Here is a 57671-nt window from a genome sequence, read left to right as displayed (position 1 = left end):
GGCGAGGTCGGTGTCATCGGCAACGGTGCGGGTCTCGTGATGTCGACGCTCGACGTCGTCGCGTACGCGGGCGAGCGGCACGGGGGCGTGAAGCCCGCCAACTTCCTCGACATCGGCGGCGGCGCGTCCGCCGACGTGATGGCCGCCGGCCTCGATGTGATCCTCGGCGATCCCCAGGTGAAGTCGGTCTTCGTGAACGTGTTCGGCGGCATCACGGCATGCGACGCCGTCGCGAACGGCATCGTGGGGGCACTCGACAAGCTCGGCGACACGGCGAACAAGCCGCTCGTCGTGCGCCTCGACGGCAACAACGTCGATGAGGGCCGCGCGATCCTCGAGCGTGCGGCGCACCCGCTCGTGACGCTCATGCCCACCATGGACGAGGGCGCCGACAAGGCCGCCGAACTGGCCAACGCCCGCTAGCACACGACGAGACTCGGAAAGAAGTACACACTTATGTCGATCTTCCTCAACAAGGATTCCAAGGTCATCGTTCAGGGCATCACCGGTGGCGAGGGTACGAAGCACACCGCACGCATGCTCGCAGCGGGAACGAACGTCGTCGGAGGTGTCAACGCGCGCAAGGCGGGCACCACCGTCGCGCACGTCGACGCCTCGGGCGCCGATGTCGAGCTTCCCGTCTTCGGCTCCGTCGCCGAAGCGATGGAGACCACCGGTGCCGACGTGTCGGTCGCGTTCGTCCCGCCCGCCTTCACGCAGGCGGCCGCGATCGAAGCCATCGACGCGGGTATCGGCCTGCTCGTGATCATCACCGAGGGCGTGCCGGTCAAGGACTCGGCCGAGCTCTGGGCGCACGCGAAGGCGACTGGCGGCAAGACCCGCATCATCGGTCCGAACTGCCCCGGCATCATCACGCCGGGCGAGGCGCTCGCGGGCATCACCCCGGCGAACATCACCGGCAAGGGGCCGATCGGACTCGTGTCGAAGTCGGGCACCCTGACCTACCAGATGATGTTCGAGCTGCGGGATCTCGGGTTCTCCACCGCGATCGGCATCGGCGGCGACCCGGTCATCGGCACCACGCACATCGACGCGCTCGCCGCATTCGAGGCGGACCCCGAGACTCAGGCCATCGTCATGATCGGTGAGATCGGCGGCGACGCGGAAGAGCGTGCCGCCGAGTACATCAAGGCGAACGTCACGAAGCCGGTCGTCGGGTACGTCGCCGGCTTCACCGCGCCCGAGGGCAAGACGATGGGCCACGCCGGCGCCATCGTGTCCGGCTCCGCCGGTACCGCGCAGGCGAAGCAGGAAGCGCTCGAGGCCGCGGGCGTGAAGGTCGGCAAGACGCCGTCCGAGACCGCGCGTCTGCTGCGTGAGGTGTACCAGAGCGTCGCGTAAGCGCACGACACACGGAATCCGGGTCACCCGGCGCGAACCGCGTGAGCGGCTCCCGCGGGTGGCCCGGATTCCGTCGTGTTGCGAGGCGCTCGCGCCCCGCAACACGAGGACTAGCCTCGCAGACGTTCCATGGCGGGGTCGTAGAGCGGGTCGTCGACCACCGTTGCCGGAATCAGCTGGTCGAAGTACTCGATCTCGACCGTGTCGCCCGTCGACGCGGTAGCAGGAAGCCAGGCGTAGGCGATCGGTGCGCGCACGGTGTAGCCGTACGCGGCGCTCGTGACGTACCCGGCGACTTCGCCGTTCACCCGCACGGGCTCATTCCCGAGCACCACCGATACTCCGTCGTCCACCGTCAGGCAGCGCAGTCGCTTCGTCGCGGCCGCTGCTCGCTCCGCGAGCGCGTTCTTGCCGATGAAGTCGTCGGTCTTCGACGCCTTGACGGCGAAGCCGAGTCCGGCCTGCTCCGGCTCGTGCTCGCTCGTCATATCGGTGCCGAACGAGCGGAACCCCTTCTCGAGGCGGAGCGAGTTGAATGCCTCGCGGCCTGCTGCGATGAGCCCGAACTCTTGTCCGGCTGCGAAGATCGCATCCCAGAGTCGGTGCCCGACGTCGGCGGAGGCGTAGAGCTCCCAGCCGAGTTCGCCCACGTAGGAGAGACGCATCGCGGTGACGGGAAGCCCCGCGATGGTGATCTCCTTCGTGCGGAAGTACTTCAGCCCGTCATCCGAGAGATCGTCGTTCGTCACCTGCGCGATCACTTCGCGGGCGAGGGGACCCCACAGGCCGATGCAGCAGGTTCCCGCCGTCGTCTCCTGCACCGTCACCCACTGCGCCGGATCGGCGGCACTCTGCGCGCGAGCCTCGCGTGAGATGTACGCGAAGTCGATGTTGCTGTTCGCGCCGACCTGGTAGGTCTGCTCGTCGAGGATCGCGACCGTGATGTCGCTGGTGATGCCCCCGGCCTCGTCGAGGAGCAGCGTGTAGCTGACCGCTCCGGGCTTGCGCAGCATGCTCGAGGTCGTGAGGCGGTGCAGCAGCGGACCGGCACCGGGTCCGATCACGGTGAAGCGCTTCAGCGCGGTCATGTCGTACATGGCGACGGCGGTGCGGGTCTTCCACGCCTCCACCGCCGAGATCGGCGAGTGAAACTGTGCCGACCAGGCATCGCGCTCGGGGGACGCCCACTCGGCGGGGAGCTCGGGCAGCAGCGCGGCGTTCGCCTCGTACCAGTGCGGGCGCTCCCACCCGTTCGTCTCCAGGAAGAACGCGCCGAGTTCGCGCTGACGGTCGTTGAACGGGCTGAGGCGCACGTCGCGCGGCGAGACGCGCGGCTGCAACGGGTGCAGGATGTCGTAGATCTCAACGAAGTTCTGCTGGGAGGTCTCGCTCACGTACTCGGGAGTCGTGAGGGCGTCCTCGAACCGGTTGAGGTCGAGTCCGCTGAGGTCGGTGCGGGAGTGGCCGAGTGCGATGAGCTCGGCCACCGCCCTCGCGATGCCGGCGGCGTGGGTCACCCACACGGCCTCCGCGACGAAGAATCCGTCGACCTCTCGGGACTCGCCGACGAGGGAACCTCCATCAGGAGTGAAGGAGAAGATGCCGTTGAAGCCGCGCTCGACCTCGGTGCCGCGAAGCTCGGGGAGGAGTTCCTGCGTGGCCTCCCACTCGGAGACGAAGCCTTCCGGGGTGAACGCGAGGCTCGAGGGCATCCGGTCGCCCGTGATCTCATCCGGACGGTACGTGGGAAGCGTGTCGAGATCGATGGGCATCGGTCGGTGGGCATAGGAGCCGATGCCGATGCGCTCGCCCCACTCGCGGTAGTAGAGGTCGCGGTCCTGATAGCGCAGGATCGGCCGGCTCGTGCTGTCGGGGTACTCGTTCACGCCGATGAGACTCTGCACGGGCTGCGTCCAGGCGAACTGGTGTCCGAGCGGCAGCAGCGGGATCGGGGTGCCCACCATCTTCCCGATGTTCGGCCCCCAGAACCCCGCGCACGAGACGACGATGTCGGTGGGGAATCGCTCCTCGCCCGCAATGACGGCGGTGACCTTGCCTCCGGACTGCTCGATGTCGGTGACGATGGTTCCGCCGCGGAACTCGACGCCTGCGGCTTGCGCGCGCTCGATCACCAGCTGCGTGCCCTGCGCGGCCAGCGCGCGTCCGTCGCCCGGGGTGAGGAGGCCGCCGAGAACGAGTTCGGGATTGAGCATCGGGAACTGTCGGAGGCACTCGTCGGTGTCGATCATGTGCGCTTCGACGCCCCACGAGCGGTTCCAGCCGGCGCGCCGATGCAGGTCGTGCAGGCGTTCCGGCGTCGTCGCGATCTCGAGGCCGCCGACTGCCTGGAAGGATCCTCTGCCGTCGGGCCCGATCAGCGAGCTGAGCTTGTCGATGGTGTATTGAGCGAACTCGGTCATCGACTTCGAGCCGTTCGAGGAGAAGACGAGTCCTGGGGCGTGCGACGTCGATCCGCCCGGCAGGTGCAGGGGGCCCTGCTCGAGCACCAGCACGTTGTCATGGCCGAGTTGGACGAGTTCGTCGGCGAGATTCGCTCCGACGATACCCGCGCCGATGATGACGACGCGTGGGGTGGCGGGCTGGGGCATCGTGAACTCCCTCGTTCGATGTGTTGCGTATGACGCACGGTGTGCGCTCAGTGCAACTATTGTCTCGTGTTGGGTCCCGCCCGCGCAAGGAGACGCGGACGGAGAATCGGAATCAGGCGTCGATGACGAGGTCCGACTGCGGTGTGGAGCAGCAGGGCAGGAACTTTCCGGCTTCGATCTCGCGCGCACGGATCCCGCCCTGGTGGTGCATCTCGACGTTGCCCTCGAGTTTGACGACCTTGCACGAGCCGCACATGCCCTCCTGGCAGTTCATCGGGATGCGCACGCCCGCTCGCTTCGCCACATCGAGCACACGCTCATCGCGATCGATGCGCACATTCTTGCCGGTGCGAATGAAACGCATGGTGAATTCCCCCTCGCCGACCGTCTCCGCATCGCCGTGCTCGGCGGTCGCTGCGACCGTTCCGGCATCCGAGATCTCGGCTGTCGTCTCGGACGCTTCGGCCGGGTCGCTCGGGGCTGCCGCTGCGTCGGCCGCGGACTCCTCGACGTCGGCGCGGGTGCGATCGGTGAGCAGCTCGAGCTTCAAGCCGTCCGCCTCGAGGGTCCCCTCGGCATCGTGACTCGGGGTGTACAGATCGAAGGCGGAGGGTTGCTGCTCGTAGTACTCATCGGTGGCCGCCGCCGTGTGCTCTTCGGCGAGCTCGCCGGCGATGGCGACCTCCTCCTGGTACTGCTTGAGCGTTTGCCGGTCGCCCGAGAAGTACTCGACATTGATCGATGAGTCGTCCACTCCGACTTTCCGGAGCATGTCGACGGCAGCGTTGAGATAACCCTCGGGCCCGCAGGCGAAGACCTGCCGACCATTCGCATCGGGTGCGATCTCGTCGACCATGGCGGGGGTCAGGCGGCCGACCATGCCCTCCCAGGTGCCGGGAATGCTCCGGTCGCCGAGCGAGTAGACGACCTTGATGCGCGTATCGGTGGCGGCGAGGTGCTCGAGCTCCTGCGAGAACGTGAAGCCCCCCGGCACCGCTCCGTGGTAGAGCATCACGATGTCGGCGTGCCCCGGGAGCGTGTGGATCGTGCGGATCATCGACATCAGCGGGGTCACCCCGGCACCCGCGGCGAGAAAGAGATATCGGGCTCGACGGTCGACATCGGGCAGGTGGAACGCCCCCACCGGTCCGAGCATGTCGAGCACCGTCCCCGGACGCACGTGCTCGTGCACCCAGGGGGAGACGAGTCCACCCGCATCGCGCTTCACCGTGACCGCGAACGTCCAGGGCTGCGTCGGCGCGCTCGAGATGGAGTAGCTTCGGTCGACCGGATCCTCATCGGGACCGTGGACCGGGAACTCGATGTTCAAGTACTGACCCGAGCGGAACGCGAGCGGTGCTCCGTCGAGCCGACGGAACACGAAGGTCATCATGTCGCCGGCTTCGGGGATCGTCTCGACGCACTCCGCCAGAAACTCCTGGGGATGCCACGGGCCGAGGGCGCGTGCCGCTCCCTCCGGGGTCGCGGAACTCCGGAGCACCCGGTTCCACGGCATTTCGAGACCCCGGATCCGCTGGGCTTGAGTGAGGGCGGATGGGGTGTGCGTCATGCCACGTGCTCCTGCATGCGCTGCACGTACCAGTTGATGAACGCTTCGACCTGATACTCGCTCTTCATGTAGGGTCCTGGTTCATACACTGGGCTCGACGCCCCCTGCTGGCAGAGCTCGACGAACGCCTTGTCCTGCAGGTTCGTCTGCTTCCAGGTGTGCGTGAGCTTGTCGAGGTCGTAGTCCACGCCTTCCACCGCATCGTCGGCGACGAGCCAGGTCGTGCGGACCAGGGTCTGGTGCTCGTTGATGGGAAACGCGCCGAACGTGATGACGTGGTCGCCGAGAAAGTGGAACCAGCTGTTCGGCTGGAGGTGCATCGAGCAGCGACCGAGTCGGAAGTCGGGCAGATCTCCGAGAAGCTTCTTCGACAGACGATGGCCGTCCGGTGAGAACGATTCGCCGTCCCCGTCGAGCGACTCGCGAGAGATGCGGATGCCGGCGACGCGGGTATCGAGCTCCTCCACGACCTCGTAAGGGAGTCCGTAGCGGCGGCACCGGTACTCCAGTGATGCTTGCGCGTCCTGATTTCGCTCCCACACGTCCTCGAGGTGCTTGGGCACCGTCTCGTCGGTGAGGCCCCAGGTCGGGAAGAGTGAGCAGGCGAGTTCGGGGTGGCCGTCGCAGTGGTAGCACTCGCGATTGTTCTCCATCACGAGCTTCCAGTTGCCCTCTTCGACGATGTTCTGCTGGTAGGCGACCTTCGCTGTGGAGAGCTCGTGCGGGGCGAGGTAGGGTTCGAAGATCTTGGCGGTCTCGTCGAAATCGGTCGGCGGCTCGTCGGCGAGGCAGATGAAGATGAGTCCGGCGACAATTTTGCCGTGTGCGCGTTTGAGTGCGTAGCACTCCTTGTCGAAGTCGATCTCACCCGGCGCTGACGCATGGATCAGTTCGCCCTCGGGGGAGTACGTCCAGGAGTGGTAACCGCAGACGAGGTTCCCCGTCGTGCCGGTGGGCTCCGTGAGCACGCGAGCGCCGCGGTGGCGGCACACGTTGTGCAGTACGTTGACGCCCGCGTCGTCGTTGCGCAGCACCACGAGGGAGTACGGTCCGTACTCCACCGTGACGTAGTCTCCGGGCTCGGGGACCTCGGCGACGCTCGCCGCGTAGATCCAGTGCTCGCCGAAGATCGCACGCATGTCGACGGCGAAGAGGTCCGGGTCGGTGTAGAAGGGCGACTCGAGTGAGAACCCCGCTCTGCGTCGCTCCAGGAGGTCCGAGATCTCTGCGAGCTTCTCGCCGGCGATGCCTGCGCCGGTCGTCGACGGTGCGGGGGACAGATTGATTGCAGGGGCCAAGATTCATCTCCACTGATGCCGGGGCGTGATCGACAACCGGATCGTCGACGACGCCGAGAAACGGGCTGCTGATCGCAACCTAACCAAATCTTGTGCTGCAGGAAAAGCGTTAAATAGTGGTGACATTCATGCATAATGGCTGCATGATCGACTCACGGTTGCTGACGCTCAGAACTTTCGCCAGCTGCGGGACGGTTTCCACGACCGCGGAGCTCACCGGGTACTCCCCGTCGGCGGTCTCGGCGCAGTTGCGAGAGCTGCAGCGCTCGCTCGATATGCAACTGCTGGTGAAAGACGGGCGGGGCCTGCGGTTGACCGCCGCGGGGCGATATCTGGTCAAACGGTCGGACACGTTGATCGCCGAATGGGAGTCCATCAAGGCCGCCGCGCTGCGTGCCGGCGACCAGACGCCGACGCACTTCGGCATGGGCGGATTCTCGACCGCGGCGTCGAATCTGCTCGCGCCGCTCGCCGCGCACGTGAAGCGCGAGCGACCGGGGGTGCAGGTGCACGTACTCGAAGCCAGTCCGGCACGTTGCCTCGACCTGCTGGTCGCCGAGCGCATCGATCTCGCCGTCGTGGTCGCGAGTCAGGCCGAAGTCGATGTGGACGGCGATCCGCGGTTCGAGCAGATCAGCCTGCTCAACGACCCGCTCGACGTCATCGTGCCGGCCGACCACGCCGTCGCGGGGAACGGGCCGGTGACTCTGGAGGAATTGTCGGGCGAGGAGTGGATCACTGATGTTCCGGGCACCCCGTACCACGACCTGTTCACGGCGGCGTTCTCCGCGCTCGGGCTGACGCCGCGCGTGTCGCACGAGGCGGCGGAGTGGGACACCTCGACGGCGCTCGTCGAGGCGGGACTCGGCATCGGTCTCGTGCCGAGGCTCGCAAGTCTCGAGGGCGCCCGGAATGTGGTCCGCGTGCGGATCGCCGGTCAGCGACGGCCGACGCGCAAGATCGTCGCGGCGGTGCGCTCCGGAAGTGCCGGATCCCCGCTCATCACCGAGTCGCTGGCCTATCTCCGCGCGACCGCTCAAGAGATTCTCGCGTCCCGGCTCGACGACGAGAGCTAGAGCGCGCGGCTTGACAGCGGCGTCCGCGGGGATCGAGAATGCTCGGACGGGCCTCATATTCAACTGATATCCCAGTGATCGATCGAGGCCCCGGTTCCCACTACGGAGTAGGAGACTCAACGATGAGCAACAAGGCAGTGAGCTACGCGGGTCCGGGCAAGGTCGAGGTCATCGACACCGAATACCCCGATTTCGTGCTGAAGGACGGGCCGGGAGTGAACCCGGCCAACGTCGGTCGCCGGGTCGACCACGGCGTGATCCTGAAGACGATCGCGACGAACATCTGCGGTTCCGATCAGCACATGGTTCGCGGTCGCACGACCGCTCCCGAGGGTCTCGTGCTCGGGCACGAGATCACGGGCGAAGTCGTCGAGGTCGGCAGGGACGTGGAGTTCGTCAAGGTGGGCGACGTGGTCTCGGTGCCGTTCAACATCTCCTGCGGTCGCTGCCGCAATTGCAAGGAGGGGCAGACCGGGATCTGCCTCAACGTCAATCCCGATCGCCCCGGATCGGCGTACGGCTACGTCGACATGGGTGGCTGGGTCGGCGGCCAGGCCGAGTACGTGCTGGTGCCGTACGCGGACTGGAACGTGCTGAAGTTCCCGGATCGCGACCAGGCACTCGAGAAGATCCTCGACCTCACGATGCTCTCCGACATCTTCCCCACCGGCTTCCACGGCGCGGTCGGCGCGGGTGTCGGAGTCGGCTCAACGGTCTACGTCGCCGGTGCAGGTCCCGTCGGCATCGCCGCGGCGACTTCAGCGCAGCTGCTCGGTGCCTCGGTGGTCATCGTCGGCGATCTCAACGAGGATCGTCTCGCGAAGGCCCGCGCGTTCGGATGCGAGACCGTGAACGTCGGCGAGGGCGACCCGAAGGATCAGATCGAGCAGATTCTCGGCGTCCCGGAGGTCGACTGCGGCATCGACGCGGTCGGCTTCGAGGCACGCGGCCACGGGGCGGATGCGGCCAAGGAGCAGCCGGCCGTCGTGCTGAACTCTCTGATGGACATCACCCGTGCCGGGGGCAATCTCGGGATCCCCGGTCTGTACGTCACGGAAGATCCCGGATCGAAGGACGAGGCGGCGCGCGTCGGCTCGCTGTCCATGCGGTTCGGACTCGGCTTCGCGAAGTCGCACCGGTTCGTCACGGGACAGTGCCCCGTCATGAAGTACAACCGCGGACTCATGCAGGCGATTCTGCACGACAAGGTGAGCATCGCGAAGAACGTCAACGCGACGCCCATCTCCCTTGACGATGCACCCGCGGGGTACGCCGCGTTCGACGAGGGCGCTGCGCAGAAGTTCGTGCTCGACCCGCACGGCATGATCACGCGCTGAGACGCGTCGCTGCGGAGGGGCCGTGTCGTCGGGACACGGCCCCTTCCACGCGTGCGCGCCGAGGAGCGGCCTAGACTGATGTTCATGCATGACGACGCCCCGGGGTCGGGAGGGACCGCGAGCGATACGAGCCCGGTGCAAGCGGTCGACCGTGCGCTCCGCATCCTCGAGATCATCGCCGACGGGGGCCCGCAGTCCGCGAGTGCCGTCGCGCGAGAGCTCGGCGTGCATCGCTCGACCGCCTTCCGGCTGCTCGGCACCCTCGAGGCTCGCCGGTTCGTCTTCCGCGAAGCCGACGGCGCATACGCGCTCGGAAGCGGAGCGCTCCGCATCGCCGGGGCCGTCACCACTCGTGTGGACTTTGCGCGCGAGTCCCAGGCGATCTGCGACGAGGTGACCGCGGCGATCGGGGAGACCTCGAACGTCGCGATCCTGGTCGACGGCGACGCCGTGAACATCGCGCAGGCTACTGGCACGAGCAGTGTCGCGGTGCGCGACCAGTTCGTGGGGCAGCGCACCCCCGGGCACGCCACGTCGTCGGGCAAGACGCTGCTCGCCTACGCGGACGACACGGCCGCGCGGATCGCCGGTGCGACCGTCGCTCGCTACTCGGACCGCACGATCGTCGATCCCAATGAACTGGAGCGGGAGATGCGCGCGATCCGCGAGCGCGGATGGGGCGGTGCGCTCGCGGAGTGGCAGGAGCACACCAACGCGGTGGCGGTGCCGGTGTTCACGGGTGAGGGGGCCGTCATCGCCGCGCTCAGCGTCACGGCACCGGCATTCCGCATGCCCGAGGACGACCTTCCGGAGCTCGCGGGTCGCCTCAGGGTCTTCGCCGACGAACTCGCAAAGCGTCTCGGACACCTCGCGCCGGGTCGCCGCGCCCGCTAAGGGGGCGAACGACCCGGCGACCGGCCCGTGGTCCGTGGTCGAGGTTCCGGGTTACGGCACGCGCACCACATTGGTGTCGAGCGGCGCGTGCTTCGTCTCGGGAGCCCAGAGGAGCGAGGCGACCCAGCCGACGATCGGGAAGGCGGCGAGCAGCAGGAGCGTCCCGCTGGCACCGTACGCCGAGAGCGCGAGCGGAAAGAGATAGGTGGCGCCCGCGGCACCCACCCGGCTCATCGCGGCCGAGAACCCGACGCCGGTGCTGCGGAACCGCGTGGAGAACATTTCGGGCGGGTACACGTACTGGATGCTGTTCGATGCGACGATGATGAACACGAACGCGCTGAACACCACGAGCTTCAGCACGGGGGGCTGGTCGGCCCAGAGGCCGAGGTACAGCAGCAGGACCGCGAGGATCCCGAACGTCCAGATCACGAAGCCCCGTCGCGTCATGACGTACAGCAACCAGAGTCCGAATGCGGCGCCCGCGAGCTGGAACGCATTCATTACCAGGTCGAGCCCGAAGCCTCCGCTGAAGCCGAGTTCGCTGAGCACCGGGTTGATGAACGTGAAGATGGCGAAGAGCGGACCGACCTGGCAGAACCAGAACAGGCCGGCGTACAGCACGCGACGCCAGTCGTTCTCGACGAAGAAGTCGCGGAGCGTCGTGCTGGTCGTGGATTCGACCGCGGGGTGCAGCGTGTACCCGCTGCCGTAGTGGCGCGTCACGATCGCCTGAGCCTCGGCTTCGCGACCCTGACTCTGGAGCCAACGGGGGGATTCGGGGATCCCGAGCCTGATGAGGAGCACGATCAGGGCGGGCACGGCGCTCGACGCCAGGAGCCAGCGCCAGGCGTCCGGCTCCCAGAAGTGCGAGACGACGAATGCGGCGATGAAGCCCACGAACCAGAACGGCCCGATCGCTCCGACGAGCACCGTGCGCTTCTTCACGGGCGCGAACTCGGCCAGCAACGAGGTGCCGACCGCGTACTCGACCCCGATCAGCAGTCCGAGGATGAGTCGCAGGGCGACGAGATCCCAGGTACCGACGACGAAGAGCTGCAGCAGGGAGACCACGGTGAAGCCGACGAGGTTCCAGAAGAACACTCGTTTGCGGCCGAAGCGGTCCGCCACGCGACCGAAGAGGAGTCCGCTGATGAAGATGCCGATCAGCGCGCTCGCGGCGATGAGGCCGGTGCCGAGCAGCGAGAGGCCGAGCTCTTCGGTCGCCGGGACGACGGCGCCGCCGATCACGCCGAGAATATAGCCGTCGACGAAGATGCCGCCGAGGCAGGCGATCGTGACGAGGACGACGAGTCGGTTCACGGGGGCGGCGTCGTAGGGGATGGTGCCGGTGCCGGTGGGCAGGGAGGAGGGCTGCGTGGTGCTCACGCGCGCACCTCCTCAGGACGAGGAGGGGTCATAGTCGCCATTCCAGTCGATCGAGCGAGGGAGGGGGAGAGGTGGCTGTGGGTGGCAGCCGGGTGGGATCAGCGGAGCACGACCGTGCGTCCGCCGTTCAGGAAGACGCGGGATTCGCAGTGCCACTTCACGGCCTCGGCGAGTGCCTTGGACTCGGTGTCGCGTCCGGCGGCGACCAGATCTTCGGGACTCGAGGTGTGGTCGACCGGCTGCACCTGCTGGGCGATGATCGGGCCCTCATCCAGTTCGTGGTTCACGTAGTGCGCGGTGGCGCCGATGGTCTTCACGCCGCGCTCGTACGCCTGGTGGTATGGCTTCGCGCCCTTGAAGGAGGGCAGGAACGAGTGGTGGATGTTGATCGCCCGGCCGGTGAGTTCGCGCGAGAGATCGTCGGACAGAATCTGCATGTACCGGGCGAGCACGACGAGGTCGATCTCGAACCGGTCGACGATGTCGAGCAGCTTCTCTTCGGCCTGCGGCTTCGTCTCAGCGGTGATCGGCACGTGGTAGAAGGGGATCCCGTGCCACTCGACCAGCTGGCGGTGGTCGGGGTGGTTGGAGACCACGGCGGCGATCTCGGCGGGGAGCTCGCCGGTCCGCTCCCGGTAGAGCAGGTCGTTCAGGCAGTGCTCGAACTTCGAGACCATGATGAGCACGCGGGGGCGGGCATCGATCGGTCGCACGTCCCACTCCGCCCCGTAGGTCTCGCCCAGCTCGTCGAGTTCGGCCTTGAGCGCCGACACGTGGTCGGCTTCCGCCGTGGGGAGCGCGAAGTGCGCGCGGAAGAAGAAGCGCTGCGTCACCGGATCGTCGAACTGCTTGAGCTCGATGATGTCGCCGTCGTGATGGACGAGGGCGCCGGTCAGCGCGTGGACGATGCCGGTGCGCTGCGCGCACGAGAAGGTCAGGATGAACTCGTTCTTCGCGGTCATGATGCTTCCTTGCAAATGAGGTCGTGAGAGAAAGGGGAGGTCCGGGCGCTCGAGGGGAGCGACCCGGACGCGTCCCGACGTGCGCTTACGCGCCGCCGAGGCCGCGCGTGGCGAATCCGGCCGCCCGGAACTCGCGCATGCCGTCGATCAGCCAGAGCACCGTGTACTCCGCGAACGATGATCGCGGCAGGATACGATACGTGTCGCGAGCCGAGCGGTGAATGATCACCGGGATCGTGCCGAGCAGCGTCTGCACGGCGTGCCCCACCTGGAAGGCGCGGGGATGCAGGTCGACGTGACAGCCTTTCTCCAGCACCGCGCGGGCTTCGCTGCCGCTCAACTCGATGATGGTCCGGTTTCCGGAGAGATCGATCACCTGTCCCGGCAGTCCTTCGATCGCCGCAGCCGCGGCGTCGGCCTCGCCGGGAACTTGCTTGCGCGACGCATTGACCACCAGGAACTCGTCGGGCGACAACCAGATGCAGTGGGCCCCGTCGGCGTCGCCCGTAGTCTGTCCCGACCAGGTCGGCAGCGCGACGCCGAGCGCGCGTTCGATGCGTTCGGCCGAGGGGGAACCCGGAACGGCGCGGACGCCGAGCTGCGGTGCGAAGGCGATCTCGCGCACCGCGACGACGCCGGGAACTTCGGCGGCCGCCATCTCATCGGTGAGGCCGGCCGCGGGAGAGCGGCGCAGCTGATCGAGGTGGGTGGTGTTAGCCATCGCGACGGCTCCCTTCGGGGTCGAACAGAATCTGGGGGGTGATCTGGACATCGATCAGACGGCCGTCCTTCGGGGACTGCACGATCTCGCCGGCACGTCCGCGTCCGTTCTCGATCAGCGCGAGCCCGAAAGGATGTCCGAGCGCGGCCGATAGGTAGGACGACGTGACGTGACCGATCATCGGGACCGGACCGTCCTCCGGGGTCACCGGCGTTCCCGAGGCGATGAGCTGTGCGCCCTCATCGAGGCGCGTCCTGCGGTCGACCGGGACGACGCCGACCAGGTGCTTGCGGTTCGCGCGCAGGTTGTCGTCGCGTGCGAAGGAGCGCTTGCCGACGAAGTCCTTGAGCTTCGAGACCGCCCACTCCATACCGGCGTCGTGCGGGGTGACGGTGCCATCGGTGTCCTGGCCGATGATGACGAGTCCCTTCTCCGCACGGAGCACGTGCATCGTCTCGGTGCCGTACGGCGTGATGCCGTACTCGGCGCCGGCCTCCGCGATGAGCTCCCACGTGGACAGTCCGTAGAAGTTGTCGACGTAGACCTCGAAGGCGAGCTCCCCGGAGAAGGAGACGCGGGCGATGCGCGCCGGCACGCCGTTCACGAGCGCCGTCTCCCGATAGGCCATGAACGGGAAGGCGTCGTTGGCGACATCGATCTCCGGCGCGATCCGCGCGATCACCGCACGGGACTGCGGGCCGGCGACCGCGACGACGTTGTACTGCTCGGTCACCGAGGTGAAGCAGACGTCGAGCTCGGGCCACTCGGTCTGGTGCCACTCCTCGAGCCAGTCGAGCACCTTCGCGGCGCCGCCCGTGGTGGTGGTCATGAAGTAGTGGTCCTCGGCGAAGCGCATGGTGACGCCGTCGTCGAAGAGCATGCCGTCGGGCGTGCACATGAGACCGTACCTGCCCTGACCGACCTTGAGCTTCGCGAAGCCGTTCGTGTAGATCCGATTCAAGAACTCGGGGGAGTCGGCGCCGCGAATCTCGATCTTGCCGAGCGTCGACGTGTCCTGGAACCCCACGGAGTCGCGGACGGCGGCGCACTCTCGCAGCACCGCGGCGTCCATGTCCTCGCCGTCCTGCGGGTAGTACCACGGTCGCTTCCACTGTCCGACGTCTTCGAAGAGCGCACCGTGCGCGACATGCCAGGGCTGGATGTTCGTCACCCGCGCCGGATCGAAGAGCTCGCCGCGCCGCCGACCGGCGAGTGCCACGAACGGCACCGGTGTGTAGGGCGGACGGTTCTTCGTGGTGCCGACCGCATCGGGATCCTGCGAGTTGAGGACCGCGGCGATGACACCCATGGCGTTGACGCCGGAGGTCTTGCCCTGATCGTTGGCCGTCGAGATCGAGGTGTAGCGCTTGATGTGCTCGGGGGAGCGCATGCCGGCACCCGTCGCGCGGAGCACATCGGCGACCGTCTGGTCGCGCTGCAGATCGACGAAATGGGTGCGCCACTCGTCGGCCGCAGCGGCTTCGAGCGACGCGCCGCGCGCCGGGACCACCCAGAGCGGACGGACCGCTGCGTCGGGAGTCGCATCGGGCCCGGCCGGAACGACGAGCGGAGCGGTATACCCGAGTTCGCGTGCCGCGAGGTGACCCGCTTCAGCGCCCTCGCGCAGCGACGCGGCGAGACTCGTCGCGCCGTTCGCCGACCCCACGACGGCCTGATGCTGCACGGGCGCCTCGGGAACGAAGGCTGCGAGGTGCGCATCCCACCGCACGCGACCCTGACGGTTCGTGTGCAGATGCAGCACGGGGGAGTACCCGCCCGAGACCGCGAGCAGGTCGGTGTAGAGCTCCTCGTGCTCGCCCGCGGGGCGTCCGTCGGCGTCGAGTGCGGAGACGGTGACGGCCGAGACGCGACCGTCGGTCTCCGCCGCGGTGTCGAACAGCACGGAGTCCGAGGCCGAAGCCGTGTCGACGACGGCGGAGCCGAAGATGCCGCGGACGCCCGTCCGAGCCAGCACGGCTGCGGCGCGCGGCGACGCTTCCCGCCGCGAATCGACGACCGCCGCGACCTGCAGTTCGGAGTCGATGAGGTCTTCGACGAGCGCATAGGCGGCGTCGTTCGTCGTCGCGACGACCACGCGGGATCCGGCGGCGACGGCGTAGCGGTTCAGGTAGGTGCGCACGGCACCGGCGAGCATGATGCCCGGGCGGTCGTTGTTCGCGAAGACGATGGGGCGCTCGTGCGATCCGGTCGCGAGCACGACCCGCTGCGCGCGCACGTGCCACACGCGCTGGCGCGAGACGCCCGACGCCGCGAGGCGCTCGCGCTCCGCCGCTGGGAGGTGCGCCGTGCGGCGCTCGACGGCGATGACGTAGTTGCTGTCGTAGCTGCCGATCGCCGTCGTGCGGGGCAGGTAGGTGAACTCCTCGTACCCGTCGAGCCGGTCGATCGTGGCGCTCGCCCATGAGACGGAGTCCTGCTCGTCGATCTCGCCGTCTTCACTGCCGGGACGTGATGAGAGAAGGCTGCCGCCGGGAAGCGGCTGCTCATCCATGAGCAGCACCCGGGCGCCGGTCTTCGCCGCTTCGCGGGCCGCGGCGAGGCCGGAGGGTCCGGCGCCGACGACGAGGACGTCGGTGTGCACGTGACGGTGGTCGTACACGGCGCCGTCGCCTGCCGGATCGAGGCGGCCGAGACCCTGCAGCCACCTCGCCTCGAGTCCGTCGCAGGCGTGGATCGTGGTCGCCGGGAGCATGGACTCTGCCGGCTGGCCGCTCTGCTGCGACGACACGTGCAGCAGCGCATTGGGCTCTTCGACGCCCGCGGTCAGAATGCCGCGCGCACGAGCGAGGTACAGCGAGGGTCCGCAGGCGATGCGATCGTCGGCGATCGATGCGCTCGCGACCGTATCGCCGTCGAAGCCGTGGACCTCGACGCCGTCGAGGGTGAAGGTGAATGCGTCGTCACGGTCGATGCCGTGACCGGGGGAGTGGGCGGGCGACAGGCGCGAGGCGGTCATCGTGCGCTCCCTTCGATGTCGGGGGTCTGCTGACCCATGGGGTAGACGGCGAGGAACTCGTAGGTCACGGTGTCGCGAACGGCGTTGAACCACTTGCGGCAACCGGCCGAGTGCTGCCAGCGCTCGGCGAACGCCCCCTTCGGGTTCGCGCGGTAGAAGAGGTACTCCGCCCACTCGCGGTCGGTGAGCGCGTCGGGATTCTCGGGATAGGCGACGTGCGCCTGGCCGCCGTAGTGGTACTCCACCTCGTCACGGGGACCGCAGTTCGGGCAGTCGATGAGCAGCATGAGCGTGCCTTTCGTCTCGGGTCAGTGGGCGACGGCCGCGGCGCCGTGCTCGTCGATGAGGTGGCCGGTTTCGAACCGGTCGAGGGCGAACGGAGCGTTCAGCGGATGCGGCTCGTCGTGCGCGATGGTGTGCGCGAACGTGAGCCCCGCTCCCGGCGTGCCCTTGAATCCTCCGGTGCCCCAGCCGCAGTTCACGTACAGCTGGTCGATCGGGGTCTTCGACACGATCGGCGAGGCGTCGAACGTCGTATCGACGATGCCGCCCCAGGTGCGCAGCAGGTGGGCGCGGGAGAAGATCGGGAAGAGCTCCACCGCGGCGGCCATCTGCTCTTCGATGACGTGGAACCCGCCTCGTTGGCCGTAGCCGACGTACGGGTCGATTCCGGCGCCCATGACGAGTTCGCCCTTGTGGGCCTGCGACACGTAGACGTGCACGTGGTTCGACATCACGACCGTCGGGTGGACGGGTTCGAAGAGCTCCGAGACCAGCGCCTGGAGGGGGTGCGACTGGATCGGGAGGCGGAAGCCGGCGAGGTCGGCGAGCACCGAGGAGTGCCCTGCGGCCGCCAGTGCGACCTTGCTCGCGCCGATCCGGCCCCGGGAGGTTTCGACGCCGACCACACGGTTGCCCTCCTTGACGAACCCGGTGACCTCGCAGTTCTGAATGATGTCGACGCCCATCTCATCGCACTTGCGGGCGAACGCCCAGGCGACATGATCGTGCTTCGCGATGCCGGCACGCGGCTGGTAGGTCGCACCCATGACGGGGTAGCGGATGTCGTCCTCGATGTTGATGATCGGGCAGACCTCCTTCACCTGTTGAGGGTCGAGGTACTCGGCGTCGACGCCGTTGAGCACGTTCGCGTTGACGCGACGGCGCGACTCGCGCACGTCCTGCATCGTGTGGGCGATGTTCATCACTCCGCGCTGCGAGAAGAGGAAGTCGTACTCGAGCTCCTCGGGAAGCTGTTCCCACAGCTTCATCGACTGCTCGTACATGCCTGCCGACTCGTCCCACAGGTAGTTCGAGCGGATGATGGTGGTGTTGCGGGCCATGTTGCCGCCGGCGAGCCAACCGCGCTCGAGGATCGCCACGTTCGTGATGCCGTGCTGCTTGGCGAGGTAGTACGCCGTCGCGAGACCGTGACCGCCGCCGCCGACGATGATGACGTCGTAGGTGGGCTTCGGATCGGGGTTCCGCCACAGGAAGTCCGGGTGCTCGGGGAGGAGGTCGGCCACGATCAGGCTCCGTTCTCGTCGGTGGAGAGGTTCGGGTAGAGGGGATGCGCCTGCGCGAGGGACTGCACCCGCTCGCGCAGCGCATCGAGAGTCGCGGCGTCTGCACCGGTGTCGCCGGCGCCGACGATGAGCGTCTCGGCGATGATGTCGGCCACCTCGGTGAACGCCTCGGTGCTGAACCCTCGGGTCGCGAGGGCTGGCGTGCCGATGCGGAGACCCGATGTCACCATCGGGGGGCGCGGATCGAACGGGACCGCGTTGCGGTTGACGGTGATGTCGATGGCCGCGAGCAGGTCTTCGCCCTCCTGGCCGTTCAGGCTGCTTTCGCGGAGATCGACGAGGACGAGATGCACGTCGGTGCCTCCGGAGAGGACCCGGATGCCGCGTTCGGCGACGTCGGGTTGGGAGAGCCGCTCCGCGAGGATCTTGGCTCCGGCGAGCGTGCGCTCCTGCCGTTCACGGAATTCGGGGCTCGCGGCGATGCCGAATGCGACGGCCTTGCCGGCGATGACGTGCTCGAGCGGACCCCCCTGCTGTCCGGGGAAGACGGCGGAGTTGATGCGCTTCGCGATGTCGGCGTCGTTCGAGAGGATGATGCCGCCGCGCGGCCCGGCGAGCGTCTTGTGGGTCGTCGAGGTGACGACGTGCGCGTGGGGCACGGGACTCGGGTGCAGCCCGGTGGCGACGAGGCCGGCGAAGTGCGCCATGTCGACCATGAGGTACGCCCCGACGGCGTCGGCGATCGCTCGGAACCGTGCGAAGTCGAGCTGACGGGGGTAGGCCGACCAGCCGGCCACGATGAGTTGCGGACGGTGCTCGTGGGCGAGTCGCTCGACCTCGTCCATGTCGATCGTCAGCGTCTCCTCGTCGACGCCGTACGCGGCGACCTGGTAGAGCCTGCCCGAGAAATTGATCTTCATCCCGTGCGTGAGGTGACCGCCGTGCGCGAGGTTGAGGCCGAGGATCGTATCGCCCGGCCGGATGAGCGCGTGCATGACGGCGGCGTTGGCCTGGGCGCCGGAGTGGGGCTGGACGTTCGCGTACTCGGCCCCGAACAGCGCGGTCAGGCGGTCGATCGCGAGCTGCTCGATGACGTCGACGTGCTCGCAGCCGCCGTAGTACCGGCGACCGGGGTACCCCTCGGCGTACTTGTTCGTGAGCACCGATCCCTGTGCTTCCATGACGGCCTGGGCCGTATGGTTCTCGGACGCGATCATCTCGAGACCGTCGCGCTGCCGCGCGAGTTCGAGGTCGATGCGAGACGCCACCTCGGGGTCGAGGTCGGCGAGGGTCCGCGTGAGGGACTGCGTTGCCACCGGGGGAGGGAATGCCACGTTGCGCTCCGTTCGATCGCTCGTCTCGCGGGGAGTCGAGGGAATCTCTCATCATCAGCAACTGATATATCAGCCGCGTATCTATACTAGGTCTCAGGTATGCGAGGCGCAAGCGCCATCCGGCGACATTCATGACGAGTATGCGGAAAGAGCACGAGATGATCACTTCGATCGACGAGCAGGTGAACGAGTCGCTCGCCGAGCGCGCGTACCGGTTGCTGAGGGATCGGCTGATCCTGCTCGATATCGAACCCGGCGGGCCCATCGTCGAGTCGGTGCTCGCGCAGGAGATCGAAGTCGGTCGCACGCCGCTGCGCGAGGCGATCAAGCGCCTCGAAGCCGATCACCTCGTCGTCACCTTCCCGCGGCGGGGCACCTTCGCGACGAACGTCGATCTGACGGAGCTGTCGACGATCTCCGAGATCCGAGGTGCGCTCGTGCCGCTCGCCGCTCGCCGCGCCGCCGCCAACGGCGGAGGCTCCGTCGCGGCGGCACTGGCGGAGGCGCTCGACCGGATCGAATCGCTCGGTGACGATGAGAACACGCGGCACCTCATGGAGTTCGACGTGCAGGTGCACCGGCTCATCAACCGGGCGTCCGAGAGCCCGCACCTCGAGGAGATGCTCGTGCGACTCGACAGTCTCGTGACGCGACTCTGGTGCCTCATGATGGATCGCCTGCCGCCGATGCGCGAGCACATCACGGAGCACGTCGCACTCATGCAGGCGATCCTCGACGGCGACGAATCGCGGGCCGAGCGACTCGCCGCCGAACACGTGCAGCACTTTGACAGCGCCGTGCGCATGGTCCTGTAGTCGAGATCAGCACTGCTCCTGCGGAATCTCTGCAACGTACTCTGCGGAGAGACTGCGGACTCCCTGGGTGGCGCTCTTCCGCGTCATGCGTAAGATATATCAGCGCGAGTGCACCCCCGGTTCGACGATGAACCGAGCACGCGCCGATGCCCGTCTCGACGGCGCGTCGTCCGAAGAGGAGTACATGCCATGAAGCAGAACGACGATTCGATCCAGGAGCTGGTCGGGAAGCTCCGCACCGCACGATTGCAGCAGATTCCGAAGACCAGGTCGTCGGGCACCGACTACTGGGTGTTCGGGCTCGCGGGGGCGCTCGCGGTGGCGTTCATCATCTGGGGCTTCGCCTCGCCCGAAGGTCTCGGCGACACCGCGGGTGCCGCGCTCGACTGGGTGATCACCAACACCGGATGGCTGTTCGTCATCGCCGCATCCGTCTTCACGGTGTTCGTGCTCGTGGTGGCCGCGGGGCGGTTCGGACGGATCCCGCTCGGCAAGGACGGGGAGAAGCCCCAGTTCAAGACCGTCTCGTGGATCTCGATGATGTTCGCGACCGGCATGGGCATCGGCCTGGTGTTCTACGGGGTCGGTGAGCCGCTCTTCTTCTACATGTCGCCTCCGCCGGGCACGGTGGAGGGGCAGACCGACGCCGCGCTCAGCACGGCCATGGGCACGACGCTCTTCCACTGGACGCTCTTTCCCTGGGCGATGTACGCGATCGTCGGTCTCGGCATGGCGTACGGCAGCTTCCGGCTGGGCCGGTCGCAGCTGTTCTCGTCGATGTTCACGCCGATCTTCGGCGAGCGCATCGTCAACGGGTGGGGCGGCCGCGTCATCAACATCCTCGCCATCATCGCCACCCTGTTCGGGTCGGCGTGCTCGCTGGGCCTCGGGGCCCTGCAGATCGGCGGCGGCATCCAATCCACCGGCATCATGGATCAGGTCGGATCCGTGACCCTCGTCGTCATCATCGCCGTGCTCACCGCCATGTTCGTCGCGTCAGCGGTCTCGGGGATCGAACGCGGCATCCAGTGGCTCTCGAACATCAACATGGTGCTCGCCGTGGTCCTCGCACTCATCGTCTTCATCGGCGGCCCGACCCTCTTCATTCTGAATGTGATTCCCAACGCCGTCGGCTCGTTCATCGGCGATCTGCCGCAGATGGCGTCGCGCACCGCTGCGACGGGCGACGATGCGCTCGCGAGCTGGTTGTCATCGTGGACGGTCTTCTACTGGGCGTGGTGGGTCTCGTGGACCCCGTTCGTCGGACTCTTCATCGCGCGCATTTCGCGCGGCCGGAGCATCCGCCAGTTCGTCACCGGCGTGCTGCTCGTCCCGTCCGCGGTGACCCTGCTCTGGTTCTCGATCTTCGGCGGCGGGGCGATCGGCATCCAGGAGCGCGCGGAGCGCTCGGGAGACATGGGGCAGGCGCTGGCCAACATCGTCGACGGCGCGCCCGACATCAACTTCGACCTCATCCTCTTCGACATGCTGGGCAGTCTGCCCGTGCCCGAGTGGGTGGCGGTCGTGCTCATGGTCGTCACGGTCGTGCTCATCGCGATCTTCTTCGTCACCGGAGCCGACTCCGCGTCGATCGTGATGGGGGCGCTCAGCGAGAACGGCGCTGAGGAGCCGTCGAAGAAGGCGGTGATCTTCTGGGGCGTCTCCACGGGTGCCGTGGCGGCCGTCATGCTGCTCGCCGGAGGATCCGATCCGGCTGCGGCGCTCAACGGGCTGAAGAACATCACCATCGTCTCCGCGCTTCCGTTCGTCCTCGTGATGCTGCTGCTCTGCATCGGCATCTGGAAGGACCTCAGTCGCGATCCGCTCGTGCTCCAGGGCCGGGTGGCGCGAGAACTGCTCGAGCAGTCCGTCGCAGAGGGCGTGGATCGGCACGACAGCGGCCACTTCAGCCTGGTCACCACCGAGATCACGGTGGTGACCACCGAAGCCGCGCGTCAGGACGCGGAGGAGAAGGCGGAGCGCAAGCGTCTCGAGGATGTCGAGGACACGCCGCCGGCCTCCAACACCTGACGGTCGTCCGCGCCCGCGGGGTTCCGCCCGCTCGGCGCGGAGCCGGGCGCCCCGCAGGCGCAGACGATACACTTCCAGGCGATGAGAGCCACACTGACGGCCGTGATCGCGGCGATCGAAGCGGGTGCCGTCGCACTCGCCGGGCTGGTGGTCATCGGAGTGCCCGCGGTGCTCATGTGGATCATCACCTTCGGTCTCGATGCGACTCCGGCGGAGCTGGTCGGGGGCATCGCCTCCGTCTGGTTCCTCGCCCATGGCGTGCCGCTGCAGGTGTCGGTGACGGCGGAGGCGGCGCTCGGCCTCGGCCTTCCGGGAGAGGCGTTCGCCTTCCCGATCTCGCTGGCGCCCCTCGGTCTGTCGCTCGTGACCGTGCTGCTCGCGATGCGCGCCGGCTGGCGGTTCGCGTCGCGAGGGGGCACGGGGGCCGCCGGTGTGCTCGGCGGCGGCATCGGGTACACGGCGGTGGGCTTCGCGTGTCTGCCGTTCGTCGCCCCCATGCTGCCCGAGCCGGAGTGGCGCGCCCTGCTCACCCTCGGACTGATCTACGCCGTGAGCATGCTGATCCCGTTCGTGGTGCACGCGGCGGTCTCCCAGCAGGACTGGTTCACGCGGAGCGTCAGAGGCGTGCAGCGACTGGTGACCCGGGCATCGCCGCTGCTGGCGTCGACGCTGCCGTTGCGCACGCAGGAGGTGCTGCGGCTCGCGCTCGGTGCGCTCGCCGCCCTCGCCGGGATCGCCGCGGCCGGATTCACCGTCTCGCTGATCATCGGGTACGTCGATATCACCGCGCTTTCGCAGAACCTGCAGCTCGACCCGCTCGGCGCCTCCGTGCTCTTCATCGTGCAGCTCGCGTTCCTCCCGATCGCGCTGATCTGGTCGATGTCCTGGTTCGTCGGGACCGGATTCGCGGTGGGCGTCGGCACATCGGTCTCGCCGTTCGACGCCCTCGTCGGTCCGATTCCAGCCCTGCCGCTCATGGGTGCGATCCCGCCGAGCTGGGGCGGCTTCGCACCCGTGGCGCCGGCGATCATCGTGATCGCCGGTCTCGTGATCGGCGTCGCCGCCGCCCGTCGCAGCACGCTGCGCGGTGCCGGCTGGGGTGCCGCGATCGTCGTGCCCGTGCTCGCCTCCACTCTCGCCGGACTCGCCGTCGTACTGCTGTCCGTGCTCGCGAGCGGGGCGATGGGGCCGGATCGGCTGGCACAGGCGGGTCCTGCCCCCTGGCTCACCGGCGGGATCGCGGCCGCGGAGCTCGGCGTCGGCATGCTGCTCGGCATCGCCGCGGGTCGTGCGGATGCCGCGCGCCTCGGGACGCTGGTCGAGCTCGTGCGCGGCGGGGATCAGCGCGCGATCGACGCGCGCGACCACGCCGACGCAACCGACGCTCGCTCGTGGAGCTCCGAGACACTGATCGCACTCGATCGGGTGGAACGCGACCGGAGTGCACCGGATGAGGACGGCCGGCACCAGATCGCGGCCGGCGGGGTGACTGGACCTCGGACCGGAGTGACGGGGAGACTCCGGGGCTTCCTCGGTTTCGGGACTGCAGCGGCGGGGTCGCGCGGGGACGTCGACGACGCCGACGACACCGGACGCGTCGACACCTGGCGCGACGAGACGGGCCCGATCGAGACGGGTGACGGAGACGATCCCGGTGCCGAGATCGTGCCCGCCGTGGAGCCCACTCCGGAGCCGAACCCGAAGCCGAACCCGGACGACGCGCGGTCACTCGAGCCGGCTCAGGCCCCCGCCGAGGCGGCGCTGCCCGAACGCCTCGACGACGTCACCGAAGACGAACTGCGCGTCAGCGAGTCGGAAGCCGAGGCGATCCTCGCCGCCTACTCGTGGGACGGCTCGACGGTGGAGTGGACGGACGCACCCGAGGACCGTTCGCCGGACGTCGACACCCCGACCGACGTCGGCACGGAGGCTGCCGCATCGGCGTTCGAGTCGGTCGACCCGGATGCGCAGGAGACCGCGCCGGTCGACGATCTCATCGACGATCCCGAGGACTCGAGCGGTCCGGGCTCGGGGCGCCGCGTGTGGCGGTGGCCGGGACGCAAGCGATAGACTGACGGGGCAATCCACGGGAGTCCGGACGCGCCGGGCTGAGAGGGAGCTCGCGAGCTTCGACCGTTCAACCTGATCTGGTTCACACCAGCGGAGGAAGGAAGCCCTCATGATGCCCATGCGCACTCCCGTGCCGCGCCGTCGCGCCGTACTCACCGCTCTCGCCCTCACCGGAACCGCGGCTCTCGTGCTCGCCGGATGCTCGTCGGACGCGGGATCCGACACCGAGGCTTCGGGGGCGGTCACCCTGATCGTCCACGATTCCTTCCCGAACGAGGCGTTCGCCGAAGCCGCGAGCGCTGCCACCGGCTACGACGTCGAGGTTCTGGGATCGGGCGACGGAGGCGAGCTCGCCAATCAGTTGGTGCTCACTCAGGGCGCGCCCCTCGGCGACGCGTTCTTCGGCGTCGATCAGATCTTCGCATCGCGAGTCGTGGACGCCGGTGTCGCAGAGGAGACGAGCACGGAGCATCTGCCCGAGGGTGCCGCCGATCTGATGGTCGAGGGATCGCAGGCCCTCGTGCCGGTCGACCGTGGAGCCACCTGCTTCAACATCGACACCGCGTGGTTCGCCGATGCGGGGATCGACGCCCCTGAGACCTACGAGGACCTGCTGCAGCCCGAGTATCGCGACCTCACGGTACTGCTCGACCCCGCCGCCTCGTCGACGGGTGCGTCGTTCCTCGTCGGAACCGTCGCCCATTTCGGTGAAGACGCCTACGCGGACTACTGGAGCGACCTCGTCGAGAACGGTGCGCGGATCGAACAGGGGTGGAGCGACGCCTATTACGGGCAGTTCTCCCAGGGCGGCGAGGGCGGCACCCGCCCGATCGTGCTCTCGTACAGCTCCTCGCCTGCGGCGACGATCGCCGACGACGGGTCTTCCACGAGCGCTGCGCTGCTCAGCACCTGCTCGAGTCAGGTCGAGTACGCCGGTGTGCTCGCAGGCGCCGAGAACCCCGAAGGAGCGCGGGCGGTCGTCGACTACCTCCTGTCTGGCGAGTTCCAGGACACCATCGCCGAGACGATGTACATGTACCCGGTCGACCCCGATGCCGCGGTCCCGGCCGAGTGGGAGCAGCACGCGCCGTTGCCCGATGAGCCCAATGATCTGCCGAGCGCCGACGTGGCGGCCGGATTGACGGAGTGGCAGAAGACGGTCGCCGACACGGTCGCCGAATCCTCGGCGGGCTGATGCGCGGGCGGTTCGCCTGGGGGATCGCCGCCGCGCTGCCGCTCGTCTTCCTCGCTCTCTTCTTCGTCTGGCCCGTCGTCGCGCTGCTCGCGACCGGGTTCACGGCCGACGGCGCGTTCGATGCGAGCGGTGTGCCCGCCGTCTTCTCGGACCCGCGCACCTGGCAGGTCATCGGGCACACGCTCACGCAGGCCGGTCTGGCGACGGTGCTGTCGCTCGCACTCGGACTCCCGGCCGCGTTCGTGCTCTACCGACTGACGTTCGCAGGGCGGACGGTGCTGCGCGGGCTGCTCACCGTGCCGTTCGTGCTGCCGACCGTGGTCGTCGGCGTGGCGTTCACCGCACTGTTCGGCACAGGCGGTCCCCTCGCGTGGACGGGCCTCGAGCGCTCGCTGCCCGTCATCGTCGCGGCACTCGCGTTCTTCAACGTGACGGTCGTGATGCGGACCGTCGGCGGCTTCTGGTCCCAGCTCGACTCCCGTACCGAGCAGGCGGCGCGCATGCTCGGGGCGAGTCCGACGCGGGTGTTCTGCACCATCACCCTCCCGGCACTGGGCCCCGCGATCGCCTCCGCGGCCGCACTCGTGTTCCTGTTCTGCGCGACGTCGTTCGGGATCGTGCTGGTGCTCGGCGGCAGGCGGTTCGCGAACATCGAGACGGAGATCTACCAGCTGACGGTGCAGTTCCTGGATCTGCGGTCGGCCGCCGTGCTCTCCCTCGCGCAGCTCGCGATCGTGATCCTCACCCTGATCGTCTCGTCGCAACTCCGCCGGACCCGTGAGCGCGCGGTCGCGATGCGCAGCGAGCAGCACGAAGGCGTGCGGCCGGGGATGCGGCACCTCCCCGTGCTCGCGGTGTTCGCCGCGACCGCGCTGCTGCTGCACGGACTGCCGATCCTCACCCTGCTCGCGCGCTCCTTCCAGGCCAGCGGCGGTGGCTTCTCGGTGCAGAACTACGTGAACCTCGTCGTCCCCCCGCCGGAGTCCCCGATCATCGGGTCGGTGCTGCAGGCGGCCGGGCGGTCGATCGGAATCGCGCTCATCGCGACCGCGATCGCCGTGGTCCTCGGCACGCTCGTCGCACTCGTCCTCTCCCGGCGACCCCGATCGGCAGGTCTGCGACGCAGTATCGGCGCGTTCGACGCCCTCGTCATGCTGCCCCTCGGCGTCTCGGCGGTGACCGTCGGTTTCGGTCTCCTGCTCACCATGCATCAGCCGCTCGGCGTCGGCTTCGATCTGCGCACCTCGGTCGTGCTGATCCCGATCGCTCAGGCTCTCGTGGCGCTCCCGCTGGTGGTCCGGACGATCCTGCCCGTGCTCCGCGGCATCGACCCCAGACAGCGCGACGCCGCGGCAATGCTCGGCGCATCCCCGTGGCGCGTGCTCACGACCATCGATCTCGCGATGCTCGGTCGGTCAGCCGGGTTGGCCCTCGGCTTCGCGCTCGCCGCGTCGCTCGGCGAATTCGGTGCGACGGCCTTTCTCGTCCGGCCCGGGGCGCAGACGCTCCCGGTGGTCGTCGCGGAGCTCATCGGACACCAAGCGATGGGCAGCTACGGTACGGCGCTCGCCGCGGCCGTCGTACTGGCCGCGCTGACGGCGGGAATCATGATGGTCGCCGAGCGGTGGCGCACGAATAGCGGAGGCGGCGAATGGTAGCGGACACGCGAACGGAACACGGCTTGTCGGTCGACGGGGCGACGGTGCGGTACGCCGACGGTCGGCGGCGGTCGCCGCACCCCGCGGCGGTCGACGCGGTGACGTTCACCGTCGCCCGTGGTGAGGTCGTCGGACTCCTCGGCCCGTCCGGGTGCGGCAAGTCCACGCTGCTGCGCGCCATCGCCGGACTCGAACCGCTCGTCTCCGGAACCGTCCGTTGGGCGGGGGACGACCTGGCGAGCGTCCCACCGCATCGACGCTCCTTCGGCCTCGTCTTCCAGGACGGGCAGCTCTTCGTCCATCGCAGCGTCGCCGAGAACATCGCCTACGGCCTCCGCGTGCAGCGGGTGCCGCGCGCGGAACGGGAGGCGCGGGTGACCGCGTTGCTCGAACTCGTCGGGCTGCCGGGAGCGGCGGAACGATCGGTCACCGAGCTCTCCGGAGGGGAGCGCCAGCGGGTCGCGCTCGCCCGTTCGCTGGCACCGCAACCGCGCCTGCTCCTTCTCGATGAACCGCTCTCCGCGCTCGACCGTGCGCTCCGCGACCGGCTCGCCGATGACCTCGCCGCGATGCTGAGAGGCACCGGAACCACCGCGATTCTCGTCACCCACGATGAAACGGAGGCGCGCACGGTCGCCGACCGTGTGATCCGCATGGAACAGGGGCGGCTGGTGACATGGGACGCCCCCGAGGACGCATCATGACGTGTCCCGAAAGCCCGCTGGGGGCCGAGCTCTTCGGGCTCGCCCACCGCGTCCACGACCGTCTGCGCGCGACCCGCTCCGGACCGCCGAGCGTCGTCGTCATCGATGGGCGTTCGGGTTCGGGAAAGACTTCGCTCGCCGCGGGGCTCGCCCGTTTGCTCGGTGCCGCGATCCTTCCGGTGGAGGACCTGTACCCCGGGTGGGGCGGCCTCGCCGCGGGATCGGCGGCGCTCGCGCCGGCGCTCGACGCGCGCGCGTACGCGCGGTATGACTGGCACGCTGCGGCATTCGCCGAGCAGGTGACACTCGATCGACCACGGCGACTCGTCATCGAGGGCTGCGGCGCGCTCTCCGCCGAGACGCTCGCGGCCGCCGCGCGCTGGGCGGGCGGCGGAGGCGCGGGAGCCGTGCACGCCGTGTGGGTGGACTGTCCGGCGGAGGAGCGTCGTGAACGGGCGCTGACCCGCGACGGTGATCTGTTCCGCCCGCACTGGGAGTCGTGGGCGGCACAGGAGGACGCGCTGTTCGCGCGGACACGACCCCTGGCACTCGCCCGCGAGGTCGTGCACGCGGGGTCCCGCTGACCGGACGAGCACGCACCGGCTGTCATCCGTCGGCGGGGTAGACTGTCGTGGTGCTGTCACTCGCGGTTCTCATCTCCGGCGGCGGAAGCAATCTGAAAGCGCTGCTCGACGCCGCAGCCGACCCCGATTTCCCGGCACGCGTCGTCGCCGTCTTCGCCGACACCGACGCTGAGGGCCTGGCGCACGCCACTGCGGCGGACATTCCGGCCGCCATCGTCCGCCCGCGCGATTTCGCATCCCGCGAAGCGTGGGGGGACGCTCTCGCTCGTCGCATTCGCGAGTCCGGTGCCGACCTCGTCGTGAGCGCTGGGCTCATGCGGATCCTGCCCGCCGGCTTCGTCCGCGCGTTCGCGCCTCGCCTGATCAACACCCACCCGGCCCTCCTCCCGCTCTACCCGGGCGCGCACGCGGTCCGTGACGCGCTCGCCGCGGGTGCGGCCGAGACCGGGGTCACGGTGCACGTGATCGATGAGGGCGTCGACACCGGCCCTGTGCTGCGCCAGGCTCGAGTCGCCATCGTTCCGGGAGAGCCGGAGAACGAACTCCACGAGCGCATCAAGCAGATCGAGCGTCCGCTGCTCGTCGCCACGGTCAGAGACATCGCGTCGGGCGCACTGGAGCTGCCCGTCGGCGCATCCGAGCATCCCATCACCCCACATCCCCACACTTGAGGAGCCACATGGCAGTCCAGAGCCACGACCCGAGCCTGTACGAGCACCGCGATCAGATCCCGGTGCGCCGGGCACTCATCTCCGTGAGCGAGAAGAGCGGGCTGCTCGAACTCGCCGCGGCACTGACCGAGGCGGGAGTCGAGATCGTCTCGACGGGGTCGACGGCGGCGACGATCCGCGACGCGGGCCACGCTGTGACCGACGTGGCGGAGGTCACCGGCTTCGCCGAGGCGCTCGACGGTCGGGTGAAGACGCTGCACCCCGCGGTCCACTCGGGCCTGCTCGCCGATCTCCGGCTCGCCGATCATCGTCGGCAGATGGACGAGCTCGGGTTCGCGCCGTTCGAGCTCGTGGTCGTGAACCTCTACCCGTTCGACGAGACGGTCGCCGCGGGCAAACCGGCCGCCGACGTCATCGAGAACGTCGACATCGGCGGACCGGCGATGGTGCGTGCCACGGCGAAGAACCACGCGAACGCCGCGATCGTCGTGTCACCGGGCCGGTACTCCGAGGTCATCGGCGCGGTACGCAACGGCGGCACGACCCTGGCGCTGCGTCGGTCCCTCGCGACCGAAGCGTTCGTCCACACCGCGAACTACGACGCCTCGGTCGCGAACTGGTTCCTCGAGCAGGACGAGCAGGGGTGGGATGCCGCGGCGGAGGCGGACGCGTCCGACACCGCCGGTGGACCGACCGAGGCGTCCATCGACAGCCTCTTCGACACCGTCGAGGGGTACGTCGGGTACGAGGTGTTCGGACTGCGCGAGTCCGTGCTGCGGTACGGCGAGAACAGCCACCAGCGCGCCGCGATCTTCACCGAGAACGAGGGGGCCGGCATCGCCCAGGCTGCGCAACTGCACGGCAAGCCCATGTCGTACAACAACTACGTGGATGCCGACGCCGCCGTGCGCGCCGCCTTCGACCATGAGCGCCCCGCGGTCGCGATCATCAAGCACGCCAATCCGTGCGGCATCGCGGTCGCGCCCGAGTCGGCGACCGACCCGATCGCGGCGGCGCACGAGCTCGCGCACGCCTGCGATCCGGTCTCCGCATTCGGCGGGGTCATCGCCGCCAATCGGCCCGTGACGCGCGCCATGGCGGCGACGGTGGCCGAGATCTTCACCGAGGTCATCGTCGCGCCGGCGTTCGAGCCCGAGGCGCTCGAGATCCTGACCCAGAAGAAGAACATCCGGCTGATCGCGCTTCCCGCGGACTTCGTCCCCAATCCCGTCGAGCTGCGTCAGGTCTCCGGGGGGTTCCTCGTGCAGGACGCCGACCGGTCGTTCGCGCCCGCCGACGCGTGGACGCTCGCAACGGGGACCCCGGCCGATGCCGAGACGCTCGCGGAGCTCGAGTTCGCCTGGCGCGCGTGCCGGGCCGTCAAGTCGAACGGAATCCTCTTGACCGGCGGCGGCGCCTCCGTCGGCGTCGGTATGGGACAGGTCAACCGCGTCGATTCCTGTCGACTCGCGGTCGAGCGGGCCGGTGAGCGGGCGTCGGGTTCCGTCGCCGCGTCGGACGCGTTCTTCCCCTTCGCCGACGGCCTGCAGGTGCTGCTCGACGCCGGAGTCCGCGCCGTCGTGCAGCCCGGCGGATCGGTGCGCGACGAAGAGGTCATCGCCGCGGCCGACGCCGCGGGGGTCACGATGTACTTCACGGGCGAGCGCCACTTCGCCCACTGACAGGGGGGTGTGCCGCACGCTCCTGGACGGAGCGGCGCGGCACGCCCGAACTCGTGTGCCGCACACGGTACCCCGGGACCACCGGCGCGGCACTCGAGTCTGACGCACCGAAGCGACGGCGTCCGTAGCGTCGAAGGCATGGAGATTCAGACGAGCAGCATGGGCCTCGTGGCCCGCGTCGCGCACCTCAGCAAGTACTACGGCAGCGGCGCTCAGCGCGTCACGGCGCTCGATGACGTGTCGATCGGGATCCGCCGGGGCGAGTTCACCGCCATCATGGGACCGTCGGGGTCGGGCAAGTCGACCCTGATGCACGTGATGGCCGGTCTCGACTCGGCGAGCGAGGGGAGTGCGTGGCTCGGTGACGACGAGATCACCCACCTGCGCGACCGGGAACTCACGCGGTTGCGCCGCCGTCGCATCGGGTTCGTCTTCCAGGCGTTCAACCTGGTTCCGACGCTCGATGTGCGGGGCAACCTGCGGCTCCCGTTCGAGCTCGGGGGTCGCGGCCCGAACCGCGAGGAGCGCGATCGGATCGATGCGCTCGTCGCCGGTCTCGGACTGACGGATCGCGTCGGGCACCGCCCGCACGAGCTCTCGGGCGGGCAGCAGCAGCGCGTCGCCATCGCACGCGCCCTCGCGACGCAACCCGATATCATCTTCGCCGATGAGCCGACCGGGGCGCTCGACTCGCGCACCGGCCGAGAGGTGCTGCGCCTGCTCCGATCCGCGGTCATCGGTTCGGGGCAGAGCATCGCGATGGTCACCCACGACCCCGTCGCCGCGAGCCATGCCGACCGCATCCTGTTTCTCGCCGATGGCCGCATCGTCGCCGATCATCGGGCGATGAGCGCCGAGCGGATCTCGGAGATGATGCTGAGCCTCGAGGCGGTGTCGGCGTGAGCGGCGGGGGAGGCGGATCCCGATCCGCGGGGCGACCGCCGGCCGGTCTCCGCGAGCACGCGGCGACGGTCACCGTCTCCGCGCTGTCCGGCCTGTTCGCCGTCGCGCTGATCCTCGGGACCGGGGTGCTCACCGCCGCGCTGGATCCGGATCTCGTCGACGCCAGCGGCACCTTCTGGCTCATGCTCATGATCGTGAGCGCCGTCTTCATCCTCATCGCCCTCTACGTCGGAGCCATCGTCACGGCCAACACCTTCGCGACGATCATCGCGGGGCGGGTGCGCACCATCGCGCTCTACCGCCTGATCGGAGCGACGGCGCAGCAGGTGCGGCGTCGCGTGGCCGCCGAAGGGCTGCTCATGGGGTGCGTCGGAGCGCTCGTCGGCGGAGCCCTCGCGGTCGGTCTCATCGTCGGGATCGTGCAGTGGGGGCCGGGCTGGGGGTGGTTGCCCGCGGGTCGGGAGTACCCGGTGTTCCACCCGCTGGCATTCGTCGCCGTCGGCGTGGTCGCGCTCACGACGTGGATCGCCGCCCGTGCGGGGTCGCGCCGCGTTGCCGGCGTCTCCCCGGTGGCCGCCACCGGAGCGGCGGTCGAGTTGCCGCAGGCCGCTTCCGTGCGCCGCACCGGGCGCACGGTTGTCGCGATCGCGCTCATCGCCTGCGGAGCCGCGCTCCTGACCGCGGGGATCCTGCTCGGCTTCGTCGGTCCGATGGGCCTGTTCGTCGCCTTCTGGGGCGGAGTGCTCTCGTTCTCGGGTATCGCTGTCGGGGCCCACCTCATCATGCCGCCGCTCCTGCGGTGGGCGGCGCTGCCCCTCGCGGGCGGGCCCACCGGCCGTCTCGCCGGAGCCAATGCCATCCGCTTTCCCGAGCGCAGCGCGCGTGCCACCATCGGACTCGTGATCGGGGTCACGCTGGTGACGATGTTCGCGGTCGCGCTCGCGACCTACGAGCAGATGACCCTGCAGATGTTCGCGCAGGATCCTGAGATGGAAGTCGTGCTGCGGGACACGCTCGCCGTGACCACGGCCGTGTTCAGCGGACTCGTCGGCTTCTCGGCGCTCATCGCGGCGGTCGGCATGGTGAACACGCTGTCGCTCGGTGTGCTGCAGCGCACGCGCGAATTCGGCTTGCTCCGCGCGCTCGGCTTCTCGGGGGGTCAGATCCGGTCGATGGTCGCGATCGAGAGCGCGCAGATGACTGTGGTCGCGCTCGGTTTCGGGCTGCTGCTCGGCACGATCTACGGGTGGACGGCTGCGCAGTCCCTGATGGGTTCCGAGGCCGGATTGACGGCTCCCACGCTGCCGTGGCCGGTGCTCGCTGGGATCGTCGTGTTCGGCGTGCTGCTGGCAGCCGTGGCCGCGGTGGCACCGGCGAGGCGGGCGGCGCGCGTGTCGCCGGTCGCGGCCCTGGCCATCGAGTGAGCGAGGCCGGAGACCAGCGTTTCGTTACCCGCCTATCGATACGCTGACGGCATGGAGATTCTGTACGGTGTTCTCGTCGTTCTGCACATCATCGGCTTCGGTGTGGTGATGGGTGGTGCTCTGGCCCAATTGCCGAACGTGAAGCTCGGAACCGCGAAGGTGAGCGCCGGCATGCTGCACGGCAGCCTGCTGCTGCTCGTCACCGGGCTCGCTCTGGTCGGCATGATGTATGCGCTCGGCGGAGCGCCGAACAACGCGAAGATCGGCGTCAAGCTCCTCGTACTCATCGCGATCATCGCGCTGGTGCTCGTGAACCGGAAGCGGACGAGGATCTCGGGCGGGGCGCTCGGCGCGATCGCCGGCCTCTCGGCGGTGAACGTCGCGCTCGCCGTGCTGTGGTGAGTCGTCTTCCGACTCGTTTCCTCGAAATCCGGTGAGGACTGTGCCAGACTGATCGTGTCAGATCCGTCTGGCACAGCACTTTCACGAAGGATCGTCCGGCACGTACCTGCCGGTGGAAGAGAGGAACGATTTCAATGGCGAGCGTCATCTACGACAGCACGACTCTGCACTACCCCGGCACGGAGCGGCCGGCGGTCACCGACCTCGACCTGACGATCGGGGACGGCGAGTTCTTGGTACTCGTCGGGCCGTCGGGGTGCGGCAAATCCACCGCCCTCCGGATGCTCGCGGGGCTGGAGGAGGTGACGAGCGGTCGGATCCTCATCGGTGATGAGGACATGACGCACGTCTCTCCGAAGGATCGCGATATCGCGATGGTCTTCCAGAACTACGCGCTCTACCCGCACATGACGGTCGCCGAGAACATGGGGTTCGCGCTGAAGATCGCCGGTGTGGGCAAGGAGGAGCGACGCACCCGCGTCGAAGAGGTCGCCGAGCAGCTCGGGCTCACCGAGTACCTGGACCGGAAGCCCAAGGCGCTGTCCGGCGGGCAGCGGCAGCGCGTCGCCATGGGTCGGGCGATCGTGCGCGAACCCCGAGTGTTCCTCATGGACGAGCCGCTCTCGAACCTCGATGCGAAGCTCCGCGTACAGACCCGAACCTGGATCGCCTCGCTGCAGCGCGAGCTGGGGGTGACGACCGTCTATGTCACGCACGACCAGACCGAGGCGCTCACGATGGGCGATCGCATCGCGGTGATGAAGCTCGGCGTGCTGCAGCAGGTCGGCACACCGCGCGAGCTGCTCGATCACCCGGTGAACACCTTCGTCGCCGGGTTCATCGGCAGCCCCGCGATGAACCTCTTCACCGCCAGCGTCGACGAGCAGGGTCTCGTCTTCGGCACCGCACATGTGCCGCTCGCGCCCGAGGTGCGCGATGCGATCGCCGGTGATCGGGTCACCGTCGGGGTCAGACCGGAGGACTTCGTGGTGTCGGGAGCAGGCGGCCAGGGGATCTCCATCACGGCGACGCTCGTCGAGGAGCTCGGGGCGGACGGATACCTCTTCGCCGATGTCGACCTGACGGGTGAGCAGTCGCCGCTCGTCGTCCGGGTTGACGGACGCGACCACCCCGACGCCGGAGACGAGGTGTCCGTGCTGCCGGTCGCCGCCCGCGTGCACCTCTTCGACATCGAATCGGGGGATCGGATCGGCACCCCTGACGCGAAACGGTAGGCGCCGCGCGTCATGTCCACCTCGCTGGTCCTCGTCGCGGACACCCACCTGCCGAAGCGCGCGAAAGCGCTGCCCGCTGCGCTCTGGGCCGCGATCGCGGACGCGGACATCGTGATTCACGCGGGGGACTGGGTCGATGAAGCGACCCTCGACGCGTTCGAGGATCGTGCGCCCCGGCTCGTCGGCGTCGCGGGGAACAACGACGGTCCCGAGCTGCACGCCCGGGTGCCCGAGGTCGCTCGCGTCGAGATCGAGGGTCATCGGTGGGCGGTCGTGCACGAGACCGGGGCGAAGCAGGGGCGTGAGCGCCGCATGGAGTCCGCGTTCCCCGACGTCGACGTGCTGGTATTCGGGCACAGCCACATTCCCTGGGACTCGACGGCGCCGAACGGTATGCGCCTGCTGAACCCGGGTTCACCGACGGATCGTCGGCGTCAGCCCGTCTGCACGTTCATGACCGTCAGTGTGGACGCGCGAGGCATCCGAGATGTGACGGTGGTGCCGGTGCCCCGATGAGGGCCGGCACCACCGCCGCCATCCCGATCAGTGAGCCGTCTTCGGCTGCTGCTGCGTGATGCAGTGGATGCCGCCGCCGCGGGCGAACAGCGGGCGGGCGTCGATCCCGATCACCTCTCGGCCAGGGTAGACATCGCGGAGCACACCGAGTGCGAAGTCATCGGCCGGGTCGTCGAAAGCGCACGCGAGCACCGCGCCGTTGATGACGACGTGGTTGATGTAGCTGTAGTCGACGACGCCCTCCTCGTCCGTGAGTACGGACGGAGCCGGAAGGTCGAGGATCTCGATACCGGCGCTCGTGTCGGCGACCCACTGCGCCGCGACATCTCGATTGGTACGCGCGACGACGTGGTCCGGGTGGTTCTCGGCGTCCTGCCGGTGCATGAGCAGCACGTTCGGGGTGGCGAACGCCGCGAGGATGTCGGAGTGACCGCGGGTGCCGAAGGTGTCGTGGTCGCGGGTGAGCCCGCGCGGCAGCCACAGCGCGCTCGTGGTGCCGATGGTGCGCTGCAGCTCCGCCTCGACCTGTGCGCGGGTCCAGCCGGGGTTGCGACCCGGATCCCGCTGCACGGTCTCGGTGAGCACGACGCGTCCGGTGCCGTCGACCTGGATGCCCCCGCCCTCGTTGACCATCTCCGAGTCGATGCGCTCGGCGCCGACCGCCTCGGCCACGATGCGGCCGATGTGCTGGTCATGATCCCAGGTCGCCCAGTCCTGCGCGCCCCAGCCGTTGAATACGAAGTTGACCGCGCCGAGGCGCCCGTCGTCACCGATGACGAAGCTCGGCCCGATATCGCGCATCCAGGCGTCGTTGAGCGGTGCCGTCAGCAGGGCGATCGACCCCGACAGATAGCGTCGCGCCACCGGCTCGTCGCCCGGATGCACGACGACGGTCACCGGCTGGAACTCGCTCGCCGCGTTCGCGACGGCGGACCAGGTGCGCCTGGCCTCCTCGGCCTCGGCCTCGGTGTCGCCGAGCGTGTATCCGGTGGTCGGCCAGGCGAGCCACAGGCGTGACTGCTCGTGTCCTTCGATGGGCATCTGCCAGGTGGTCACGGAACCCTCTCCTTCGACGGGCGACTTCCGGCGGTGTCGCACTCATCAGAGCGTACCGCGTCACCGCCGACCCCGCGGCGGCGAACGGCGCAGGTTGAAGGATCTGCGGTGAGCGCGTAGAATAGATTCATCTGAATATAAATTGGCACAGCGCCAGGCAGGAGCAGCACCATGGAATTCGGTGTGTTCTCGGTGGGGGACCTCACCCCTGATCCGACCACGGGCATCACGCAGTCCGAGCACGAGCGCATCATGGCGCACGTCGCGATCGCTCGGAAAGCCGAAGAGATCGGCATGGACGTCTTCGCGACGGGCGAGCATCACAACCCGCCCTTCTTCCCGTCCTCGCCGACGACCACGCTCGCGCACATCGCGGCGCTGACCGAGCGCATCACCCTCTCGACCGCGACGACGCTCATCACGACGAACGACCCGGTCAAGATCGCCGAGGATTATGCGACGCTCCAGCATCTCTCGGACGGTCGTGTCGATCTCGTCATGGGTCGCGGCAATACCGGCCCGGTCTACCCGTGGTTCGGTAAGGACATCCGCCAGGGAATCCCGCTCGCCTTCGAGAACTACGCCCTGCTGCGCAGACTCTGGTCGGAGGACGTCGTCGATTGGGAGGGCCAGTTCCGCACCCCGCTGCGCGGATTCACGTCGACGCCGCGTCCGCTCGATGGGGTCGCTCCCTTCGTCTGGCACGGATCGATCCGGAGCCCTGAGATCGCGCACCAGGCGGCGTCGTACGGCGACGGATTCTTCGCGAACAACATCTTCTGGCCGAAGGAGCACTTCGCGCGGCTCATCTCGATCTACCGCGAACGCTACGAGCACTTCGGACACGGAGGGGCGCACCAGGCCATCGTCGGTCTCGGCGGTCAGTTCTTCATGCGGAAGAACTCGCAGGATGCGATCGACGAGTTCCGGCCCTACTTCGATCATGCTCCGGTGTACGGGGGCGGCCCGTCGCTCGAAGACTTCATGTCGCAGACCCCGCTGACCGTCGGCAGCCCGCAGGAGGTCATCGACCGCACCCTCGCGTTCCGCAGCTGGGCGGGCGACTATCAGCGGCAGCTCTATCTCATCGACCACGCGGGCCTGCCGTTGAAGACGGTGCTCGAACAGCTCGATCTGTTCGGCGAAGAGGTCTTGCCCGTGCTGCGTCGCGAGTTCGCGATCGGCCGGCCCGCCGACGTGCCCGAGACGCCGCGGCACCCGCGGCAGCAGGCACGCGCCGATGCGTCGGCCGAGGTCGCGGCGTGAGCGCCAGTGAGCGGCTCGCCGTCGAATCGTGGGAGGCGCTGTTCCGGGCGCAGAGCACGCTCTTCCGTCGATTCCAGCAGGCGCCCGTCTGGGCCGGCCGCAATCCGCGCGAATACGATGTGCTCTACCAGATGTCGCTCGGGGGGGAGTCCGGGGTGCGGCAGCGCGATCTGATGAACCGGCTCATGATGTCGCAACCGTCGCTCAGCAGGGTCGTCGACCGTCTCGTCTCCGACGGCTTGATCGACCGATGCCCCGACCCCAGGGATGGACGGGGAGCCCTGCTCTCGCTCACATCGGAGGGGGCATCGCTGCAGCGCCGGATCGGTGCGGCGCACGCGAAGGATGTCGCTCAGGCGCTGACCAGCCGCTTGAGCGACGATGAGCTCATGCAGTTGCGCGCGCTCGCCCAGAAGCTCGTCTGCGCCGAGACCCGGGACGTCGACCACGGCGCTCGAGGCGCCGCGTGACCGCGGGGTCGGACGCCGCCATCGCCCGCGTCGTCGTGGTGAGCGGCGGACTCGGCACCCCGTCCAGCTCGCGGCGACTCGCCGACCGCGTCACCGGGCACGTCGAGCGCGCCCTCGCCGCGCACGGCTGCGGTGCCGAGGTCGCCGTCATCGAGCTCCGAGACCTCGCCGTGGCGATCGCGCACCGGCTCGTCAAGGGCACCGCCGATGCGGCGCTCACCGATGCGCTCGAGCGACTGCAGACCGCTGACGGCATCGTGCTGGTGTCGCCGGTCTTCAACGGGTCGGTGTCCGGTCTCGTGAAATCGTTCCTCGACCTCGTGCAGCCGCAAGCGCTGCAGGGGATCCCGGTGGCGCTCGGCGCGACCGGCGGGAGCGCGCGCCATTCGCTGGTGATCGATTACGCCATGCGTCCGCTCATGACGTACTTGCGCACCTTCCCGATGCCGACCGGCGTCTTCGCCGCGACCGCGGACTGGGGGGATGAGCAGGCCGGAACGGCTGAGGTGGAGAGTCTGGAGACGCGTACGGCGCGACTCGGTCGCGAACTGGCCGACGCGATGCGGCTCGGGCTCGAGCGGCGTTTCGACGCACTCTGAGTCGGCGGTCGGGGCCCCGGGTTGAGGGTCTCGACTCAGGCTCCCGGCCTCCGGACACAGCGAGGCCCCGGCCCACCCGTGCGGGTGAGCCGGGGCCTCGCGCGCTTACGCCTCGTTCTCGAAGCGGAGCGCTGCGGCGACCAGGGCCTCCTGCTCCACGGCGTGAACCTTTGCGGAACCGGTCGACGGCGCCGCCGATGCCGCGCGAGACACCACACGGATGCGGTCGTTCGCCAGCTGCTTCGACAGCTCGAGCGAGATGAAGGGCCAGGCGCCCTGGTTCTCCGGCTCGTCCTGCACCCACACCAGCTCGGCACCCGAGTACTGCGCGAGGATGCGACCGAGCTCGATGCCAGGGATCGGGTAGAACTGCTCGACCCGCACGAGCGCGACCCGCGGATCGGGGTTCTTCTCGAGCGCGGTGCGCATGTCGTAGTACACCTTGCCCGAGGTCAGCACGACGCGCGTGACCTGGCTGCGGTCCTCGATCATCGGGTCGTCGATGACCGGGCGGAACGTGCCCTCGGTGAACTCCTCGACCGAAGACGTGGCCCCGCGCAGGCGCAGCATCGACTTCGGGGTGAACACCAGCAGCGGTTTCCGCGGACGTGCGTACGCCTGTCGGCGCAGCAGGTGGAAGTAGTTCGCCGGCGTGGAGGGGCGCGTGACGATCATGTTGTCCTCGGCGCACATCGACAGGAAGCGCTCGATGCGAGCCGACGAGTGATCCGGGCCCTGACCCTCGTACCCGTGGGGCATGAGCATCACGACGGAGGACTGCTGCCCCCACTTCTGCTCGGCCGACGAGATGAACTCGTCCACGACCGACTGCGCGCCGTTCACGAAGTCGCCGAACTGCGCTTCCCACACGACGAGTGCGTCCTCGCGCTGCAGCGAGTAGCCGTACTCGAACGCGACGGCGGCGTACTCCGAGAGCAGCGAATCGTAGATCCAGAACCGTGCCTGCTCGTCCGACAGGTTGAGCAGGGGCAGCCACTCCTGACCATTGGAACGGTCGTGGAACACGGCGTGCCGCTGCGCGAACGTCCCGCGTCGCGCGTCCTGCCCCGCGACGCGCACGGCGGTGCCCTCCATGAGCAGTGAGCCGAGCGCGAGCAACTCGCCGAAGCCCCAGTCGATGTTGCCGTCGCGGCTCATCTGCACGCGCTTGTCGAGCAGCTGCTGCAGCTTGCGGTGCACCGTGAACCCGTCCGGCTGATTCTGGTGGGCGTCGCCGATCCGTTCGATCACGCTCGTGTCCACGGCGGTCTCGATCTTCTCGACGGGGGCGCTCTGAGCGTCGACCCTGGTGGTGATCCCGTTCTGGTCGATGACCGGGATCGCGCCCGTCTGCGCGGCGTGCGTCTCCTGGAACGCTTCCTCGAGGCGGGACTGGAAGTCCTGCTTCGCCTTCTCGTACTCCTCTTCGGTGATGTCGCCGCGTCCGACCAGCGCGCTCGTGTAGAGGCGGCGGGTGGAGCGCTTCGCCTCGATGAGGTCGAACATCAGCGGCTGGGTCATCGACGCGTCGTCGCCCTCGTTGTGCCCGCGACGGCGGTAGCAGACGAGGTCGATGATGACGTCCTTGTGGAACCGCTGACGGAACTCGTACGCGAGCTGCGCGACGCGGACCACCGACTCGGGATCGTCGCCGTTCACGTGGAAGATCGGCGCCTGAACGACCTTGCCCACGTCGGTCGAGTAGACCGACGAGCGCGAGTCGAGCGGGAGGGTGGTGAAGCCCACCTGATTGTTGATGACGATGTGCAGCGTGCCGCCGGTGCGGTAGCCGCGCAGCTGCGACATCTGCAGGGTCTCGTACACGACACCCTGACCGGCCATCGCGGCATCGCCGTGGATGAGGATCGGCAGCGTCGTGAAGGAGCCGATGGGCTTCAGATCCTGCTTCGCGCGCACGATGCCCTCGAGCACCCCGTCGACCGTCTCCAGGTGCGAGGGATTCGCCGCCAAGTGGATCGGCACCTGAGTGCCATTGGGGGCGGTGAAGGTGCCCGAGGTGCCGAGGTGGTACTTGACGTCGCCCGAACCGGACTTCGAGGTCTGCGCCCCCTCGAACTCGCGGAAGATCTGTCCGTAGGTCTTGCCGGCGATGTTCGACAGCACGTTGAGCCGACCGCGGTGCGCCATGCCGATGTCGACGCTGTCGACACCGTCGTCCGCGGCGTCGACGAGCATGGCGTCGAGCAGCGGGATCACGGACTCGCCGCCCTCCAGGCTGAAGCGCTTCTGCCCGACGTACTTCGTCTGCAGGAAGGTCTCGAAGGCCTCGGCCTCGTTGAGCTTCTCGAGGATGCGCATCTGCTGGTCGTGGCTCGGCTTCGCGTATGGCACTTCGAGCTTCTCACGGAGCCAGTGCCGCTGATCCGGATCCTGGATGTGCATGTACTCGATGCCGATCTTGCGGCAGTACGTGTCGCGCAGGACGCCCAGGATGTCGCGCAGCTTCATGGTGCGCTGCCCGCCGATGCCCCCCGTGACGAACTCGCGGTCGAGGTCCCAGAACGTGAGGCCGTGCGACTCGATCTCGAGGTCGGGGTGGGTGCGCTGCTGGTACTCGAGCGGGTCGACATCGGCCATGAGGTGGCCGCGCACGCGGAAGGAGTTGATGAGCTCCTGCACGCGAGCGGTCTTGTCGACGGCGCCCGAGATGTCGACGTGGATGTCGGAGGCCCACTGCACCGGCTTGTAGGGGATGCGGAGCGCGGCGAAGATCTCTTCGTAGAAGCCGTGCTTGCCGATCAGGCGCTCGTGCACGAGCTTCAAGAACTCGCCCGACCCGGCGCCCTGGATCACCCGGTGATCGTAGGTACTGGTGAGCGTGATCGTCTTCGACACGGCGAGGCGCGTCAGCACCTCCTGCGAGGCGCCCTGGAACTCCGCGGGGTACTCGAGCGCGCCGGCGCCGATGATCGAACCCTGACCCTGCATGAGTCGGGGTACCGAGTGGACGGTGCCGATGCCACCGGGGTTGGTGAGGGAGATCGTCGTGCCCTGGAAGTCGCCGGCGCCGAGCTTGTTGTCGCGCGCACGCTTCACCAGGTCTTCGTAGGCGACCAGGAACTCGTTGAAGTCGAGCGTGTCCGCCCGCTTGATCGAGGGGACGAGCAGCGAGCGCGTCCCGTCCGGCTTCGGCACGTCGATGGCGATGCCGAGTCCGACGTGCGCGGGAACGACGATGGACGGCTTGCCGTCGACCTCGGCGTACGACACGTTCTGGCTCGGGAAGTCTTTCAGTGACTGGATCAGCGCCCACCCGATGAGGTGCGTGAAGGACACTTTGCCGCCACGGGACCGGCGGAGGTGGTTGTTGATGACAATGCGGTTGTCGATGAGTAGTTTCGCCGGAATCGTGCGCACGCTCGTCGCGGTCGGCACGGTGAGGCTCTGGTCCATGTTCTTGGAGAGCGTGCGCGCCATGCCCTTGAGGGCCTTGACGTCGTCCGCCTGAGCTTCATCGACGACGTCGATGTTCGGCGTGGTGCGCGGTGCGTCGGCGGGGATCGGCGCGCTCCGGGGTGCGGCGTTCGTCGTCTTCGCCGGCTGCGTGGCCGTCGATACGGGGGCGGTCGAGGGGCCGGAGGCCGACCCCGACTGCGTGGGCGACGCCTGCGTCGGCGCACCCGTGGAGCCCGACGCGCCCGTGGACGCCGCCTCCGGTGTCGTCGCCGACGAGCTGTCCGCGGCGGCCTGCTGCTCGCCGCCGTACTGCTCCAGCACGGGCCACCAGGACCGATCGACTGAGTTCTTGTCTTGTACGAACTGCTTGTAGAGCTCCTCTACCAACCACACGTTCGCACCGAAATCTTCTGCGGAGCCCCCCGGTACGGGGGTGCTCGTCCGCTCAGCCAAACCGACTTCCTTTCACCGTGGATTCCGCATTCCCGCGCGCTTCGACGCGCATGGTCACTAGCCTACGCCGTTTTGCGGAACGCCGCGTGAGCGTCGGACTCCCGCCTCGGAGAAGTTTTTGCTACAGTAACGCTCATCATGGACCAGGCCCCGCGACGCACGGCAGATACCGACCCTCCGAGTACCAGCCGCGCGAGAGCGCGGACTCCTGAGCGGAGGCGCCGGTGAGCGACTGGCTCCTGCTGCTGATCGGTATCGTGCTGACGGCGGGTACCGGCATCTTCGTCGCCGCCGAGTTCTCGCTCGTCGCGCTCGACCGGCAAGAGGTCGAACGACAGCAAGCGCGCGGTACTCGCGGCCTCGGCATCGTCGTGCGCGGGCTCAAGCACACCTCGACGCACCTATCGAGTGCGCAGCTCGGCATCACGCTGACGACGCTGCTCGCCGGATACACCCTCGAGCCGGCGATCAGCGGTTTTCTCGACGGCCCCCTGGGCGCGCTCGGCGTACCGGAAGAACTGCGTCGAGCGATCAGCGCTCCGATCGCCGTGGCACTCGCCACCGTGTTCTCGATGATCGTCGGCGAGCTCGTGCCGAAGAACTTCGCGCTCGCGAAGCCGCTCGGCACCGCGCGTGTGGTGATGCCGGCTCAGGCGGCGTTCACGACGACCTTCAAGCCTGCCGTCGTCACCCTGAACGGCAGCGCCAACGGTCTGCTCCGCGCACTCGGCATCGAGCCCCAGGAAGAGCTGTCAGGCGCGCGCACCGCTGAAGAGCTGTCGTCGCTCGTGCGGCACTCGGCGAGCGCCGGGTTCCTCGAAGCCGACACGGCGACGCTGCTCGACCGCACGCTGAAGTTCTCCGAGCGCTCGGCCGGAGACGTGATGACTCCGCGCTTGCGCGTCGAGAGTCTGCAGAAGCTGGAGTCCGCTCAGGCGGTGCTCGAGCTCGCCGGACGAACCGGCTTCTCCCGGTTCCCCGTGATCGATGAGGATCGCGACGACATCGTCGGGGTCGTGCACGTCAAGCAGGCCATCTCGGTCCCGCGCGCGAAGCGCAGTGAGGTACCCGTCGCCGCGCTGGTCGAAGACGCGGTGCGGGTGCCTGAGACGATGCGCCTCGACCAGCTGCTCGAAGAACTGCGGTCCCAAGGCTTCCAGCTCGCCATCGTGGTGGACGAGTACGGCGGAACCGAGGGGATCGTCACCCTCGAAGACCTGGTCGAAGAGCTCGTCGGCGAGGTCGCCGACGAGCACGACCGTGCGAGCGCCGGTGTGGTCGGCACGGCCGAGAGCATGACCCTTCCGGGCGACCTCCGCCCCGACGAGGTGCTGGAGCAGACCGGGATCCACATCCCCGAGGACGACGATTACGACACCATCGCGGGCTACGTGCTCAGCGAACTCGGACGCATGCCGGTGATCGGCGACGAGGTCTCGGTTCCCGACTCCGGCACCCTCCGGGTGGAGCGAATGGAGGGCCGCCGCATCGCGCGCCTGAGGTACACCGGCGCTCCGCTTCCGGAAGCCGTGATCGATGAGGAGGAGCAGGCATGAGCGACTGGGCGGGGATCCTGTGGCTCGTGATCCTCTTGATGTTCAACGCCTTCTTCGTGGGCGCCGAGTTCGCGGTCATCTCGGCGAGACGATCGCAGATCGAGCCGCGCGCGGAGGCTGGTTCGAAGCGCGCGCGCACCGCGCTCTACGCCATGGAGCATGCGACGCTGATGCTGGCGACCAGCCAGCTCGGCATCACGGTCTGCTCCCTGCTGATCCTGAACGTGTCCGAACCGGCGATCCACCATCTGCTCGAGGGCCCGCTCGCTTGGACCGGACTCCCGCCCGAGGCGGTGTCGATCACGGCGTTCGTGCTGACGCTGGTGGGCGTCTCCTACCTGCACGTCGTCTTCGGCGAGATGGTGCCGAAGAACGCGGCGTTCTCCCTGCCGGATCAGGCCGTGCTGCTGCTCGCGCCGCCGCTCGTGATGGTGTCGCGCATCTTCCGGCACCTCATCGCCGCGCTGAATGCCATCGCGAATGGCGTGCTCCGACTGTTCCGCGTCGAACCCGTGTCGGAGACGAACAGCACGTTCACTCTGGAGGAGGTCGCGAGCATCGTGAACCACTCCACGCGTGAAGGCGTGCTCGAGGACCGCAGTGGCGCGCTGAGCGCGGCGTTCGAGTTCACGGCGAAGCGCGCAAGCGACCTGCTCGTGCCGAGCGTCGATCTGGTGACGCTCGATCCCGGCGCGACACCGGCCGACGTGGAGGCGGCGGTCGCGCGTCACGGGTTCTCGCGCTATCCGATCCGTGATGAGGCGGGTGCGTTCGACGGCTACGTGCACATCAAGGATCTGCTCCGCCTCGGAGAGGATCGCGTGCACCAGGCCATACCGCCGAAGCGCATCCGCGAGATGCTCGCCGTGCGCGCCGAGACGGATATCGAAGATGTGCTGGCGGGGATGCAGGCCCGCGGCATTCATCTCGCCCGCGTGTTCGACGCGAACGACGCCGAACTCGGCGTCGTGTTCTTGGAAGACGTCATCGAAGAACTCGTCGGCGAGGTGCACGATGCGACCCGGCGTCAGCGGTTCGCCTGAATCTCGTGGGCCGTGCCGCGGCGAGTGCTCTTAGGACTCGTCGACGACGAGGCTGATGCGTGCGGTGATGGCGTCGAGTCCCTCGGACGGGGCCGCGCCCGCCTCACCGCTGTATCCGTTCGCTTCGGACGGGAGGAAGACGGTGTTCAACGAACCGATCTCGACATCCACTTCGGCGCGGTCGGCGTCGGCGAAGGTGGGAGTCAGCGTGACCGAGGTGCCGTGCCGCTCGTACGTGCCCACGGTGAGGGTGCCGACCGCGTTCATCGGGACCCCGTCGCCGCCCTCGCGTCGCAGCACCAGCGGTTCCGTCAGCGTGAAGCTGACCGTGGGGTGCTGCTCGAGGGTGACGGAGAACTCGGCATCCGTGATGACGCCGTCGCTCAACGTCAGCGACCCGTCGTAATCCACCTCTTCCATGCGCTCTTCCGCAGCCGCGTCGAGACCGGGCGAGACCACATCGACGTCGTCGACGCCGTAGACCTGCTGCGACGGCGATTCGACCATGTCGGAGCCGGAAGCAGCGCGCAGTTCGGTGCTGGAGAGCTCGTGCGCTGGAGCCGAACAGGCGACGAGGCCGAGCGTGCACCCGAGCGGGAGGACCACGGCGGCGCCGATCACGGCGTTCCGCCGACTCGCGCCGGGAAGCCTCCACTGCGTCACTCCGAATCCCTCCTCGCGTCGCCCATCAATCAACCTGGAAAACGCCGCAGGGGAACTGCGACGCGCTACGGGATTGAGCCTATGCGTCGAAGGTGGGAGCACCATGAAAGATGCATGGGAGTCGCACCGGTACCCGCTCAGTGCGCGCTGGACGCGACGCGGCGTGCCTCGTCACGCGGGATGCTTTACAGCGCTCGACGACCCGCGAGCTCGGTCAGGTGCGCGATGCCGAACGCGTAGCCCTGCGGGCCCGCCCCTGCGATGACGGCATCGGCCGCCTTCGAGACGAACGAGTGATGACGGAACTCCTCGCGACGGTGGATGTTCGTGAGATGCACCTCGACGACGGGCAACTCGGACGCGATGAGCGCATCCAGGATCGCGATCGACGTCGTCGTGTACCCCGCGGGGTTCAGCAGAATGCCCGATCCGTGGTCGCGCGCTTCCTGGATCCAGTCGACGAGCTCACCCTCATGATTGCTCTGCCGGAACACGATGTCGAAGTCCGCCGAGGCGGCGTGCTTCCGGCACAGCGCTTCGATGTCGGCGAGCGTCGTCGTGCCGTACGTCTCGGGCTCGCGCACACCGAGCAGGTTCAGGTTCGGACCGTTGAGCACGTAGAGGGGAAGCGTCATGGACATGATCCTATCGCCGCGATGACCGCCGCCGACCGCCGCACGGTCGTCTCACGAGGCGAGCAGTCGGCCGAGCTGGGCTCCGACGAGGTCGGACTCGATGAGGAACGAGTCGTGACCGAACGGCGAGTCGATGCGGGTGGCGCGGTCGCCGTCGAGGCTGCCCGGGGCGTGCCGAGCGATGAGATCCTGACCATCGACGGTGAACAGGCGGTCGCTCGGGATGCCCAGGATGAGCGTCGGGAGCGTGAGTCGGCTGAGCGCCTCGGCGACGCCGCCGCGCCCGCGCCCCACGTCGTGCGAGTTCATCGCCTGCACGAGCGTGACGTAGCTGCCCGCGTCGAAGCGGCGCGTGAACTTGTTGCCGTGGAAGTCGAGGTACGACTCGACCGCGAAGCGTCCGCCGGAGCCGAGCGGGCTCACCGCCGACTGCCAGGTGCGGCCGAACCGGTCGTCGAGCTCGGTGTTGCTGCGGTAGTTGAGCAGCGCGAGCCGGCGCGCGGTGGCGAGGCCGTGATGGGGGCCGACACCGCCGGGCGCATCATAGTAGTTGCCGCCGCGGAAGGAGGGGTCCGAACGGATCGCCTCGAGCTGCACGAGGTTGAGCCCGATCTGGTCGGCGGTCGTGACCGGGGGCGCTGCGATCACCGCCAGACGCTCGACGCGGTCGGGGTGCGTGAGCGCCCATTCGAGGGCGTGCATGCCGCCCATCGAGCCGCCGATGACGGCGGCGAAGCGGTCGACGCCGATGTGGTCGGCGAAGCGAGCCGTTGCAGCGACCTGGTCTCGGATCGTGAGGTAGGGGAACCGGCTGCCCCACTCCCGATCATCCGGCCCGAGCGTTCCCGGGCCGGTCGATCCCTGGCACCCGCCGAGAACGTTCGGGGCGAAGACCGCGTAGCGGTCGGTGTCGAGATACTTGCCCGGACCGACGATCTCCGACCACCAGCCGTCGGTGGGGTGGCCGGGACCGGCGGGTCCCACGAGGTGGCTGTCGCCGGTGAGCGCGTGGAACACGAGCAGGGCATTGTCGCGCGCGGCGGAGAGCTCGCCGAACTGCTCGAAGGCGATCTTGGCCCCGGTGAGCTCGCTGCCGGACTCGGTGGTGAGCGAACCGATGGAGGCGAAGGCGCGCTCGCCGACCGGGTCGCCTTCGCTCCATCCGCCCGAGACGGGTGGGCGGCCGATGATCGCCCGCAACTGCGCATCGGTGATGAAATCCGTCGGGAACGAGTCCTCGGGAGTCTGCCAGTCCATAGCCCTCTATTCTGCCGCGAAGCGCGACCCGGCGGGCGAATGTGACGCTCGCCGGGCTGCGCGGTCGATCGGGCGGTTACGCCTCGGCGCGTGCGCGGGCGACGACCTCGCGCGCTGCGGCGAATCCCCGCTCCAGGTCGGCGGTGATGTCGGAGATGTTCTCGATGCCGACGGACAGGCGCACGAGTCCGGGCGTGACGCCGGCGACGAGCTGCTGCTCGGGAGTGAGCTGCGAGTGCGTGGTCGACGCCGGATGGATGATGAGGGACCGGACGTCGCCGATGTTGGCAACGTGGCTGAACAGCTCGACGCCCTCCACCAGTGCCTTCCCGGCGTTCACTCCTCCCTTGAGCTCGAAGGAGAGCACGGCGCCGACGCCCTTCGGCGCGTACCGGTTCGCCGCCGCGTACCACGGGCTCGAGGGGAGACCGGCGTAGTAGACCGTCGCCACGTCGTCGTGCGCGTCGAGCCATTCGGCGACCTCTTGCGCGTTCTGCACGTGCCGCTCCATCCGCAGCGAGAGTGTTTCGATGCCCTGCAACAGCAACCAGGCGCTGTTGGGGGCGACGGCGGCGCCGATGTCGCGGAGCAGTTGCACACGCGCTTTCATGACGTAGGCGATGCCGTCCCCGAGGACGCCGGTGTAGCTGACGCCGTTGTACGACGGGTCGGGCTCGGTGAGGCCGGGGAACCGGTCGACGTGCTCGGACCAGGGGAACCTGCCGCCGTCGACGATGACACCGCCGAGGGTGGTGCCGTGTCCGCCGAGAAACTTCGTCGCCGAGTGCAGCACGATGTCGGCCCCGTACTCGATCGGACGGATGAGGTAGGGGCTCGCGACCGTGTTGTCGATGATGAGCGGCACGCCGTTCTCGTGCGCGACCTCGGATACGCCGGTGATGTCGAGGATGTTGACGCGCGGGTTCGCGATGCTCTCGGCGAAGAACGCCTTGGTGTTCGGACGCACCGCTCGCTGCCACTCGCTGAGGTCGTCCTGGTCGGACACGAAGGTGACCTCGATGCCGATCTTCGCGAGGGTGTACTTGAAGAGGTTGTAGGTGCCCCCGTAGATCGAGGCGGACGAGACGATGTGGTCGCCGGCTCCGGCGATGTTGAGGATCGCGTAGGTCGCTGCCGCCTGACCGCTCGCGAGCAGCAGTGCCGCGGTGCCGCCCTCGAGCGCGGCGATGCGCTCCTCGGCCACGGCCTGAGTCGGGTTCGTGATGCGGGTGTAGATGTTGCCGCCTTCAGCGAGCGCGAACCGGTTCGCCGCCTGGTCGGTGCTCTCGAAGACGAACGAGGTGGTCTGGTGGATGGGGAGCGCCCGTGCTCCGGTCGCCGGATCCGGCACCTGCCCGGCATGGATCTGCTGGGTCTCGAACTTCCAGGTCTGGTGATCGGTCATGGCGTGCTCCCTCGGGTGAACGGTGATGGTGTGCGGGCGGCGCGTCCTCGGGCCGCAGGATCCGAGCGTACGACGCTGCTGTCCCACCGACAATCGTCGCAGACTCGCAACGTAACGTGTGCGAGCACGGCTCAGTGGCGTCCGGTGATCACGTCGGCGACGGTGGCGATGGGGGAGGTCGTGGCGCGGCCGCGGGCCTCGGCGCGGTCGGCGACCCCGTATGCGGCGTAGAGCCCGCGGGTGGCGAGCCACCTGAGCGGCTCCGGCTCCCACTTGCGGACGCGGTGGTTCACCCAGGGCAGCGAGACGAGGTCGCTCTCGGTGCCGAGGATCAGATCGGCGATCGTGCGCCCGGCGAGGTTGGTGGAGGTGACGCCGGTGCCGACGTAGCCGCCGCCCCAGGCGATGCCCGACTCCCGGTCGAGCCCGACGGTTGCCGACCAGTCGCGCGGCACGCCGAGCACACCGGACCAGACGTGGTCGATTGCGGCTCCGCGGGTCGCGGGGAAGAACCGGTGGAGGATGCGGCGGAGCGTCTCCACCGTGATGTCCGGCGTGCGGCCGTCGGTGTCGGTGCGGGATCCGTACCGGTAGGGCACCCCGCGCCCGCCGATCGCGATCCGGTCGTCGGCCGTCCGCTGGGCGTACATGTAGACGTGCGCCATATCGCCGAGCACCTCGCCCTGATTCCAGTGCAGTTCGTCCCAGACCTCGGTCGAGAGCGGCTCGGTCGCGATGAGCGAGGAGTTCATGGGCAGCCAGAGCCGCTTCAGACCCTGCAGGTTCGCGGTGAACCCCTCCGTCGCCCGCACCACGAAGTCGGCCGAGACGGTTCCGTGCGTCGTGCGCACGCGGTGCGGAGCGATCTCGACGGCGCGAGTCCGCTCGTAGATGTCGACACCGAGCTCTTCGACCACGCGCGCGAGTCCTGCGGCCAGCTTCGCCGGCTGGATGCGTGCGGCGTGCGGGTGCCACACCGCGGCTCGCGTGGCGGCGACATCGATCTTCGCCCGGGCGGCGTCGGCCTCGAGCACCTCCAGATCGGTGGACCGCCAGCGCTGCTCGGCGGCGGCGAACGCGCGCAGACGGCGTTCCTGCGCCGGCGTGTACGCCACCGTGAACTCGCCGCCCCGCTGCACGTCCGCGTCGATCCCCTCGGCATCGATCACGCGGATGACCTCATCGACGGTGTCGTTCATCGCCGCCTGAAATCGTTCGACGGCATCGTGCCCGTGCGCTGCGACGTACTGCTCACGGCCGCCGGTGATCGCGTTCGTGAGCCATCCGCCGTTGCGTCCTGATGCCCCGTAACCGACGTGTCGCTGCTCGACGATCACGACCGAGAGCTCGGGTCGCTGCTGTTTCAGCGCGTAGGCGGTCCAGAGACCGGTGTATCCGGCGCCTACGATCGCGACGTCCGCGGTGCGGGAACCGGGAAGCTCGGGACGCGGCTGCGGGGCCCCGACCTGCTGCCACCAGTGCGACACGTGACCGTTGAACATGCTTCCCCCTCTGCGCGGCGAGCGATGCCGAAGGCATCCTCGACCATTCTGCCGTGTGCGAGTCTCTGGCGCAGCGTTCAGTACACTCGGATCGGATCGATCGCGGCGGGTACCCGCCGCGGCGCCCGACGCAGGAGCGAGGACACCGGTGGACGACGGACACGGGGCAGAGGCCGGGAGGGCGCTGGGGCCCTGGGATCTCGCGCGGCAGGGAGTCATCGCCGCCGACTGGGCGGAGGCGTTGATGCCGGTCGCGGACGATCTCGGAGCGCTCGGACGGTTCCTCGATGCCGAGCGCGAGGCCGGCCACCGGGTGCTTCCCGCGGGCGACCGCATTCTCGCCGCCTTCGAACGACCGCTCGCCGACGTGCGCGTGCTGATCGTCGGTCAGGATCCGTACCCGACCCCCGGACACCCGATCGGACTGTCGTTCGCCACCGCGCCCGACGTGCGCCCGATCCCGCGCAGTCTGCAGAACATGTATCGCGAGCTGGAGTCCGACCTCGGCATCGCGCCCGCGACCCACGGCGATCTCTCGGGCTGGGCCGACCACGGCGTCATGCTGCTCAACCGCGTGCTCACTGTCCGGGCCGGTGCCTCCGCCTCCCATCGCGGAAAAGGATGGGAGGCGCTCACGGCGTACGCGATCGGCGCGCTCGTCGAGCGGGGCGGCCCGCTCGTCGCGATCCTCTGGGGCAACGACGCGCGGTCGCTGAAGCCGCTGCTCGGCAGCACGCCCGTCATCGAGAGCGCGCATCCGTCGCCGTTGTCGGCGTCGCGCGGCTTCTTCGGCTCGCGTCCGTTCAGTCGCGCGAACGCCGCGCTTCGCGACCTCGGAGCGGGCCCGATCGACTGGCGGCTGTCGGAGCTCTAGTGCAGCGTCGATCGCAACCGTCGCGTCGACAACTGTCACCCGGACCCAGCGGCTAGAAGGGGTACGGCGCGATATCGGAGCGCACCGTCAGCCACTGCGTCTCGGTGAACGCCTCGATGTTGGCGTCGTAGCCGCCGAAGCGCGATCCATTGCCCGAATCGCCGACGCCGCCGAATGGCGCGTTCGACTCGTCCGCGACGGTCTGCTCGTTGATGTGCACCTTGCCCGAATGCACGAGGTCGGCGAGCTGCATCGCGGTGCCGACATCACCGAGGATGCCGACGGAGAGGCCGTAGTCGCTCGCGTTCACGATGTCCGCGGCCTCCGCCACGGTCGAGAACGACATGACGGGCGCGACGGGGCCGAAGATCTCTTCGGACCACGCGGGATTGTCGACAGCGACGTTCGAGAGCACCGTCGGGCGGTAGAACAGTCCCTCCGACGTGCCACCGGTCTCGATCGTCGCGCCCGCCCGTTCGGCGTCGCGGACGATGCGATCCACATGGTCGCGCTGGCCCGCGTCGATGATCGGGCCGATCGGTGCCTGGTCGGCCCAGGGATCGCCGACCGGCAGCTGCGCGGCCTTCTCGCGAAGCGCCGCAACGTACTCGTCCCGAATGGACTCGTGCACCAGGTGCCGACCGGCAGTCATGCAGATCTGACCCTGGTGGAGGAACGACCCGAACGCGCCGGCGGACGCCGCAGCCGCGACATCGGCGCCGGGCAGCACCACCAGCGCGTTGTTGCCGCCGAGTTCGAGGTGGACGCGCTTCAGGTTGCGACCGCAGGCTTCGCCGACCTTGCGCCCCGCCGCGGTGGAGCCGGTGAAGGAGACCACGGCGATCTCCGGTGCCTCGGTCAGCGCGGCTCCCGCATCGGCGCCGCCCGGCAGCACCTGCAGCACTCCGGCGGGCAGGCCGGCTTCCTCGAACGCGCGCGCGATGAGGTACCCGCCCGAGACCGGGGTCCGGGGGTCCGGTTTGAGGACCACGCTGTTGCCGAGCGCCAGCGCGGGCGCGACGGAGCGGATCGAGAGGATGAGCGGGAAGTTGAACGGGGAGATCACCCCGACGACGCCCGCGGGCAGCCGTCGCGCGAACGACCAGTGGTCGCCGTCCGACGCGAGCACGTCGCCGTGACGGTGATGGGGAAGCGCGGCGGCATCGAAGCACTCGTTCGCCGCGACGTGCAGCTCGAGTCCGGCCTTCGGAGCGATGGCGCCGGTCTCCCGCTGGATCCACTCAGCCAACTCGGCCTCGTGATCGCCGAAGAACGCGCCGGCCCGGCGCAGCACGGCGGCGCGGACTTCCGGTTTCTGCGCGGCCCATTCGCGCTGTGCGACGGCGCTGCGCCGCGCTGCCGTCAGGACGTCCTCTTCGTTCGCGAGGGCGACCTGGCCGAGGACGTTCCCGGTGGCGGGCTCATGTACGTCGGTCGTGCCTGCGGATCCGGTGGTCCAGCCATCGGTGAACAGCCGTCCGTTCCAACGTTCGGGGTCCAGCCCGGTGCGGCGATCTGACATGATTCCTCCTCGAATCGCGGATGTGGTTCAGGGGCGCTAAGGCCGCCCTTGAGTGCAGGGTGCCGGTCGGGCGGTCCTCCGCAGTGCCTCCCGACTCCGACGCCACGCCTTCAGTGTAGGGTGACCCCGAACGGGCGAACCAGCCGTGACGTGCGAAGGAGCATCGATGCCGAAGGATCCACCCCGACCGGAACCGCCTGAGCCGCCGGAGCTGCGGTTCTTCGCACGACTCACGATCCGAGTGGACGCTCCCGTCGAAACGGGGACCATCGGGTCGGAGCGCCACCGCATCATCCACATCACCGGCGGCACGGTCGAGGGGCCGCGGATCCGCGGCGAGATCCTGCCGGCAGGCGCGGACTTCCAAGTCATCCGATCCGAGACGGCCACCGACCTGCTCGCGAAGTACGCGATCCGGACCGAGGACGACGAGGTCCTCATCGTCGAGAACGTCGGCGTACGCACGGCCAGTCCGGCCGACGTCGAGCGGATCGCCGCGGGTCTTCCAGTGCCCCCGGAACGCGTCTACTTCCGATGCGTTCCCCGTCTCATCGGCAGCGGGGCGTGGTCGTGGGTCGAGGATCGGGTCTTCGTCGGAGCGGGTCAGCGCTTCCCGGATCGCGTGCAGGTCGACGTGTTCGAGGTCGCGTAGCGGCGTCGGGTCCGATGTTCGCACCGGACCCGACGCCGCTGGTCGCCCCTACAAGGTGTTGCCGAGCTTGAAGCCCTGCTCCTCACCGTCGGTCCGGGTGTAGGAGAACCCGTCCGCACCGATCGTGACCTCCATCTCCGAGTCGTCGGTGCGGGCGACGACGGGTTGCGGGTTCCCGTCCAGGTCGAGCACGAGCGAGCCGTCGGTGTACCACGACGGGACGACGGGATTGCCCCACCAGTCGCGGCGCTGGTTGTCGTGCACGTCCCACGTGACGACCGGGTTGTCGGGGTCGCCGGTGTAGTAGTCCTGCGTGTAGATCTCGACGCGGTGCCCGTCGGGGTCGCGGAGGTAGAGGTAGAACGCGTTCGAGACGCCGTGCCTGCCGGGACCGCGCTCGATACTGTCCGACCTGCGCAGCGAGCCGAGCTTGTCGCAGATCGCGAGGATGTTGTGCTTCTCGTGCGTGGCGAAGCAGACGTGGTGCATGCGCGGCCCGTCGCCACCGGTCATCGCGGTGTCGTGCACCGTCGGCTTGCGTCGCATCCAGGCGGCGTAGACCGTGCCCTCGTGATCCTGGATGTCCTCCGTCACGCGGAAGCCGAGGTTCTGCATGAACCCCACCGCGCGCGGCACGTCTGGGGTGATCTGGTTGAAGTGGTCGAGCCGCACGAGTTCGCCGGGAATGTGGAGGTCGTAGCGCCACGACATGCGCTCGGTGTGCTCGGTCTGATAGAAGAACTCATACGGGAACCCGAGCGGATCCACCACGCGCACCGAGTCGCCGATGCCCGCCACGAAGCCGTCGGGGTTGCGGCGCACCTCGCACCCGAGCTCCTCGTAGAACGCGACCGCGAGGTCGAGATCCTCGGGGCTGCGCACCCGGTACGAAAAGGCCGCCACCGCTGCGACCGGTCCTTTTCGGAGGATCAGGTTGTGATGGATGAACTCCTCGGTCGAGCGGAGGTAGATCGCCGTGTCGTCCTCCATCGTCACGTACAGCCCGAGCACGTCGACGTAGAACTCGCGCGAGGCGGCGAGATCGGTGACGATGAGCTCCATGTAGGCGCACCGGAGGATGTCGGGAGCGGGCGACGTCGCCTTCGGGATCGGGTTCTCCGATACGATCGGGGCCTCCTGTGTCACCCAGAACCCTGCGGACTGCTTGTCGGCGTCATTGAGCTTGGTCATGATCGCTCCTCTACTTCCCGGCGCCGAACTTCGGCGAGTGCGCTTCGTTGAGCGTGATGTGGACCGCCTGCTGGTCGGTGTAGAAGTCGATCGAGCGGTAGCCGCCCTCGTGCCCGAGTCCCGACGCCTTCACCCCGCCGAACGGGGTCCGCAGGTCGCGCACGTTGTTCGAGTTGAGCCACACCATGCCGGCCTCGACCGACTGGGAGAAGTTGTGCGCGCGTTTGAGGTCGGAGGTCCAGATGTAGGCGGCCAAGCCGTACTTGGTGTGGTTGGCGAGCGCGAGCGCGTCCTCATCGGTATCGAAAGGAGTGATCGCGACGACGGGCCCGAAGATCTCCTCCTGAAAGATGCGGGCGTCGGGGGAGACATCGGCGAAGACGGTCGGTGCGACGTAGTTGCCGCGCTCGAACCCCTCGGGTCGCCCGCCGCCCGCGACGAGGCGCCCCTCCTGCTTGCCGATCTCGACGTAGCTCATCACCTTGTCGTAGTGCTCGGGGTGCACGAGCGCACCGACCTCGGTGGCCGGGTCGGACGGCTCGCCGACAACAACGTTCTTGGCGCGCTCCGCGTAGCGCTCCACGAACTCGTCGTAGATGTCGCGCTGTACGAGGATCCTGCTGCCCGCCGTGCAGCGCTCGCCGTTCAGGCTGAAGACGCCGAAGACCGTCGCGTCGATGGCGGAGTCGAGGTCGGCGTCGGCGAAGACGACGGCGGGGCTCTTGCCGCCCAGCTCCATCGAGAGGCCCTTGAGATGCGGCGCCGCGTTCGCGAAGATCAGCTGCCCGGTGCTGCTTTCTCCGGTGAACGAGATGAGGGGAACGTCCGGGTGCTTCACGAGTGCGTCGCCAGCCGCCTCGCCGAGTCCGTTAACGAGGTTGAAGACGCCGTCAGGCACCCCGGCCGCCCGGAAGATCTCTGCCCAGAGCGACGCCGACAGCGGCGTGAACTCCGCCGGCTTCAGCACGACCGTATTGCCGGTCGCGAGAGCCGGACCGAGCTTCCACGACTCGAGCATGAACGGGGTGTTCCACGGCGTGATGAGGCCGGCGACACCGATCGGCTTCCGGTTGACATAGTTCATCTGGCGGCCGGGAACCTGGAAGGCATCGTCGTGCTGCGCGACGATGAGGTCGGCGAAGAAGCGGAAGTTCTCGGCCGCACGACGTGCCTGGCCCTTCGCCTGCGTGATCGGGAGGCCGGAATCGAAGCTCTCCAGCTCGGCGAGCTGGGCGTCGCGGGACTCGACGATGTCGGCGATTCTGTGCAGCACGCGCGATCGCTCGCGCGGCAGCATCTTCGGCCACGGGCCCTCGTCGAAGGCGCGCTTCGCGGCGGCCACCGCGGCGTCGATATCGGCGTGCTGACCGGCGGCTGCCTGAATGTAGGTCTCGTTCGTCACGGGGTTCAGCACGTCGAAGGTCTCACCCCCGATCGAGTCGACGAGCGCGCCGTCGATGAAGTGCTGGATCTTCTCTGGCAGCCCTGCGGGCGTGTGCTGGGTCATGATGATGCTCCCTCGTGGATGCGAATGCGAATGCTGATGCGGTCAGGCGGCGTCGATGCCGCGGGTCTGCTGGTGCGGCTCGAGCGAGCCGGGTGGCGTCTGCGTGTCGTGAGTGGACGTCTGCGTCTCGTGCGCTGACGCCTGCCGCTCGAGCACGGCGTCGAGTGTCGCCGTGCGATGCGCGCGGGCGCAGAGCTCGATCTCGATCGCCGGAGCGCCGGCCTCGATGAGCTTGAGGATCCGCTCGTGCTCATCGACTGAGTCGTGCGCGCGGCCGGGCACGAAGCTGAACGAGGAATCGCGCAGCACGCGCATCCGATTCCAGCCGCGGTGCACGAGGTCGAGGATGTGCGGGTTCGGGCAGGACTCGAACAGCACGCTGTGGAACTCGAGGTTCAGCTCCGTGAAGCGGTGCGGCTCGAAATCGGTGAGCGTCTGCCGCATCGTGTGGTTGATCGCCCGCGCGCGCGCGATCTGCTCGGGGGTGATGCTCGGCGCCGCGAGGGCGGTGGCCGACCCCTCCACGAGGGCGAGGGTCTGCATCGTGTACTGGTACTCGGTCTCATGGATGAGCGCCACCTGGGCGCCCACGTTGCGCTCGAACGTGACGAGCCCTTCGGCTTCGAGTCTCCGAATGGCCTCGCGGACCGGCACGACCGACATGTCGAGCTCTGCGGCGATGGTTGCGAGCACGAGACGAAAACCGGGGACGACCGTGCCGGCGTCGATACGTTCGCGCAGCACCCGGTATGCCCGCTGCGATTTCGATTCGGCGGTCACGGTGTCGCACTCGTATCCGGCTCTGCGGTTGTCTCGGCCTCGTATCGCGCGCGCCACTCGGCGTTCATCGGGAAAAGGCCGTCGACCGGCGCGCCCTGCGCGACCTGCTCGGCGATCCAGGCGTCCGCGCGCTCCTGCGCAGCGGCCTCGGCGGCGACCTCGGCCAGCAGATGAGGCGGGATCACGATGACGCCGTCGTGGTCGCCGAAGATGATGTCGCCCGGCTGCACGGCCGCACCTCCGCAGCCGATCGTGACGTCCGTCTCCCACGGCACGTGTCGACGGCCGAGCACGCTCGGGTGGGCGCCCTGGGAGAAGACGGGAATGTCGAACTCCTGCACCGCGGCGAAGTCGCGGACACCGCCGTCGGTGACGATGCCCGCGGCACCCCGCACCTGGGCGCGGAGCGCGAGCACGTCGCCGACCGTGCCGGTGTCGCGGACGCCGCGTGCCTCCACGACGAGGATCTCGCCGGGATTCACCGTGTCGAAGGCGCGCTTCTGGGCGTTGAACCCGCCGCCGTAGGACTGGAAGAGATCCGGGCGGAAGGGAATGAAGCGCAGCGTCTTCGCGGTGCCCAGAATCCGATCGTCCTCATGGTTCGGGTGGACGCCGTCGATGAAGATGTCGACGTAGCCGCGCTTGCGCAGCGCCGCCGACACCGTCGCCACCGCGACGCCCGAGAGCTGTTCGCGGATCTCCGTGCTCAGCGGGCCGTCCGGTGCGCCCTCGAGCGGAGTCGCCCGGCCCGCGGCGACCGCGTTCGCGTGCTCGGCCTCGCTGCCCCACGCCTCGATCCGCTGCAGGTCGTCGACGTTGGGCTTCGCGCCGAAGTCCCCGAAGGGGGTTTCGCCCTGCGTGACGGTCGTGACCAATCG

At 68.6% G+C, this 57671-nt stretch carries 48 protein-coding genes (2 of these 48 cut by a window edge); 26 read left to right on the top strand and 22 right to left on the bottom strand.

Annotated elements, in window-relative coordinates:
* Window positions 1–423 carry the final stretch of an ADP-forming succinate--CoA ligase subunit beta gene (gene sucC, locus J4H85_RS10415; RefSeq protein WP_208239355.1) on the top strand. Its footprint begins 744 nt before the window's first position, so the window shows 423 of its 1167 coding nt (coding positions 745–1167); its start codon lies off the left edge, out of view; the stop codon is at window positions 421–423.
* A gap of 33 nt (window positions 424–456) precedes the next feature.
* A complete protein-coding gene (sucD, locus tag J4H85_RS10410; protein WP_208239353.1) occupies window positions 457–1362 on the top strand; it encodes a succinate--CoA ligase subunit alpha in 906 nt (301 codons plus the stop codon).
* 110 nt (window positions 1363–1472) lie between these two features.
* Here the strand turns inward: sucD and J4H85_RS10405 are convergent, their stop codons facing one another.
* The 3 genes from J4H85_RS10405 to J4H85_RS10395 all read right to left on the bottom strand — a co-directional run bounded on the left by J4H85_RS10405 (window position 1473) and on the right by J4H85_RS10395 (window position 6839).
* Window positions 1473–3971, bottom strand: coding sequence for a GcvT family protein (locus J4H85_RS10405; protein ID WP_208239351.1), 2499 nt, complete (start codon window positions 3969–3971; stop codon window positions 1473–1475).
* Between the two features lie 112 nt (window positions 3972–4083).
* Complete coding sequence (locus J4H85_RS10400) at window positions 4084–5541, bottom strand: flavin reductase family protein (protein ID WP_208239348.1); 1458 nt, start codon at window positions 5539–5541, stop codon at window positions 4084–4086.
* Window positions 5538–6839 (bottom strand): aromatic ring-hydroxylating oxygenase subunit alpha, encoded by a 1302-nt coding sequence (locus tag J4H85_RS10395; protein WP_243893610.1) that lies wholly within the window; start codon window positions 6837–6839, stop codon window positions 5538–5540. The genes J4H85_RS10400 and J4H85_RS10395 overlap by 4 nt, the downstream gene beginning before the upstream one ends.
* Before the next feature lie 143 nt (window positions 6840–6982).
* Between J4H85_RS10395 and J4H85_RS10390 the strand changes: the two genes are divergently transcribed.
* The 3 genes from J4H85_RS10390 (at window position 6983) to J4H85_RS10380 (ending at window position 10146) form a co-directional block, all read left to right on the top strand.
* Entirely contained in the window at window positions 6983–7915 is a 933-nt protein-coding gene (locus tag J4H85_RS10390; protein WP_208239347.1) for a LysR family transcriptional regulator, read from the top strand.
* Between the two features lie 122 nt (window positions 7916–8037).
* Window positions 8038–9252 carry a formaldehyde dehydrogenase, glutathione-independent gene (gene fdhA, locus J4H85_RS10385; RefSeq protein WP_208239345.1) on the top strand — a complete coding sequence of 405 codons (1215 nt, stop codon included), beginning with the start codon at window positions 8038–8040 and terminating at the stop codon, window positions 9250–9252.
* Between the two features lie 84 nt (window positions 9253–9336).
* Entirely contained in the window at window positions 9337–10146 is an 810-nt protein-coding gene (locus J4H85_RS10380; RefSeq protein WP_208239343.1) for an IclR family transcriptional regulator, read from the top strand.
* A 51-nt stretch (window positions 10147–10197) separates the two neighbouring features.
* Here the strand turns inward: J4H85_RS10380 and J4H85_RS10375 are convergent, their stop codons facing one another.
* The 7 genes from J4H85_RS10375 to glyA form a co-directional block, all read right to left on the bottom strand.
* Window positions 10198–11535: an MFS transporter gene (locus J4H85_RS10375; RefSeq protein ID WP_208239341.1), complete on the bottom strand. Its 1338-nt coding sequence runs from the start codon at window positions 11533–11535 to the stop codon at window positions 10198–10200.
* A 98-nt stretch (window positions 11536–11633) separates the two neighbouring features.
* Entirely contained in the window at window positions 11634–12497 is an 864-nt protein-coding gene (gene purU / locus J4H85_RS10370) for a formyltetrahydrofolate deformylase (protein WP_208239340.1), read from the bottom strand.
* Window positions 12498–12582: 85 nt separating this feature from the next.
* Entirely contained in the window at window positions 12583–13218 is a 636-nt protein-coding gene (locus tag J4H85_RS10365) for a sarcosine oxidase subunit gamma (protein WP_208239339.1), read from the bottom strand.
* Window positions 13211–16195 (bottom strand): 2Fe-2S iron-sulfur cluster-binding protein, encoded by a 2985-nt coding sequence (locus J4H85_RS10360; RefSeq protein ID WP_208239337.1) that lies wholly within the window; start codon window positions 16193–16195, stop codon window positions 13211–13213. Before J4H85_RS10360 ends, J4H85_RS10365 begins: the two co-directional genes overlap by 8 nt.
* Window positions 16192–16482 (bottom strand): sarcosine oxidase subunit delta, encoded by a 291-nt coding sequence (locus tag J4H85_RS10355; protein WP_208239336.1) that lies wholly within the window; start codon window positions 16480–16482, stop codon window positions 16192–16194. Before J4H85_RS10355 ends, J4H85_RS10360 begins: the two co-directional genes overlap by 4 nt.
* A gap of 21 nt (window positions 16483–16503) precedes the next feature.
* Window positions 16504–17721: a sarcosine oxidase subunit beta family protein gene (locus J4H85_RS10350; protein ID WP_208239335.1), complete on the bottom strand. Its 1218-nt coding sequence runs from the start codon at window positions 17719–17721 to the stop codon at window positions 16504–16506.
* Window positions 17722–17723: 2 nt separating this feature from the next.
* Complete coding sequence (gene glyA / locus J4H85_RS10345) at window positions 17724–19037, bottom strand: serine hydroxymethyltransferase (protein ID WP_208239334.1); 1314 nt, start codon at window positions 19035–19037, stop codon at window positions 17724–17726.
* A gap of 176 nt (window positions 19038–19213) precedes the next feature.
* Here glyA and J4H85_RS10340 point away from each other — a divergent pair, with 176 nt between their 5' ends.
* The 14 genes from J4H85_RS10340 to J4H85_RS10275 all read left to right on the top strand — a co-directional run bounded on the left by J4H85_RS10340 (window position 19214) and on the right by J4H85_RS10275 (window position 34945).
* Entirely contained in the window at window positions 19214–19870 is a 657-nt protein-coding gene (locus tag J4H85_RS10340) for a GntR family transcriptional regulator (RefSeq protein WP_243893609.1), read from the top strand.
* Window positions 19871–20059: 189 nt separating this feature from the next.
* Window positions 20060–21901 (top strand): BCCT family transporter, encoded by a 1842-nt coding sequence (locus J4H85_RS10335; protein ID WP_208239333.1) that lies wholly within the window; start codon window positions 20060–20062, stop codon window positions 21899–21901.
* An 81-nt stretch (window positions 21902–21982) separates the two neighbouring features.
* Complete coding sequence (locus tag J4H85_RS10330; RefSeq protein WP_208239332.1) at window positions 21983–23971, top strand: cell division protein PerM; 1989 nt, start codon at window positions 21983–21985, stop codon at window positions 23969–23971.
* A gap of 109 nt (window positions 23972–24080) precedes the next feature.
* On the top strand, window positions 24081–25166 hold the full coding sequence (locus J4H85_RS10325) for a thiamine ABC transporter substrate-binding protein (RefSeq protein ID WP_243893608.1): 1086 nt from the start codon (window positions 24081–24083) through the stop codon (window positions 25164–25166).
* The gene (locus J4H85_RS10320; RefSeq protein WP_208240422.1) at window positions 25166–26824 is read left to right on the top strand and encodes an ABC transporter permease; all 1659 of its coding nucleotides are present in this window, start codon (window positions 25166–25168) and stop codon (window positions 26822–26824) included. The genes J4H85_RS10325 and J4H85_RS10320 overlap by 1 nt, the downstream gene beginning before the upstream one ends.
* A 23-nt stretch (window positions 26825–26847) precedes the next feature.
* Entirely contained in the window at window positions 26848–27528 is a 681-nt protein-coding gene (locus tag J4H85_RS10315; protein WP_307863604.1) for an ABC transporter ATP-binding protein, read from the top strand.
* The gene (locus tag J4H85_RS10310; RefSeq protein WP_243893607.1) at window positions 27525–28112 is read left to right on the top strand and encodes a nucleoside/nucleotide kinase family protein; all 588 of its coding nucleotides are present in this window, start codon (window positions 27525–27527) and stop codon (window positions 28110–28112) included. Before J4H85_RS10315 ends, J4H85_RS10310 begins: the two co-directional genes overlap by 4 nt.
* Before the next feature lie 50 nt (window positions 28113–28162).
* Window positions 28163–28783: a phosphoribosylglycinamide formyltransferase gene (gene purN, locus J4H85_RS10305; protein WP_208239330.1), complete on the top strand. Its 621-nt coding sequence runs from the start codon at window positions 28163–28165 to the stop codon at window positions 28781–28783.
* A gap of 8 nt (window positions 28784–28791) precedes the next feature.
* Window positions 28792–30465 (top strand): bifunctional phosphoribosylaminoimidazolecarboxamide formyltransferase/IMP cyclohydrolase, encoded by a 1674-nt coding sequence (purH, locus tag J4H85_RS10300; RefSeq protein WP_208239329.1) that lies wholly within the window; start codon window positions 28792–28794, stop codon window positions 30463–30465.
* 138 nt (window positions 30466–30603) lie between these two features.
* Window positions 30604–31368, top strand: a complete 765-nt coding sequence (locus J4H85_RS10295) for an ABC transporter ATP-binding protein (protein WP_208239328.1) — start codon at window positions 30604–30606, stop codon at window positions 31366–31368.
* Complete coding sequence (locus tag J4H85_RS10290) at window positions 31365–32792, top strand: ABC transporter permease (protein ID WP_208239326.1); 1428 nt, start codon at window positions 31365–31367, stop codon at window positions 32790–32792. Before J4H85_RS10295 ends, J4H85_RS10290 begins: the two co-directional genes overlap by 4 nt.
* 51 nt (window positions 32793–32843) lie before the next feature.
* Window positions 32844–33194, top strand: a complete 351-nt coding sequence (locus J4H85_RS10285; RefSeq protein WP_208239324.1) for a hypothetical protein — start codon at window positions 32844–32846, stop codon at window positions 33192–33194.
* Window positions 33195–33328: 134 nt separating this feature from the next.
* Entirely contained in the window at window positions 33329–34429 is a 1101-nt protein-coding gene (locus J4H85_RS10280) for an ABC transporter ATP-binding protein (RefSeq protein WP_208239322.1), read from the top strand.
* A gap of 12 nt (window positions 34430–34441) precedes the next feature.
* Window positions 34442–34945, top strand: coding sequence for a metallophosphoesterase family protein (locus tag J4H85_RS10275; RefSeq protein WP_208239320.1), 504 nt, complete (start codon window positions 34442–34444; stop codon window positions 34943–34945).
* A gap of 27 nt (window positions 34946–34972) precedes the next feature.
* Here the strand turns inward: J4H85_RS10275 and J4H85_RS10270 are convergent, their stop codons facing one another.
* A complete protein-coding gene (locus J4H85_RS10270) occupies window positions 34973–36001 on the bottom strand; it encodes an agmatine deiminase family protein (RefSeq protein ID WP_307863603.1) in 1029 nt (342 codons plus the stop codon).
* A gap of 171 nt (window positions 36002–36172) precedes the next feature.
* Between J4H85_RS10270 and J4H85_RS10265 the strand changes: the two genes are divergently transcribed.
* From J4H85_RS10265 to J4H85_RS10255, 3 genes are read left to right on the top strand one after another with little or no spacing between them, the layout of a single operon-like run.
* Window positions 36173–37267 (top strand): LLM class flavin-dependent oxidoreductase, encoded by a 1095-nt coding sequence (locus tag J4H85_RS10265; protein WP_208239318.1) that lies wholly within the window; start codon window positions 36173–36175, stop codon window positions 37265–37267.
* Window positions 37264–37737, top strand: coding sequence for a MarR family winged helix-turn-helix transcriptional regulator (locus J4H85_RS10260; protein WP_208239315.1), 474 nt, complete (start codon window positions 37264–37266; stop codon window positions 37735–37737). Before J4H85_RS10265 ends, J4H85_RS10260 begins: the two co-directional genes overlap by 4 nt.
* Window positions 37734–38336 carry a CE1759 family FMN reductase gene (locus tag J4H85_RS10255; protein ID WP_208239313.1) on the top strand — a complete coding sequence of 201 codons (603 nt, stop codon included), beginning with the start codon at window positions 37734–37736 and terminating at the stop codon, window positions 38334–38336. The genes J4H85_RS10260 and J4H85_RS10255 overlap by 4 nt, the downstream gene beginning before the upstream one ends.
* Window positions 38337–38441: 105 nt before the next feature.
* On the opposite strand, the gene J4H85_RS10250 is transcribed toward J4H85_RS10255, so the two are convergent.
* The gene (locus J4H85_RS10250) at window positions 38442–42206 is read right to left on the bottom strand and encodes a multifunctional oxoglutarate decarboxylase/oxoglutarate dehydrogenase thiamine pyrophosphate-binding subunit/dihydrolipoyllysine-residue succinyltransferase subunit (protein WP_208239311.1); all 3765 of its coding nucleotides are present in this window, start codon (window positions 42204–42206) and stop codon (window positions 38442–38444) included.
* A 224-nt stretch (window positions 42207–42430) separates the two neighbouring features.
* Between J4H85_RS10250 and J4H85_RS10245 the strand changes: the two genes are divergently transcribed.
* Together J4H85_RS10245 and J4H85_RS10240 are read left to right on the top strand one after the other, a co-directional pair.
* The gene (locus J4H85_RS10245) at window positions 42431–43762 is read left to right on the top strand and encodes a hemolysin family protein (protein ID WP_208239309.1); all 1332 of its coding nucleotides are present in this window, start codon (window positions 42431–42433) and stop codon (window positions 43760–43762) included.
* Window positions 43759–44805: a hemolysin family protein gene (locus tag J4H85_RS10240; RefSeq protein ID WP_208239307.1), complete on the top strand. Its 1047-nt coding sequence runs from the start codon at window positions 43759–43761 to the stop codon at window positions 44803–44805. Before J4H85_RS10245 ends, J4H85_RS10240 begins: the two co-directional genes overlap by 4 nt.
* 30 nt (window positions 44806–44835) lie before the next feature.
* Here J4H85_RS10240 and J4H85_RS10235 read toward each other — a convergent pair whose 3' ends face one another.
* The 5 genes from J4H85_RS10235 to J4H85_RS10215 all read right to left on the bottom strand — a co-directional run bounded on the left by J4H85_RS10235 (window position 44836) and on the right by J4H85_RS10215 (window position 50267).
* Window positions 44836–45468 carry a hypothetical protein gene (locus J4H85_RS10235; RefSeq protein WP_208239305.1) on the bottom strand — a complete coding sequence of 211 codons (633 nt, stop codon included), beginning with the start codon at window positions 45466–45468 and terminating at the stop codon, window positions 44836–44838.
* A gap of 185 nt (window positions 45469–45653) precedes the next feature.
* The gene (aroQ, locus tag J4H85_RS10230) at window positions 45654–46103 is read right to left on the bottom strand and encodes a type II 3-dehydroquinate dehydratase (RefSeq protein WP_372440201.1); all 450 of its coding nucleotides are present in this window, start codon (window positions 46101–46103) and stop codon (window positions 45654–45656) included.
* A 51-nt stretch (window positions 46104–46154) separates the two neighbouring features.
* Window positions 46155–47360: a homoserine O-acetyltransferase MetX gene (gene metX / locus J4H85_RS10225; RefSeq protein WP_208239301.1), complete on the bottom strand. Its 1206-nt coding sequence runs from the start codon at window positions 47358–47360 to the stop codon at window positions 46155–46157.
* A 76-nt stretch (window positions 47361–47436) separates the two neighbouring features.
* Window positions 47437–48765, bottom strand: a complete 1329-nt coding sequence (locus tag J4H85_RS10220) for a bifunctional o-acetylhomoserine/o-acetylserine sulfhydrylase (RefSeq protein WP_208239299.1) — start codon at window positions 48763–48765, stop codon at window positions 47437–47439.
* Between the two features lie 131 nt (window positions 48766–48896).
* A complete protein-coding gene (locus tag J4H85_RS10215) occupies window positions 48897–50267 on the bottom strand; it encodes an NAD(P)/FAD-dependent oxidoreductase (protein WP_208239297.1) in 1371 nt (456 codons plus the stop codon).
* Between the two features lie 184 nt (window positions 50268–50451).
* On the opposite strand from J4H85_RS10215, the gene J4H85_RS10210 reads away from it, so the two are divergent.
* A complete protein-coding gene (locus J4H85_RS10210; protein ID WP_279592056.1) occupies window positions 50452–51141 on the top strand; it encodes a uracil-DNA glycosylase in 690 nt (229 codons plus the stop codon).
* Window positions 51142–51193: 52 nt separating this feature from the next.
* Here J4H85_RS10210 and J4H85_RS10205 read toward each other — a convergent pair whose 3' ends face one another.
* Complete coding sequence (locus tag J4H85_RS10205; RefSeq protein ID WP_208239293.1) at window positions 51194–52663, bottom strand: benzaldehyde dehydrogenase; 1470 nt, start codon at window positions 52661–52663, stop codon at window positions 51194–51196.
* A gap of 166 nt (window positions 52664–52829) precedes the next feature.
* On the opposite strand from J4H85_RS10205, the gene J4H85_RS10200 reads away from it, so the two are divergent.
* On the top strand, window positions 52830–53315 hold the full coding sequence (locus J4H85_RS10200) for a DUF3237 family protein (RefSeq protein ID WP_208239292.1): 486 nt from the start codon (window positions 52830–52832) through the stop codon (window positions 53313–53315).
* Window positions 53316–53363: 48 nt separating this feature from the next.
* Here the strand turns inward: J4H85_RS10200 and hpaD are convergent, their stop codons facing one another.
* The 4 genes in view from hpaD to J4H85_RS10180 are tightly spaced (at most 42 nt apart) and all read right to left on the bottom strand, a layout consistent with a single transcriptional unit that may run on beyond the window.
* Window positions 53364–54506 carry a 3,4-dihydroxyphenylacetate 2,3-dioxygenase gene (gene hpaD, locus J4H85_RS10195; RefSeq protein ID WP_208239290.1) on the bottom strand — a complete coding sequence of 381 codons (1143 nt, stop codon included), beginning with the start codon at window positions 54504–54506 and terminating at the stop codon, window positions 53364–53366.
* A gap of 10 nt (window positions 54507–54516) precedes the next feature.
* Window positions 54517–56013: a 5-carboxymethyl-2-hydroxymuconate semialdehyde dehydrogenase gene (gene hpaE, locus J4H85_RS10190; RefSeq protein WP_208239288.1), complete on the bottom strand. Its 1497-nt coding sequence runs from the start codon at window positions 56011–56013 to the stop codon at window positions 54517–54519.
* A 42-nt stretch (window positions 56014–56055) separates the two neighbouring features.
* Window positions 56056–56793 (bottom strand): GntR family transcriptional regulator, encoded by a 738-nt coding sequence (locus J4H85_RS10185; RefSeq protein WP_208239286.1) that lies wholly within the window; start codon window positions 56791–56793, stop codon window positions 56056–56058.
* Window positions 56790–57671: the 3' portion of a fumarylacetoacetate hydrolase family protein gene (locus J4H85_RS10180; protein WP_208239283.1), read on the bottom strand. 624 nt of this gene lie beyond the right edge of the window; only the last 882 of its 1506 coding nucleotides appear in the window; its start codon lies off the right edge, out of view — the gene reads right to left on this strand; it ends in the stop codon at window positions 56790–56792. Before J4H85_RS10180 ends, J4H85_RS10185 begins: the two co-directional genes overlap by 4 nt.

Source organism: Leucobacter tardus, from assembly GCF_017583045.1.
Lineage (GTDB): Bacteria > Actinomycetota > Actinomycetes > Actinomycetales > Microbacteriaceae > Leucobacter > Leucobacter tardus.
Note: the sequence above shows the minus strand (reverse complement) of the source record. Positions and strands in the feature narration are given on the sequence as shown.

What these genes read in the sequence shown, in the direction of transcription:
- purH (WP_208239329.1), top strand. Translation starts at nt 28,792, where the DNA reads ATGGCAGTCCAGAGCCACGACCCGAGCCTGTACGAGCACCGCGATCAG.
- hpaE (WP_208239288.1), bottom strand. Translation starts at nt 56,013, where the DNA reads ATGACCCAGCACACGCCCGCAGGGCTGCCAGAGAAGATCCAGCACTTC.
- J4H85_RS10365 (WP_208239339.1), bottom strand. Translation starts at nt 13,218, where the DNA reads ATGGCTAACACCACCCACCTCGATCAGCTGCGCCGCTCTCCCGCGGCC.
- J4H85_RS10280 (WP_208239322.1), top strand. Translation starts at nt 33,329, where the DNA reads ATGGCGAGCGTCATCTACGACAGCACGACTCTGCACTACCCCGGCACG.
- metX (WP_208239301.1), bottom strand. Translation starts at nt 47,360, where the DNA reads ATGGACTGGCAGACTCCCGAGGACTCGTTCCCGACGGATTTCATCACC.
- J4H85_RS10405 (WP_208239351.1), bottom strand. Translation starts at nt 3,971, where the DNA reads ATGCCCCAGCCCGCCACCCCACGCGTCGTCATCATCGGCGCGGGTATC.
- purU (WP_208239340.1), bottom strand. Translation starts at nt 12,497, where the DNA reads ATGACCGCGAAGAACGAGTTCATCCTGACCTTCTCGTGCGCGCAGCGC.
- J4H85_RS10320 (WP_208240422.1), top strand. Translation starts at nt 25,166, where the DNA reads ATGCGCGGGCGGTTCGCCTGGGGGATCGCCGCCGCGCTGCCGCTCGTC.
- J4H85_RS10265 (WP_208239318.1), top strand. Translation starts at nt 36,173, where the DNA reads ATGGAATTCGGTGTGTTCTCGGTGGGGGACCTCACCCCTGATCCGACC.
- J4H85_RS10200 (WP_208239292.1), top strand. Translation starts at nt 52,830, where the DNA reads ATGCCGAAGGATCCACCCCGACCGGAACCGCCTGAGCCGCCGGAGCTG.
- hpaD (WP_208239290.1), bottom strand. Translation starts at nt 54,506, where the DNA reads ATGACCAAGCTCAATGACGCCGACAAGCAGTCCGCAGGGTTCTGGGTG.
- J4H85_RS10295 (WP_208239328.1), top strand. Translation starts at nt 30,604, where the DNA reads ATGGAGATTCAGACGAGCAGCATGGGCCTCGTGGCCCGCGTCGCGCAC.
- sucD (WP_208239353.1), top strand. Translation starts at nt 457, where the DNA reads ATGTCGATCTTCCTCAACAAGGATTCCAAGGTCATCGTTCAGGGCATC.
- J4H85_RS10355 (WP_208239336.1), bottom strand. Translation starts at nt 16,482, where the DNA reads ATGCTGCTCATCGACTGCCCGAACTGCGGTCCCCGTGACGAGGTGGAG.
- J4H85_RS10275 (WP_208239320.1), top strand. Translation starts at nt 34,442, where the DNA reads ATGTCCACCTCGCTGGTCCTCGTCGCGGACACCCACCTGCCGAAGCGC.
- J4H85_RS10380 (WP_208239343.1), top strand. Translation starts at nt 9,337, where the DNA reads ATGCATGACGACGCCCCGGGGTCGGGAGGGACCGCGAGCGATACGAGC.
- J4H85_RS10220 (WP_208239299.1), bottom strand. Translation starts at nt 48,765, where the DNA reads ATGACCGATCACCAGACCTGGAAGTTCGAGACCCAGCAGATCCATGCC.
- J4H85_RS10400 (WP_208239348.1), bottom strand. Translation starts at nt 5,541, where the DNA reads ATGACGCACACCCCATCCGCCCTCACTCAAGCCCAGCGGATCCGGGGT.
- J4H85_RS10340 (WP_243893609.1), top strand. Translation starts at nt 19,214, where the DNA reads ATGATCACTTCGATCGACGAGCAGGTGAACGAGTCGCTCGCCGAGCGC.
- J4H85_RS10390 (WP_208239347.1), top strand. Translation starts at nt 6,983, where the DNA reads ATGATCGACTCACGGTTGCTGACGCTCAGAACTTTCGCCAGCTGCGGG.
- fdhA (WP_208239345.1), top strand. Translation starts at nt 8,038, where the DNA reads ATGAGCAACAAGGCAGTGAGCTACGCGGGTCCGGGCAAGGTCGAGGTC.
- J4H85_RS10240 (WP_208239307.1), top strand. Translation starts at nt 43,759, where the DNA reads ATGAGCGACTGGGCGGGGATCCTGTGGCTCGTGATCCTCTTGATGTTC.
- J4H85_RS10325 (WP_243893608.1), top strand. Translation starts at nt 24,081, where the DNA reads ATGATGCCCATGCGCACTCCCGTGCCGCGCCGTCGCGCCGTACTCACC.
- J4H85_RS10205 (WP_208239293.1), bottom strand. Translation starts at nt 52,663, where the DNA reads ATGTCAGATCGCCGCACCGGGCTGGACCCCGAACGTTGGAACGGACGG.
- J4H85_RS10330 (WP_208239332.1), top strand. Translation starts at nt 21,983, where the DNA reads ATGAGAGCCACACTGACGGCCGTGATCGCGGCGATCGAAGCGGGTGCC.
- J4H85_RS10310 (WP_243893607.1), top strand. Translation starts at nt 27,525, where the DNA reads ATGACGTGTCCCGAAAGCCCGCTGGGGGCCGAGCTCTTCGGGCTCGCC.
- J4H85_RS10360 (WP_208239337.1), bottom strand. Translation starts at nt 16,195, where the DNA reads ATGACCGCCTCGCGCCTGTCGCCCGCCCACTCCCCCGGTCACGGCATC.
- aroQ (WP_372440201.1), bottom strand. Translation starts at nt 46,103, where the DNA reads ATGACGCTTCCCCTCTACGTGCTCAACGGTCCGAACCTGAACCTGCTC.
- J4H85_RS10335 (WP_208239333.1), top strand. Translation starts at nt 20,060, where the DNA reads ATGAAGCAGAACGACGATTCGATCCAGGAGCTGGTCGGGAAGCTCCGC.
- J4H85_RS10285 (WP_208239324.1), top strand. Translation starts at nt 32,844, where the DNA reads ATGGAGATTCTGTACGGTGTTCTCGTCGTTCTGCACATCATCGGCTTC.
- J4H85_RS10215 (WP_208239297.1), bottom strand. Translation starts at nt 50,267, where the DNA reads ATGTTCAACGGTCACGTGTCGCACTGGTGGCAGCAGGTCGGGGCCCCG.